This is a genomic window from Streptomyces sp. NPDC021096, from assembly GCF_040641275.1.
In the GTDB taxonomy this organism is placed as follows: domain Bacteria; phylum Actinomycetota; class Actinomycetes; order Streptomycetales; family Streptomycetaceae; genus Streptomyces.
Genome location: NZ_JBFADG010000001.1, coordinates 562,569 through 611,092 on the forward strand (window position 1 = coordinate 562,569; position 48,524 = coordinate 611,092).

Below are 48,524 nucleotides of genomic sequence, written 5' to 3' on the forward strand. Positions count from 1 at the left end.
CCTGCTCTGCGACCGCCACCCGCGCGACCGCCGGGCGCTGAGCGTCGTCCGCCCGGACGGGGAGCGACTGCGCGTGGAGAGCGTCACCTACGGCGAACTCGCCGACCGTTCCCGGCACCTGGCCGGCGGCCTCGCCGGCCTGGGCGTCGGCCCGGGGGACCAGGTGGCCACCCTGATGGGCAAGTCCGCCGAACTCGTCGTGGTGCTGCTGGCCCTCTGGCGGCTCGGCGCCGTCCACGTCCCCCTCTTCACCGCCTTCGCGGACCGGGCCATCGCCGCCCGTACCGGCACCGCCGAGGCCCTCGTCGTCGACGCCGGCCTGCTGGCCAAGGTGGACCCGCTGCGCGACGACGCCGGCGCGACGCCCTGGACCGTGGTCGTCAACGGCGACGGGGGCACGGCCGCGGGCACCGCACCGACGCTGCGCGCGCTGGAGGCCGAGGGCGCCGCCGCACCCGCGCCGGCCCGCATCCGGCGGGCGAGCGACGCCGCCTTCATCACCCTCTACACCTCCGGCACCACGGGCGCGCCCAAGGCGGTCCCCATCCCGGCCCGGGCCCTCGCGGCCTTCGTCTCCTACCAGCACTACGCGCTGGACCACCGCGCCGACGACGTGTTCTGGAACATGAGCGACCCCGGCTGGGGGTACGGCCTCTACCAGGCCGTCATCGGACCGCTGGCCCTGGGCCGGCACACGCTGCTCCTCGCGTCCGGGTTCGACGCCGCCCTGACCCTGCGCGTCCTCGCCGAGCTGAAGGTCACCAACTTCGCGGCCGCGCCCACCGTCTACCGCGCCCTGCGCAATCACGACCGCCCCTGGACGCGCCCGCAGGCCCTGCGCTGCTGCTCGGCCGCCGGCGAACCCCTGAACCCGGACCTGCCCCGCTGGGCGGAGGAGCACCTGGGCGCGACCGTCCACGACCACTACGGCCAGACCGAACTCGGCATGGTCCTCGGCACCGCCTGGCACCCCGGCCACCGTGCGGCCCCCGCCCCCGGCCGCATGGGCCCGGCCCTCCCCGGCTGGACCTTGGCCGTGATCGACGAGAGCACGCACCGGCCGCTGCCCGCCGGCACGGTCGGCTGCCTCGCCGTCGACGTGCCGCGCAGCCCCCTGATGTGGTTCACCCACTACCTCGGCGGCCGGCCGCGGACCTCCGGCCGGTTCAGCCCGGACGGCCGGTGGTTCCTCACCGGCGACCTGGCGAGCGCCGACGACCGGGGCCGGTTCGCCTTCGCGGGCCGTGACGACGACGTCATCATCATGGCCGGCTACCGCATCGGCCCGGTGGACGTGGAGAACGCCCTCCTGGAACACCCGGCCGTCGCCGAGGCCGCCGTCACCGCCGTCGACGACGCCCTGCGCGGGGAGGTGCTGGAGGCGTTCGTCGTCCTCACCCCCTCCTCGGCCCCCGGCGACGACCTGGCCACGGCCCTGCGCCTGCACGTCAAGCACCGCCTCGCCGCCCACCTCTACCCCCGCGCCGTGCACTTCCGGCAGGCCCTGCCCCGGACGGAGAGCGGGAAGGTGAAGCGGAAGCAGCTCCGCCATGAGCGCGAGCGGGAGCTGGTCGCCACGTAGCGTGGCGGACCGGCTACCTGACGTCGCTTCAATAAATCTTCACATGTGGGTGTGACCGGCGGTACGAGCCCCCGCCGCTCCTCGGTATGCCGGTTATGCCCAGTGCACTTGATCAACGTGTGTCCGTCTATGTTCCGTGAGCGTCGCGGACCCCTCGCATCTGTTACTCGATCCTGTGAAGAAGTTGTGATGGTTGGGTATAGGAATCGGATAGTCGCCCCCTCCTGCTCGCCGTCGGGCGTCAACACGGTTGGCCGTGCCACCTGTTCGCGTGCTTATATCTGCGCACCGCAGCGGTCCTAAGAACGGTGGTCGATTAAGGCCGGGTCGCTGAGGTGCTCATTGAGAAATATTCAGACGAATGAAGGGTGCGCAAAAAATGCGTGACAACCTCGAGACCCGTGAGATCGCCGACGCCGAGCTGGACGCCGTTTCCGGCGGTGTGAGCATTTCCGGTGGCCTCCTCGGCGCCGTGACCGGCGACGTCCACAACGTGCTGGGCACCGTGACCGGCCTGCAGACGGTCCAGGCCGTCCCCGGCGTCGTCGGCCAGGTCGAGGGCATCGTCGGCGTGCGGGCCGGCGTCGCGGGTCTCTGAGCCCGGGCGGGATATCCGTACCCCGTGAACCCCGGAACCCCGGAACTCCCCATCCCGGTTCCGGGGTTCACGGCTGCCCGGAATTCTCCGCCGCACATTTCAGCACCCGTGTCACGAATGCAGTCGAAGGAATAGTTCGTGCAGTTCCGCCAAAAGGCGCTTTCCAAGCTGCAATCGCCCGAAGAACTCGATTTGCCCGTGCGCTTCGCGCGCCCGCAGGGCCGCCTCGTTCTGGCCGTCACGGTCGTCGTCATGGCCGCCGCGAGCTTCTGGGCATTCACCGGATCCGTCTCCTCGAAGCTGAGCGCACCCGGCATCCTCACCCACGCCGAGGGCAGTTACATGCTGCAGAGCCCGTACGCGGGGCAGATCACCGGCGTCCTCGCGAAGGAGGGCCAACTGCTGCCGCCGGGTGCACCCCTGCTCGAGGTCGGTACGGACCGGGGGGCCCGGACCGTGCGCGTGGTGGCCGGGGGCCGGGTGACGACCCTCGTCGCCAAGATCGGGTCGGTCGTCACGACCGGCGCGGACGTGGCGACCGTGGAACGGGTGACGGGCCCGGACGACCCGATGGTCGCCGTGCTGTACGTGCCGGGCGGAAGCGGCGGGACGATCCCCGTGGGCGCCCCGGTCGACCTGAGCGTGCAGTCCGTCCCCCAGCAGCGGTTCGGCGTGCTGCGCGGCCGCGTCAAGGCGGTCGGCCGCGCGCCCCAGACACCGGCGCAGATCAGCGGTTTCCTCGGCGACAGCCGGCTCGCCGCACAGTTCTCCCGGCAGGGGAACCCCGTCGCCGTGCTCGTCCAGCTCGAGCATTCGGCCACCGCCTCCGGCTACCGGTGGTCCTCCGCGGGCGGGCCCCCGTACGCCGTCGACTCCACGACGCCCGTCACCGGCGCCGTCCACCTCTCCGCCCAGCGGCCCGTCGACTGGCTGCTGCCGTGACCGCGCGCCGTCGCCGCCCGGAGCCCAAGGCCGGCGCGCGTCGCCGCACCGCGGCCCCGGTGACCGGCAGACAGAAGACCGTCCGCACTCCCACCGTGCTGCAGATGGAGGCGGTGGAGTGCGGCGCCGCCGCACTGGCCATGGTGCTCGGCCACTACGGCCGCTTCGTCCCCCTCGAAGAGCTGCGCATCGCCTGCGGCGTCTCCCGCGACGGATCCCGCGCCAGCAACCTCCTCAAGGCCGCCCGCGGCTACGGCCTGAAGGCCAAGGGCATGCAGATGGACCTGGCCGCGCTCGCCGGCGTGAGCGCGCCGGCCATCCTCTTCTGGGAGTTCAACCACTACGTCGTCTACGACGGCATGGGCCGCCGCTTCGGCCGCCGCGGCGTGTACGTCAACGACCCCGCCAAGGGCCGCCGCTTCGTCCCCATGGACGAGTTCGACACCAGCTTCACCGGCGTCGTCCTCACCTTCGAGCCCGACGACGGCTTCCGCCGCACCGGCCGCAGGCCCGGCGTCATGGGCGCCCTGCCGGCCCGCCTGCGCGGCACCTCCGGCACCCTGCTCGCCGCCGTGGTCTCCAGCCTCCTGCTGGTGGCCGTCGGCGCGACGGTACCCGCGCTGAGCCGTACGTACATCGACATGTTCCTGATCGGCGACCAGACGTCCGCGCTGGGCGTGCTGTTCGCGTCGATGGCGGCCGCCGTGCTGCTCACCGCCACGCTCACCGCCCTGCAGCAGGCCAATCTGCTGCGCGGGCGCATCATCTCCTCCACCCTGGGCAGCGCCCGCTTCCTGCGCCACCTGCTCAGGCTGCCGGTCACCTTCTTCTCCCAGCGCAACCCGGCCGACCTGGTCCAGCGCCTGCAGTCCAACGACGCCGTCGCCGAGACACTGGCACGCGACCTCGCCGCCGCCGGCGTCGACGCGGTCGTCGTGGTCCTCTACGCGGTGCTGCTGTGGACGTACGACCCGCAGCTCACCGTCGTCGGCATCGGCATCGCCCTGCTCAACGTGGTGGCCATGCGCATCGTGATCCGCCTGCGCGCCACCGGCACCCAGAAGCTGCGTGCCGAGAGCGCCCGGCTCACCAACACCTCCTACAGCGGCCTGCAGCTCATCGAGACCATGAAGGCCACCGGCGGCGAGAACGGCTTCTTCCGCCGCTGGGCCGGCCAGCACGCCGTCACCCTCGACGTACAGCAGCGGCTCGGCGTGCCCAGCGCCTGGCTGGCGGTCGTCGCCCCCACGCTGGCGGCCCTCAACAGCGCGCTGATCCTGATGATCGGCGGCCTGCGGGCGGTGGAGGGGCACCTCTCGGTCGGACTGCTCGTCGCCTTCCAGGCCCTGGTCACCAGCTTCACCGCGCCCATCACCCGCCTCAACGGCGTGGCCGGGCGGATCCAGGACTTCGCCGCCGACGTCGCCCGCCTCAAGGACGTCGAGAACTTCCCCGTCGACCCGCTGTACTCACGGCCCGAACCCCCCGGCGGCACCCGCCGCCTCAAGGGCCACGTGGAGCTGGACGCCATCACCTTCGGCTACAGCCCCCTGGACGCGCCGCTGCTGAAGGACTTCTCCCTCTCCGTCGGCCCCGGACAGCAGATCGCGCTCGTCGGCGGCTCCGGCAGCGGCAAGTCCACCGTCTCGCGGCTGATATCCGGCCTCTACGCCCCCTGGGAGGGCACCATCCGCATCGACGGGATGCGGCTGGAGGACATCCCGCGCGGCGCGCTCGCCGCCTCCGTCTCCTTCGTCGACCAGGACGTCTTCCTCTTCGAGGGCACCGTCCGCGACAACGTCGCGCTGTGGGACCCCTCCCTCCCCGACGAGGCCGTCGTCGCCGCCCTGGAGGACGCCGCCGTGTACGACGTGGTGGCCCGCCGCCCCGGCGGCATCCACAGCCGCGTCGAGCAGGACGGCCGCAACTTCTCCGGCGGCCAGCGCCAGCGCCTGGAGATCGCCCGGGCACTGGTGCGCCGCCCCAGCGTCATGGTGCTCGACGAGGTGACCAGCGCCCTGGACGCGGTGACCGAGCAGGTCGTCATCGACAACCTCCGCCGCCGCGGCTGCGCCTGCGTCGTCATCGCCCACCGGCTGAGCACGGTGCGCGACAGCGACGAGATCGTCGTGCTCGACCGGGGCACGGTCGTCGAACGCGGCCGGCACGAACACCTGCTCGCCGCGCGCGGCGCGTACGCCGAACTGGTCAAGGAGCACTGAGAATGACGACTCCTCACTACACCCCGGTCGCCGATCCGGTGGTGGCGGCCCTCGGCGGGCTCGGTTCGCCGGTCGACTGCACGGGCCTGCGCAGCCTGTCCCTCGAAGGACCGCTCGTGCTGTGGCTTGTCGAGGAGGGCGAGCTGGACCTGTTCGCCGTCGACGCCGCCCAGGCCGGCCACTGGCACTTCCTGGGCCGGCTGGAGGCGGGCACGCTGCTGCTGGGCCCGGCCGAGGGACCCGAGCACACGCTCGTCGGCCGCCCCCGCCAGGGCTGCCGGCTGCGCCGCGTCGACCTGCGCGAGCTGTCCCGCCCGGAGTACGGCGGGTACGGCGGGTACGGCGGGTATGGCGGGTACGGCGGCGAGCAGTGGTACGACACCGCCGACGGGACGCTCAGCCCCCTGGAGAACGCCTTCGCGCTCGGCATCGGCCGCGGCCTGCGCGTGCTCTACCAGGCACCGCTGGACGGCCGCGCCACCACGGGCGGGGGCGGCGCCGACGACGACATCCTGTGGATGCAGATCACCCCGGGCAGCGTGCAGTACGGCGCCGCCTACGAGGGGTACACCGCGGGCACCCTCCTCGTCGACGCGGCCATGTGGCAGGGCATGGTCGACCAGCAGTACCGGCTGCTGTACGCCCTGGACCGCTGGATCGAGCAGCTCGAACGCGCCCACGAGGACCGCACGGCGGCCGGCATCGAGGCCGGCGAGGCCGCCCGCAGCCAGGCGGACCAGGCGCTGCTGGCCTCCATCGACCGCTCCGGCGGACGCCCCGGCCGCGGCGCGAGCGACGACGCGACCTTCGCCGTGTGCCGCCTGGTCGCCGACGAGGCCCGCATCGCCCTGTCCGACCCGGGCGACGCCGGCGCCGGCCCGGAGCGGACGGACCCCGTCGAACGCATCGCGCTCGCCTCCCGGATCCGTACCCGCGTCGTCAGGCTCGGCGACCGCTGGTGGCGGGAGAACAGCGGACCGCTCGTGGGCCGGCGCGCGCAGGACGAGACCCCGGTCGCACTGCTGTGGCGGCGCGGCGCCTACGAAGCCGTCGACCCCGCCACCGGCGAACGGGAACGCGTCGGCAAGGCCAACGAGGCCGCCTTCGCACCGCAGGCCGTCATGTTCTACCGCCCGCTGCCCGACGGGCCGACGAGCCTGCTGCGGCTGCTGCGCTTCAGCGTGCACGGCACCCGCGCGGAGCTGCGCAGCCTGGTCCTGGGCGGGCTGGTCGCGGTCGGCCTGGGCGCGCTCGTCCCCCTCGCCACCGGCAGGGTGCTCGGCGCGTACGTACCCGCCGCCGAGAACGGCCTCATCGTGCAGACCTGCCTCGCGCTGATCGCCACCAGCGTCGTCTCGGCCGCCTTCATGCTGCTGCAGAACATCGCCATCCTGCGCATGGAGGGCCGCATCGAGGCCACCCTGCAGCCGGCCGTCTGGGACCGGCTGCTGCGGCTGCCGACGACGTTCTTCACCGGCCGCTCCACCGGCGAACTGGCCGGCGCGGCCATGGGCATCAGCTCCATCCGCCGCGTGCTGTCGGGCATCGGCCCGGTGTCCGTGCAGGCGAGCACCGTCGGCGCGATGAACCTCGTCCTGCTGCTCGTCTATAGCGTGCCGCTGGCACTGGTGGCCCTCGCCATGCTGCTGGTCGTCGCCGCGGTCTTCCTGGGCCTGGGGCTGTGGCAGCTGCGCTACCAGCGGCAGCTGATCCGGCTCGGCAACAAGCTCAACAACCAGGCGTTCCAGACCCTGCGCGGGCTGCCCAAGCTGCGCGTGGCGGCGGCCGAGTCCTTCGCCTACGCCGCCTGGGCGCGGGAGTTCGCCCGTACCCGAGAGCTGCAGCAGCGCATCGGCCGGATCAAGAACGTCATCACCGTGCTCAACGCGGTCTATCTGCCGCTGTGCACGCTCGTGATGTTCATGCTGCTGGCCGGCCCGGCCCGGGGCAGCATGTCCGCCGGCGAGTTCCTCACCTTCTCCACCGCCGTGACGATGCTGCTGTCCTCCATCACCCAGCTGACCGGCGCGCTCCTCTCGGCCGCCGCCGTGCAGCCGATGTTCGAACAGGTCAAGCCGATCCTCCGGGAGACCCCCGAGGTCCGCGGCTCCAGCACCCGCCCGGGCGAACTGAGCGGAGCCGTCGAGGCCCGCCGGCTGTCCTACCGCTACGCCGACGACGGCCCGCTGGTGCTCGACGACGTGTCCCTCCAGGTACGACCGGGCGAGTTCGTAGCGATCGTAGGGTCCAGCGGCAGCGGCAAATCCACTTTGCTGCGGCTGCTCATAGGCTTCGACAAACCGGCTTCCGGCAGCGTGATGTACGACGCCCAGGACCTGGCGGCCCTCGACCGCGCGGCCGTGCGCCGCCAGTGCGGCGTCGTCCTGCAGAACGCCCAGCCCTTCTCCGGCTCCATCCTCGACTGCATCTGCGGCGCCGAGACCTACCCGCTCGAAGAGGCCTGGCAGGCCGCCGCGATGGCAGGCCTGGCCGACGACATCAAGGCCATGCCCATGGGCATGCACACCGTCCTCTCCGACGGCGGCACCACCGTCTCGGGCGGCCAACGCCAGCGCCTGATGATCGCCCAGGCCCTCATCCGCAAACCCCGCATCCTCTTCCTGGACGAAGCCACCAGCGCCCTGGACAACGAGGCCCAACGCGTCGTCATCGAATCCACCCGCGCCCTGCACGCCACCCGCATCGTGATCGCCCACCGACTGTCGACGGTCATGGACGCGGACAGAGTCGTCGTCATGTCGGAGGGCCGGGTCGTCCAGCAGGGGCCCCCGGCGGAGCTGCTCGCGGACGGGGACGGGCTGTTTCACGAGCTGGTGCGTCGGCAGGTTGGCTGACGGGGGGGGGCTTGCAGCACGCAAGTTCGCCCGGTGGGTGACGGTCACGCTGATCGGACTGGTCTTGGCCCTTGCTGGGCATGGAGCAGATCATGGGTGAATCGATAGTCGCTTGGGCGAGGCGGGTGGCTGAGACGGAGCTCAGCGATGTGCTCCCACGGCGGTGGGCGCACTCGCAGGGGGTGGCGGATCGTGCGGCCGGACTCTCTCATGCCTTGGGACGGGATGCCGAGCTGTTGGTTGCTGCGGCGGTGCTGCATGACGTCGGATACGCGCCCCGCCTCGCGGGGACGGGGTTCCACCCGCTCGACGGGGCCCGGTTCCTGCGTGATGAGCACGGTGCGGACGAGCGGCTGGTGCGGCTGGTGGCGAACCACTCGTTCGCGCTGCTGGAGGCCGAGGAGCGCGGGCTGAGGGAGGTGCTGGAGCGTGAGTTCCCGTTGCTGGACGAGCCACTGCTCGTGGACGCCCTCGTGTACTGCGACATGACGACGACGCCCGACGGCCAACCGACCACCGCCAAGGAGCGGGTGGCGGAGATCGAGGGCCGCTACGGGGCCGACAGCCTCGTGGGGCGGTTCATCCGTCGGGCGTCGCCGGAGATCTTCGCGGCGGTAGCGCGGGTGGAGGCGGCGTTGGTGGCTCAGCCCAAGTAGGGGTAGGTGCCGGTGAGGTAGTCGCCGATCTGCTGGCGCATGCTCGGGTGGATGTCGTACTGGTCGAGGTCGGCGGGCTGGACGAAGCGGACGCCGTCAGCCTCATCGTTGATCGTGGGCGCGCCGCCGGTGGGGCGGCCGATGTAGGTGTTCTCGTACTGCTGACGGATCTCGCCGTCGGTGTAGGCGACGATGTGGTTCGGGTTGGTGTAGACGCCGAGGAAGCCGGTGATCTCGGCGATGATGCCTGTCTCCTCCAGGCACTCGCGTACCGCGCACTGGGCCGCGGTTTCGCCGATGTCCTGGGCTCCGCCGGGCAGGGCCCACTGGCCGGTGTCGCGGCGGCGCTGGAGGAGGATGGCGCCGCTGTGGTCGACGACGAGCAGGTTGCTCGCCGGGATGAGGGTGTTCGCCTTCGGTGCGGCGGGGTCGTTGTAGTACTCAGTCCTGCCCATGTGCGGCGGCCCCCTCCGGGTCGGGATTCCACGGCCGTGCTGCGGCCCAGACGGCTTCGAAGCTTTGAGCGTAGCTATCGAACCACCCTGCGGCCTCAGTCCTTTTGAGGTGCAGAAGGGGGTTGGCGCTGGCCGGCCTGCCCCACACGTGCGGGTTGACCAGCAGGTGGTCGTCGTAGCGGAACAGGGAGGTGTAGAGCGTGGTGTCGTGCAGTCGCACCTCGCAGCCGGCCTCTGGCAACAGCGGGCGGTAGTAGGTCAGGGAGGCGCGGATCTTTGCGGCGAGGGTGTCACCGATGCCCTCCTCGCGCCCTCGGATGGCGACCGCCTGACCGCGCGGGTCTCCAAAGCACAGACGTACGCGAACGCCTTCGGCGGCACGCTTGGCGAGCATGTGGGCGACCTGGGGGTTGGACTGGGCGAAGAACGTGCCGGAGAACACCAGCACTCCGATCTGCTCCCGTGCCTCCTGAAGAAGGGTGAGCCACATGTCCCGGGGGACACTGGCGCGGTTCTCGTAGGTGCCGATCAGCTCGCTGCCCAACGCGGTGGCGGGCATGTTCGCCCGTGGCTGCCGGGCAGGCCAGAGGAAGGACTCCTGCACCCGTAGGTGCCGGGCGGCACGGAACCGGTGACGCGGATGAGGCACTCGTCCGCCCAGCCAGCGGCCGACCGTCTTGGGGTCGACCTCGCAGACTTCGGCGAGCGACTCGGGGGAGACGCCGCGCTGGGCGAGTGCGGAGTGCAGTCGCTCGTTCACAGGCGTCATGCAAGCGGGGCCGAGAGCAATCGGGCAAGGACGTTTTGGGACGTTTCCGCGTCATGGGGCGAGGTGAGGGTCCTTACGCTGACGCCATGCAGCTCATCGCCCTATGGGACATCGACCACACCCTCATCGAGAACGTAGGCGTCAGCAAGGAGATTTATGCCGCCGCCTTCTCAACCCTCGTCGGTCATCCCCCTGCGGGGGCGGCTCGGACGGAAGGCAGGACGGACCGCCTGATTATGCGCGGGATGTTCCAGCAGCACGGGTTGGAGGAGCCTGCGTGGTCTGTGGTCGAGGAAGCTCTGGCCGAGGCCGGCGAGGGACGCCTGGAGGATCTGCGCCGGCGGGGGACAGCACTGCCGGGGGTGCGCGAGGTGCTGCTGGAGGCGTCGGAACATCCCGGATGGGTGTCGTCGGTGCTGACCGGCAACATCGCGGCCAATGCCCGAGTGAAGCTGTCAGCCTTCGATCTCGATCCGTTGCTGGATCTGCCTGTAGGGGCCTACGGAGCCGATGCCGAGCAGCGGCCTGATCTCGTCGCGGTCGCGCGGGAGCGCGCCCAGCGCCTGAGGGGCGTAGGCGAGGCAGTCCCCGTTGTGCTGGTCGGGGACACCCCCCGGGACGTCGAGGCCGCCCTCGCCACCGGCTCGGGGATCATCGCTGTCGCCTCCGGCATCCACAGAGCCGACGAGCTGGCTGCCGCCGGCGCTTCCGTGGTGTTGCCGGACCTGTCGGACACAGAACGGGTCATCGCGCTTCTGGAGGGCTTCGCGAGGCGTTGAAAACGTCCCGGGACGTCCTCGGGACCGTCCGTATACGCGGTGATGCGGTCCCGGCCCCCTCGGCCACGATCAGGGCTCCAACGAGGCAACTGGCCGAAGGGAGCACCAAGTGAAAGACACCAAGGCCTCCGTCGAGGAGGGTCTCCTGGTCGCCGTGGAAGCCCTCGCGAGCGTCCACGACCGGCACGACAGCAACGCCTCCGACCCCGGAACGGGCGGTACGGGCGACGGCCCCTGGCCCACCGGTGATGGGCTGAACCACGCGGCGTGACCGCCGCCGGCGCCCTGGCGGAGGGGTCGCGGTGCGCGTCCCCTCCGCCTTTCACGTCCAACCTGACGCAAGGAGAGGGGAACGGCTTCATGGAACACCGTCTGGTCCGCGCGGTCGAAGAGGCGCTGGGGTGGGACGGCCCGGAACCGCTCGGCAGGAAGTTCGCCCGCGGAAGCGTCAGCGACCCCGAGGTCGTGTCCAGGCTGCTCACGCCGCAGCGGCTGCTCGACATGGTCATGCGGCGGAGCGTGTCCAACCCGCAGTTCCGGTTCTTCAAGGGCGGCGAGGAGCTGCACCCCGACGCATACCTGAACCGGCAGGTCACCCCGCGGGGGCAGGCCATACCGATGGCCGACATGCACCGCGTCGGCAACCACCTGCGGGGCGGAGCGACGCTGGTCCTCGACCAGTCGAACGTCTTCGATCCCACCATGGAAGTGGCATGCCGGGCGTTGCAGTGGTGGTCGCGCGAGCACGTCCAGGCGAACGTCTACCTGACCACGAACGACGCCTCCGGCTTCGACCTGCACTGGGACGACCACGACGTCGTCATCGTCCAGCTCGCCGGCGAGAAGCAGTGGGAGGTACGCGCTGCCTCACGGCCCGTGCCGATGTACCGGGACGCCGAGCGGAACAACACGCCCAGTGAGGACATCGTGTGGACCGGCACCATGAAGGCTGGCGACGTCACGCACATCCCGCGCGGCTACTGGCACGCCGCCACCCGCGTCGGCCACGGCGACGGGCACAGCACCCACGTGACCTTCGGCTTCGCCAAGCGCACCGCCGTCAGCTGGCTGACCTGGCTGGCCGACTGGTCCCGCCAGGAGGAGATCTTCCGCCACGACCTCAACCGCTGGGACAGCCCCGACCAGCAGGAGGACCAGCAGCGCCGGCTGGCCACCGAGGCCTACCGTCTCATCGACGCCCGTGACCCGGCGGAGTTTCTCCGGCTCCGCGAGCAGGAAGCCCCTCCCGGCCGCCACGTCCCCTTCCTGGACATCTTCGGTCCCCTGGAGGCTGCGGTGTGCGTCACCGACTTCCCGCCGGCGATCACGGAGGACGGGGAGACGGTGGCCGTGGGGGCGGCGGGCAAGAAGCTGACTTTCGCGGCCAAGGCGCTTCCCGGCCTCCGCGTGTTGCTGAGCGGGCACCCCGTACGGCTGGACGAGGCCGTGCGCTCGGTGGGCGCCGAGGTGGAGGCACTGGCCAAAATCCTGGTGGAGGAGGAGCTGTGCGCGAGTCTGACTCCCGAATTGTCCTCGGGCTACATCGGTCTCGTTACGAACGACGGATCCTGACCGGCGCACTGGACCTGGGGATCACAGCGATCGACACGAGCTTCAACTATCGGGGCTTCACCGCCCACACCACGCTCGCGGACGTCGCCGGCGATCTCCTGCCCCGCTTCACACTCTCCACGAAGGTCGGCTTCTTTCCCACCGCCGGCCGAGCCGAGCATTCCCTCGACCCGGCCCGTCTCCGGGCGGCCCTGGACCGGACCAACCGCGACCTGCGCTGCGTACCGGACCTGGTGCTTCTGCACAACCCGGAACGCTCCCTACCTGCCTACACAACCGCGAACCGGGACGCCCTCGGCAGAGCATGCGCTGCCCTGGCCACAGCTGCGCAGGCCGGTCTGTGCGGCGCCTGGGGCATCTCCTCCTGGGATCCCCGCCCCCTGCCCTGCCTCGTCGACGCCACCCTGCCCCGGCCCGCTGTACTCATGGTCCGCGCGGGCCTCCTCGCCGGAATCGACGTCCTCGCAGCCTCCGAAGCACTCGCAGACCAGTGGGGTCTCACCCCGGACCAGGTCTGGGGGATGAGTCCCTTCGGAGGTGACCCGACCGATCCCGTGTGGGGGCGGTTGGACCCCCGCGTCTTCATCTCAGACGCGGACAACGCCCTCGCCGCCCTCCAGGCCGCGTTCCGCACGGCCTTCCGGCTCCCGGAGGTGGGAAGGATCGCCGTCGGCACGGACAAGCCCTCCCACCTTCGGGAACTGATCGACGCTCTCCGGTACGAGCCCGACGTCGGCCGGCTGCGGTCGTACCGGCAGCTCCTTCGGGAACGGGCGGGGCGTCAGGCGGATTGAAAGTCCGCCGCGACCTGCTCCGCCATCAGGCGGGCGGGTTCAAGGCGAGGGTCCTCGGGATGCGCGTCCGGGGCAAGGATCTTCCCGCAGACGAACAGGGTCATCAGCTTGCCGTCCCGGCTCTCCAGGTCCTGCCGTCGTTCGTGGCGGACACGCTCGGCGAGATCAGGGACGGCAAGCGAATTGCCCCACAGCGACGCGGCATCCAGGCCTCGTGGAGCCAAGCCCCAGTCCTCCCAGTCGAAGAGACAGAACTCCGGCCCGGTCATGTTCGCCCAGTTCAGATCAGCATGCGCCGACTGCCATTGGCGCACCTCGATGGCGACGCCATCGCGGAGAAAGCGGCGAACCGCGTCCGCCACTCCGGCCTGTGTGATCACCACAGTGTCGGGGGTCGCGACCCGGCTCGTGCTCTGGGCGGCGAGGGCGTCCAGTGAGCGGTTCAGTGCCTCCCACCACGTCTCCGGCAAGCGGGGGTCAGCCAACAGCACGCTGCTGCCCACCGGAGCGTCGGGCAGCAGATCGGTCTCGTCAGCACGCCACATCACCGGTTCGTCCCGCTGCCGCCACGCTGCGCCCCGCCGCCACTGCGGCTGCGCAACACCCTCCAGCAGCGCGGCGCACTCCGTGCCGTTCCAGCCCTGGTTCCCGATCTTCTCGAACCGACGCCGCTCAACACGCACCCAGGTGTCGCGATCAGTCCTGGCGCCGAGAGACCGGCGCTTACGCACCAGCGTGGCGCGGTCCAGATGAGTTCGCAGCATCTGCTCGGCCTCGCCGAGGACGATATCGGTCGGCTCAATTCGCAAGTCGAAAGCGGCGGTAGCTGATGCGGGAGATGGCACTGGACCTCCTTGGCGACTGACCGACGTTAGCAAGTGGTCCGGCCCTGCGGGGGCCTGACTGTGAGGGCGGTGAAGCTGCTCGGCGAGCGGATTCCCCCTGCCACTGGCCGGATGATGTCTTATACCGCCTGCGAGGCGGTCGGCAGCTACGCGCATGTCGCGGACATCGACGAGCTGGCCGAGCTGCGGTTGACGCACTGCTCGGTGTGGTCCCTGAATATGTCCCGGAGAGCCTGGTCCTTGCCTGAGAACGGCTGGCACAGCACATGCTGTGCCAGCCGTTCCTGTTGGCGCGTGGCGGCGCGCGTGTCATGCCGCTCGACGCCACGGCAAGCGGGAGCCTCTTGTGGGCAGCGCGAGTAGTTCGTGCAGGGGCCTGCCCTTGTGGGCCCAACGGTCCAGCCGGTCGCGGTCCACCCACCGCACGCCATGGCGGTCGCCCCAAGCCATGGCGTCGCGGGTGAACGAGCCGTTGGTGACGACTACCGCGTGGTCCGCCCTGTGCACGGGACCCGCCGTGCCCTTCACCTGGTACATCACCGACGAGCCGACCTTGCCGCCGACGCGTGTGTGTTTGGCCTGTATCACGATCCGTCCGAGGGGTATCCGGACGCCGATCACGTCCGCGGCCTGGTCCCCGCCACGGCCTACCTTCCTGGCCGCCCAGCCGTCGCGGACGAGGAGGTCGCGCAGCGCGTACTCGAACTGCTCGTCGTCCATCGCGTCCAACTCCGACAGGGTGATGCGCAGACGAGCCAGCCTCTCGCTGTCCGCGCGATGCCGGCGGTAGCCCCGTATCCGGAGGGCGGCTACGGCGATGGCCAAGGCGAGGATGACCAGGACCAGCAGCGGCCAGGCCGCAGCGGCCCTCGTCGTCAGGTTCGATGCGGCCTGCGCCAGGGCGACCATGACCGCGAGGGCCACGGCTGCCGCACCCAGGGCGTCCATGGTGTTGCGCGGTCGCCACTGGAGCTTGCGCCGCGGTCGGGCTGTCACTGCCCGCCCGCTGGTGCGGAGACGGCCGGCTTCGGGGCGGGCTGCTGCTCGGTGTCGTTGTCGCCGAACCCGAAGATCTGGCCCCAGAGCCATACCGCCGCACACAAGCCGGCCACGGCCCAGACGCTCAGCCCCTTGGCGGACTTGGGCCCCGGCTTGCGGCGGAGGTGGCTTCGTACGCGCACGTATCCGTCCGGAACCTTCGGCATGCTGCATCCCCTCCCTATCGGTCCGCGCTGCGCGGACCTCCAGTTCGGTTGTAGCGGTTGCTATTGACAGAACCTGATGCCCCGTCATGATCGTTCGGGAGATGAGGGTGCAAGTCAGCCACGCCTTCGCGAGCATCTACCGACCCTCGCGGTCCTCTGGTCTGCGCCGAGGCTTTCCGGCTGGGTGTTGTGCTGCGGATACGCAAGGCGTTCCGAATGTCCTGTTCCTGTGGAGTGCGGCGAGCAGCGACTGCGCCGGGCGCCGCCCCTCGAGATCGCCTCGAAGTTCACCCCGTAGATCGTTCCCACCAACGTGGGAGCAAACGGAATCGCCGCCCACGACGAGATCATTAGCACTCGCCGACCCCCAGCCCCTGGGGGCCATTGCCGTGGCGGCGGCGGATCACCCGCGTCTCAGCCGACCACCCGCGGCAGCCGCAGATTCAGCAGCTCCGTCACCTCCACCACCCCCGAGCTGCACCAGCAGCGTCACCACCAGCGCGTCCCCGTACCCCGCTGAGCGGGACCGGCCGCGCCCGGTACGGCAGCGGGGCCCCGATACGGCGGCAGGCCCGGACCGTGCGTCGCGGTCCGGGCCCTGCCCCGTGGGGTGCCGCCCTGCGGCGGCCTTGCGTCAGCTCTGTGCGGTTTCGTCGCTCGCCTGCCGGGCGGCCTCAGCTGCGCGTGCCTTTTCGCGCATCTTGCGAACCAGCTCCGCCTTCTGGGCGGCGGCGCCCTGGCGGTCGAGGTTGCGGTGCGGACCGTTGTTCTGCCGTTCGGCGCGGGACAGCTTCTTGCGCTGGCCGCCGCCCTGGCCCACGGGGTTGTTGATGTTCTTGCTGTCGGTCACGGGTTCTCCCGGTGGTGATGTGAAGTGATCTACGGATTCATTCGGTGGGGGACGGGCGCGGCGACGTCGAAGGGCGTCAGCGGGGGCCCGTCACGCTCTCACTCGTAAATCGGTGTCTGGAAGAACATGACAAAGACGTTACCCGGTTCCGTCGGCCCCGCGCGCCAAGATTTTCGCCGCCCCGGCGCCGGTCGGGCCTTCGGCGAGCGCCCGGGATCAGCTTCCTCCCGGGAATCTCGGCACCGCCCTCACCCGCCGGTGGTCGCCGCCCGCCCGGGGGGGAGGAGGAGGCAGAGCGCAAGTGGCGCTCGGTGATCACTCGGGGGTGCTGTTGCTCTCCCCGCCGGGGCCCCAGACGTCTCCCTTGCGGACGTTGCAGATCCAATGTGCGCTTTGCAGGTTGTCTGCCGTGTGCTCGCCGCCCAGCGTGACCGGTTTGATGTGGTCGAGCGTGGCCGAGCGAGGGTCGGGCCATGGCACATCCGGATTGATCTCCTGACGGCACAGCTGGCAGATCCATGCGTCGCGGCCGTAGATGTCATGCGGATCTACACTGTCCGCTTCCACGCCCAGAACGCCATGCCCCCGCGTACGTGCTTCGTAGCTGTTTCTGGCCCGTGTCGTGCGGCGCTGTTTTGGCCGAGCGGGCCGCGTAGGCCGGGGTCCACAGGGTCGGGGTTGCCTCCGTCACACAGACCCAGGCTTCCCATGAGTAAGGCCGCCCCTCGACGTCCACATCTCGGATGGCCGTTCAGGACTTGCCATCGGCGCCGCGGAACCTCTGGTGCGAGGTGAGTCGGCCTTCCCCAGCCGACGTCTCGGCCCACCAGAGTATGCCGGGTGTGTAGACGAGGAAGGACCCGCTCTCTGCGTGGAGCGCAATCACAGGGGCCGGATCGGCGTCCTCGGTGTTGGCCCGGACCGTGTCGATGAAGTGGGTGGCGCCAAGGCTGCTCGCGGTGGCATACGTGGTGACCGACCCGTGCCGTTCCACCGCGTCGCCGGGGACAGGCGCCAAGCCGTAGAACTCATAGGGGAATTCCGCGTCGGCAGGACGGGTACGGAAGGTTTGAGGTGGGCGGGCCTCGTTGAAGACGGCGCGCTGCTCGGGGCTTGGCCCTCGGGTTCCTCTGCCGAGGATGGTGTCCGGATTGATCTCTCCTCGGCGGATCATGGCGCTCGCGCGCCGTTTCAGGGTGTCGCTGCATCGTCCGGAGCACACGTGGCGGTCCCGGTAAGTCCACGGCGCCTTCGTGGGTATGGGCTCCGCGCAGATTCGGCAGGGCTCTCCGCCGACAGCTCGCTCGGCTGCGGCGAGGATGGGTGCCCAGTACGAGTCACCAGGGGCGGACCGGGTCCGGGCCGGGTCTGGAACGGGTGGTGTCCCCGGAGTGAATGCCGGCTTGGGCCGAGGCTTGCGTGGTGCATCGGCCGGTTGCGATCGAATTTCCCGGTATGTACTGACGCAGGGAGTGGAGCCGGCCTTCGCCGACTCATATCCGGAGGGGGAGTGCCCACAGGCGGGCCCTGGCGCGGTCGCGGCGTGCGAGCCGGTCGTCGACGGCCAGGTGTTCGTAGGTGCGGGCGGCGGCCGCCAGGCGGCCGGACATCTCGGTGACGACCGCTAGGCAGAGGTCGAGCTGGGCGATGCGGCGGGGGATGTCGAGCTGGGTGAAGATCGAGCGGGCTCCGGCATAGGCATGCTGGGCCGACAGTGGCCCCACCGCGGCTCCTTGGTCGCGCTTGAGATCGCCCATGAGGGCGGTCGAGCGGGCGAGGAGATACAGGCCCTTGTCGTCGAGCTCTGGCGGTCGGAAGCGGTTCAGCCAGCGACCCAGCAGGTTGTCGGCGAAGGCGAAGTTCTGGCGACTTAAGGCGACCACGACCCGGTCCAAGTCGTCGGTCCACGATTCGCCGGGCGCCGCCCCTCGATGAGGTGCTTTGCTGGCGCTAAGTCGATCAAGGGTGTGGGGTGAGTGGCTACAGCCAGTCGCGCTTCTTGAAGATGACGTACAGGCTCGTGCACACCACCGCCATCAGCACAATCGCGAACGGATACCCGCCCGCCCAGTGCAGCTCCGGCATGTTGTCGAAGTTCATCCCGTAGATCGTTCCCACCAACGTCGGCGCGAAGAGGATGGCGGCCCACGACGAGATCTTCTTGAAGTCGTCGCCCGCGCGGCGCTGACCCGTGGAGATCGCTTGCCGAACCACTCTGACCTGCGGCGATGGGCGTTTCCGGCTCTTTCACCGAGCTTCCGGTTTGCGCGGTCGATCCTCCCCAGCCGCTCCCCAACGGGGCTTCAATCTCCCCAGATTCTCCCCAGCTATGGCCCGTTCGTAGCGGCGTCTCCACTTGTGAGGCGACGTCCTCGCGCGTGAGCGGGGCCGCGCCCCCCGTAATCGAAGATCGAATCCGAGGGGGCGCCAGTGCTCCTGCGCCACCGGACGACTCCGCACCGCACACCAGCAGCCGTCGAGGCACAGGTCTGCCGCCTTCGGACCGGTCGCAAACTCGGCCCGGCACGCACAGCCTCGCCCTGGGGCTTGCCGCTTCGACCGTGCACCGGATCCAGGTCCGGCACGGCCTGAACCGCCTGGCCTGGCTCGACCGGCCCACCGGCGAACCGATCCGCCGCTTCGAACGCGCCAGGCCGGGCGAAGTGTCCACGTCGACATCAAGAAGCTCGGCAACATCCCCGACGGCGGGTGGCAGACCGTCGGCAAGACGGCCGGCGACCGCAACCGCCAGGCCACCGCCCGGGAACGCAAGAGCTGTAAGCCGGTGATCGGCTACAGCTACATCCACTCCGCCGTCGCCGAACACTCTTCGCTCCCCTACAGGGAGCTCTCACCGACGAACGCCAGGCCACCGCCATCGCCTCTGGAAACGTGTGAAACCTTCTTCACCGTGTACACCTACGTCCGCCCGCTCCTGCTGGCCGTTAATGGTGCCGCCGCCCGAACCGGTGTCCTCCCCGAAGCAATGCTCAGAGTTTCGGCATCCCTGGCGTATCCGGACTGCGCTCACGTAAGCACGCTGCACAGTGAGCCACGGGTGAGTGATCCGCCCCCTGTTCGCCTTCGCACGGATCGCTCGAGGTACGACCACGGACAACCCAGACCGCCGGAACCAGTGGCAACGGCATGAACATCCTTGCTATACCTGCGGAAAGGCTGGCCAGGGGGAAGGCGGGACAGCGTGACACGGCCGTGGAAGAGCGTGCTGATCGTGGTCGGGATGGCCTGCATCGCGGCGACGCCGATCGTCTGGTTGCTGAACGGCCCGGGCACCGGGGAGTTGGTCGGGGCGTCGTTGCAGGTCGGCACCGGGGTCGCAGCACTGGTGTGGGCGTGGTTGCAGCCCGGGCAGGGGAACTCGGCCACGGATACCGGCCAGGCGAGGGCGTCCCGTGGTGGGTCGGCGCACACCGGGATCCGCAGGCCCGGTGGGGCGGGCACGGGATCGGCGCGGGTGGAGCGGACTGGAGATGCGACGGCTGACGGATCCGGCAGCAGTGCCGGTACCGGGATCGACTACAGCTAGTCTCGGGGGAGCAGGTTGATGGAGGACGAGGACGGGTCCGGCGACGCACGGCTGGGCGCGGAGGTGCGGGACAGCGGCGACGCCCGCGCGACGGACGGCGGCACCGCGATCACCGGAGTCAGCGCGGCGACGGCGGTCGGCGTGCCTGGCTCCGTCTCGGTCAGGGCGACGGGGGCGGCGCACGCCTCGCACGGTGGGGTGGCAATCACTGGGAACGTGGCGGGCGACGTCTGTGTGACGCTGCCGTCCCTGCAGTCCCGCTCGGTGCAGGGATCCGTCCTGCCAGGCGAACGGCGCCCGCGCCTGTTCGGGCGCGAGGTGGAGATCTCCGACGGCCTCGACGTGCTGCGGCGCGCAGACGGCGGCCGGGCGGCGGTTGTGGTGACCGGGGCTCCTGGCATCGGGAAGAGTGACGTCGCCCTGCGCATGTCCCGGCTGGCCGCAGAGCGGTACCCGGACGGCCAGTTTCACATCAATCTCGCGCTGTCGACCGGCCCCACGGACCTCGTGTCGTCGATACTTCACGCGCTTTTTCCGCCCGAGCCTCCTCTGCCGGACCGCCGTGACCAGCAGCTGGCGCTGCTACGGACGACGCTCGCCGACAAGCGCGTCCTGCTGCTCATCGACGACATCGTCTCGGAGGAGGCGCTCCTTGAGGTCCTCTCCGTCGACGGTCCGTTCGCGCTGGTGGGGACCAGCCGCGTCAAGCTCAGCGGGCTCAGCGGGCTGGTTCACCTCATTGACCTCGGTCCACTGCCGGCCATGCCCAGCGAGGAGCTTGTACGGTCGGTCGCCGGCCCTGGCCGGCTGACCGACGAGCAGACGGCCGCGCTGTCCGCGGCATGTGCCGGTCACCCGCTCGCCCTGCACATTGCCGCGGCGCACCTGGCCCGCCGGCCCCGCGTGAACGTCGACCGCTACCTGTCCGAGATCACCAACCCCGACCGCAGCGTCAAGGCCCTTGTCGCCGGCCAGACCGCGCTGCAGCCTGTGCTCCAGCAGAGCTTCGACGCGCTCGAACGCGAACAGGCACAGGTCTTCTCCGCGCTTGGCGTCCTGCCGCACATGTCGTTCACCATCGATGTCGTCGCAGCGGGCATCGCACAGCCTCCGCTGGACGAGATCAACGATGACGACCTCACGGACACGGCCGCGCTCCTTGACTCGCTGGTCGAACTCAGCCTCATTGAGCAGATCGACGACGACCGATTTGTGATGCACGAAATTCAACACCGCTTCGCCCGGCTGACGTCCGCGCCGTGGTCGGGGACGCAACGGGCGGATGTCGTTCGTCACGCCTGTCTCGTCACAGCCGTCCGCGTGCGGTCGTCTACCGATGCGATCGGTTTCCTGGACGAGGAGGCGACCGTCCCCGCCGAGAGCAGTATCGAAGCGCTGCGGTCGCTGGACGCGGACCGTCCCGGCGCGGTCGCTCTCGTCGAGACGGCTCGGCAGTACGAGGCCTGGGATCACCTACTGCTTCTCGCCTTCGCGCTCACCGAGCACCTGCGGGTTGCCAGCCACTGGAAGGAGCTGGACCGCGTCTACCAGTGCGTACAGGAGGCCGGGGAGCTGGCTGAACACGCCAACTGGACGGCCACCGCGCTGTACAACCGGGCTGTGGTTGCCGGGCACCTCGGCGAGAGCCAGGATGCGATGGACCTGTACTACCGTTGCGCCGAAACGGCGCGCGCGGCCAACGATGCCGAGCATCTGTTCATGGCACAGCTTGGCCTGGGGACGCTACTGATCAACCTGGGCCGGCCCCGCGACGCCATAGAGTACCTGCGAAGCGGACTGCACTACTGGCGTACCGTCGGACGTCATCAGGCACTCGCGCTCGCCCTAGGGAACCTGGGCCAGGCGTACCTAGCGGTCGGACAGACACGCCGGGCCGAGAATTACCTGCGCAACAGCCGGGACCTGAGCCGGAGCAGCGGCATCAGCGAGACGCTCGCCACTCGGTCGATCGCCAGACTGTTGAGCAGTACGGGCCGAGTGGCGGAGGCTGCGGAGGAGTCCATCCGAGACATCGAACGGGCACGGGCCATCGGCAGCCGGGAGTGGGAGGCGTCGGCGCTGATGGATCTCGCGGCGGTCCCGGCCAGCGCCCGGCCGGAGTCGGCTCCCGCCGAGCCGCTCGAGACTGCCCTGTCCATCCATCAGGAGACGGGGGATGTGCAGGGCCAGGTCCGGGCGTTGTTCCGGCTCGGTGAGGATGCCGCACACCGTGCTGACCTCGACCGGGCCGCGACGTACCTCGCGCAGTGCGCCGAGCTCGCGATCGGAATCGGCGACCATCAGCATGCGGCGCGCTCCCTGACCTATCTCGCTTCGTACAGCGGTGGCATCGGGCACCACGACATGGCGGAGTCGCAGTTCGAGATCGCGTCGGACATGGCCCAAGAGTCCGGCAACCCAGTTCTTCAGGCTGATGTCCTTCGGAAGCGAGCGCAGTTGCTGTGGCACCGGGGGAGGATCGGAGACGCCGTCCGCCTGCTGACCGAAGCGGAGCAGTCTCTCGCCGCCACTGACGAGAGTCGGCCACTCGCCCAGGTGCGGGCGGCCTTGGGAGAAGCCCTGGTCGTCGCGGGGCAGTGGCAGGAAGGCGCCCGCATGCTGCAGTCCGTAGTCTCCGATTTCAGCGACGCCGCCTCCCCCAGCACTCGGGCCCGGGCGACGCGCGCCCTGGCCGTCCTCCACTCACGACGCGGCCTGCACACCGAAGCCCTGTCTGCGATCACCAGGGCACTCGACGACTGCGAGCGGCACAACGACGTCGACGGAGTCCTGCACTGCCGGATGGCATTGGGCAACATCCACGCACGGGCCGGACGGTGGGCTGAAGCCGCCGACCAGTACGAACAGGCCGCACGAGCCGCTGCCGAGCACAAAGATCTCCATATCCTCCTCTCCGCCCGCGCGCAGGCCGCGACCTGCATGCTGCACACCGGCAATCAGGACGAAGCCGTCGCCCTCATGACCAAGAACATCCCGCTCGCCGAAAAGCTCGGCATGAACACCGTGCTGACATCCCTGCACACCAACCTCGGCGCCTGCCACGCCAAGGCCAGCGACCATTCCGCCGCGGCCGCATCCTTCCGCACGGCCCTGCAGATCAGCGAACGTCTCGACGACGGCCCCTTGCGCGCCACCTGCCTGCTCAATCTGGCCCGCGCCGAGAAGGCCCTCCATGCACCGGAGGCCGCGCGTTCCCGCGCCCGACAGGCCTTCGCACTCCACCAAGCGCTCGGCAACTGGCCGGAGGCGGGCGAGACCCTGGTCTTCCTGGGTGCACTCCACCACGAGACGGACCCGGACGGCACCATGCCCAGCCTCGTGGAACTCGTGGGCGGCGGCCCGGTCGACCTGCGCGTCCTCGAATCACTCCGCGCCCGCGCCCTCCGGGACGGTCGCGACGACGCCGTGGTGCCGTCCTCTGCCACGCCCCGACTGCGCAGCGTGCGGATCGCCGACAATGTGCAGCAGGCGCTGGCCGCATTCGACCTGGAGTCGCTCACGCTTCGGTTCGCCACCTCCAGGCAGTACTGCACTATATGCAATCTGATCATCGACGAGTCCGGCGAGGCCGAACTCCTCTACCTCCGCCACCCGGACGTCCACCACCTGATGCTCCGGCTCGCGCACTCCCACTGCCATCTCTCCGACGTGATCGAACTTACCGGCCCGGCCCCCGATCGCTCCCAGGATCGCTTCGATGCCGAATGCATCCTCTTCGGCGGCGACCGCGCCGGGATCGTCCTCGACTGCCATGGCGGCTGGGGATCAATCAACGGCAGCCGCCGTATCGAGGACGTCACCCTCCGGCTTTTCCTGGAGTCGGGCTTCACCAACCTGCGCACCCTGTACACCAATAACGGCGGCAAGCCCCTCGACCTCCGTGACCTGCCGCCCGTCCCCGGCAGGGAACTTCAGGCCCGCCTGGTCGACAACAAAATCACCCTCAGCAGCCCCCGCAGCGACCTCCTGTCGGGGATGCCGCTCAACTTCTTACCTCACTGGTACGAGCAGGCCCACCACGGCTCGCTGCTCGTCATCGTCGGCCGGAACCTCCCGGGCATGGTGGCGGACGACCCCACGTACCTCGAGCGCGCCATCCTCCTCGGGCAGGCTGTTGGAGCAGCCGTGCCGTTCGCGGTGGTGCGGCCACGCAGGAATGCGCCGTGTCCATGCATGATGCGGCGGGGGAGGAAGTTCAAGCACTGCTGCAGTGGGCGGGCGGACAGGGCGGTATCGGCGAGCAGGAGGTGAGGCGACCACTCGGCCATGATTAACCTTGCTGTGCGTTGGGATCGGCGACTGCGGCGAGTTTCATGCGGACTTTTGCTGCGACCGGATGGTCATTTTCCGGCAATAGCCAGCTGTTCCGCAGCGCCCGCTCCACCAGCGGCACCGCCCGATCACGCACCGACAGGTACGAGTGGGTAAGGGTGTTGCGCGTGGACAACCTATAGCGATGGTTCTCGCCCATGACTTTCTCGAACACTCCCAAGGCTCGACGGATATAGGCCGTAGCTGAGAAGGACAGTCCTTGGTGCGCAAAGGAGAGGGCGGAAGCAAAAATAATTCCGGCGAGACCGGCTTCGGTGCCACCCTCGGTGTGGTCGGCCAACGTGTCTATGTGGGCCAGAAGATCTCGCTACACGGGCCACGCTTCAGGGGTACACGGTCGCGAGGCAGCGTGTCCCTCAAATTGCTGATTGCCAGTTCACGGAGCTCGGTGGTGAGTTCCGGAGTGCGATGTCGCTCGTCGGCGCCTGTGGTGCGTGCGAGCTCTGCACGAGGTGCCTGGCTGTCCCGGGACCGTCCTATTCGTTGACGATCCCGGTGACGGCGCTGGAGCCGGGTCCGGAGGCCTCCGCGTCTCCGGTATGCGCGACTTTCGACGAGCCAGGACGGCTACCGCTGGCGTTCCGGATTCCGGTGATCGCGCTGCTGCCGTCGCGGGCCGTCGCGTTGCCGGTGTCGATGGCCGTGTCGCCGGAGGAGGCGGCGAGGAACTCAAAAAGCGCGCGCAACTCTGCTGCCACACCGTACTGTTCGGTCCCTTCGAGGCGGTCCAGCAGGGCCTCGAACCGTCCGGCCCACAGCCCTTCCTGCCGCGCCAGCTCCGCGCCGGCATCGCCTGACGGCGGGGGCGTCAGGGCTTGCGCGGTGCGATCGAGCCGCACGATCTCCGCCCTCACGCGCTCGGCGTCACCGCGGCCGACCAACTCCGCGGCACGACGCTGCACCACAGGCCAGAACGCGGTACCCACGGCCCGGACCACTGCCCGTCCGCCTTCTGTTGCTAGTGCCGTAAGCTCTTCAATCCGCATGCTCGCCCCCATTCGCGGCCGTACGCCGCAGGATAACCTCTCACAATTCACCCGTATGCACGTTCGGGATCGACGAGAAGTTTCCGCGGCGACAGCGGCGAGGAGCGGGTTCGCATCTCCGAATGGTCCCGCGGGTCCACAGCCTGACACGCCCGTGATCGTCCACAGCACCGGATCCAGCGCCCTCGGAGGGGTCAGGGGAAACGTGGCGAGCTGCCGAGTGCATGAGGATGGGTTGTAGTTCGGTGTCTCGGGAGTGCGGCAGGCGCGCCCAAGTTGAAGTAGCGTGGCACGAGAAGTAGGCCCCGGCCGCCGATGTGCACGTTGCGTGCGACGGGATCGTCGACTTTGAGGATTGAAGGACACCAGCGTTCGACGTCGGGCAGGCCACTCAGGGAGTCCGCCGATGCCGTCGTCGAGCATCGTCGAGCGCGGAGGAGGCGTTTGGCTCTCCGTGAGTGGGGCTTCGTTCTCCCCAGATCCTCCCCAGCGGGCCGACCCGTCTTTGGGGAGAAGGCCGGGCTGAGGGCTTCCCTTGAGGCATTACTGGGTCGTCGCTCACTGGTTCGATGAGCCGGTCGAGCCGTAGGGGGAGAAGCATGCCAAGTGCTCGGCGCATTCGTATCGGGTATCCAGCGACCCTGTGCGTTGAATGACCAAGGTCGGGTGTGAAGCTCCCCTCTGAGGTGATCACGCAGAGCCTCCCGGATAGCGGGCGGATCCGGCGGGGTGATGAGCGGAGCGCTGAGGGGGGCGGGTGTCATCGCGTACCCTTCGGCTCACTTTAGGGGTGGCGCCCATGGGACGTGGTCTGCGCCCCCAGCTGTGCCGACGGCCGCGAAGCGTGGTCGCGCGCCACGGTAACCGTCTCCGGACTGGTCGCCGGGCGCTACACGGCCATGACGGTCAGTGCACGACGATCGCTCGTCAGCTCCTACGGCCACTACAAGCTCGACGCGTTTGGCCCGACCCTCAGGAACTGAGCGGGCTGGGCCGCTGGCGGTTGTCGCTCGCTCACACCCCCCACGCGGTGAACGCTGCCCAGTGGACGGGCGAGGCAAAGGGAAGCTCATCCGGGTCCTGCCCGGGCCGGGCGTACCGCTCGTTCAGGTCCGCCAGGTGCGGGTGGGTGACGGTGTACCGCACGAGGCCGTCCCATGTGAGACGCCGCAACCAGGCTTTGGAGCGGCGCAATGCGTGTGTTGGGTGTTCGTCGAGGCCGGCACCGGCAGGTGCAAGCAGTTCGTATAGACGCGTCATCAAAAGGGCGGTTGCCATGTCGTTCACGGGCCACAAACTGGTGATCACGCAGGCCGCCCCCGCTTGAAGGAAGCCGGCTGGGAGTCCGAGGAACTCGTCCGGTGTCTTAATGATCTCGTAGCGACCCGACTGGCAGGCGCTGGCCACCGCGAGGCGACAGTGCGGGAGCTGGCGCCGCACCAGGATATCCATGTCCAGGTGGCCGTCAGCAAGGGTCAATGAGCCGCCCTGGCCAACGATGTCCGCACTGCCATGACAGCTCAGGTGGAGGTGTGTTGCCTCGGCGAGGTGGTCGAGCAACCAGCTCACGGTGGCGTCGGGCCCCACCGCACAGACGGTTTCTCCTAGCGATTCGTACAGAGCTCGGATCTCGGCGAGTTCGCTCCGGGTGCCAGGTAGCGAACCATCAGGGTCGGCGACGGCCACCAGACGGGGCGTCGGCACAGACGGCCGCGAAGCTGCGGCGCGGGAGGCAGCGTAAACGCCTGCCGAGGGTGCGAGTATCAGAGTCCCAATGTCGTCGAGCACCTCGCCTGTCTCTGCACCAAGCGGCAAAGATGTCAATGGTACGTGCCCCAGTAGACCAGTCGGTACGACGACGACCTCGTTCAGCGGGTCCTCTGCGAGGAGTTGGGCGATGGGCTCCAGGAGCGGACCAAGGGGCCTGAGGCGGTTTAGGGCTGCTGGGAGCAGACCGCGACGCCTGAATTCCCGGGCTTCTTGTTGGGCCAGTAGCAGTCCCACGGCAGCGTCGTCCGGGTGCACGATGAGGAGGTGCGCAATCAATGTGCTGCTCACCTCAGGGATGTGGATGGCCCGTAGGGTCGGCGCCCTAGGCACCCAACCGGGTGTGCCGCTGCCCGCTTTGGACACTTCCGGCACCCGGGGGATCACGAGTACATAGCTGCCCCACGGCGCGTTCACCAGGTAGGCAAGTGACGTGCCGCCAGCGGCACGCACGATATCTGCCAGTTCGGTGGTGCGCAGGAAGTCCTCGAAACCCGGGTTCGCGCGGATCTCTGCGATTACGGTGCGCATGGCACGTTCCGCCACCGCCTGCGCGCTGGCGACTGAAGGGAACCCGGCGGATGGGCCCCCAGGCGGGGCTGCGGGCACTTCCGTGACAAGGAGCCGGTACCGCTCGCGTGCCTGCCGGTAGCGGCGAGCCACTGTGGGGTCAACGTGTTCCAGATTTTCCAAATCCACCGCGTTGCGCCCGGCGACCACCGACAGCTCACAGGCCAGACCGCGTTCTATTGCCTCGACCGCGTGCTCTGTGCGCCCTGCACGGGCAAGTAGGAAGGCGGCCCAGCGGGCGGTGCAGTCCGCTCGCGCGAGCACATCCCGGCGCCCCTCAGTGGTGACCTGGGCGTCGTAGAGCGCTTGAACGGCAGTCTGCATGTCCGAGGCGACGTCAGCGGCGCTGGCCCATTCCTCGGCTGCGGCGAGGGCGGGGAGCACTTCCCTGGCGATAGCGAGGTGAAGGGAGGGAGAGACGAGCGGTGGTGTGGCGTCCAGGGCCGTGCGGCGCAATCGCAGACTCTCGGCGCTGCCTGGTCCGTCGAGGAGGTCGGTGACTCGGGCCAGGACCCACGTTACGCGGCTGGTGTTGACGAGTCCCGGGCGTTGGGTGGCCAGTTGGAGTACAGCGGTGGCTGCTTTCTGAGCGCCGCGTGGGTCCGCCGGGTCGCGGGATATCAGTAGGTCAGCCAGGTTGCACTGCAGCTGTGACCACAGCACGGGATCGTCATCAGGGTTAAGGTGCCGCAAAGCGTGCCGGTAGCACTCCTCTGCTTCCCGTACATCGTTTGGCTCGGCGCGCCGGTACAGCAGTAGTCCGAGGTTGAGCATTGAGTAGGACCAGTCGGTTTGGTCCCGTTCGGGGGACCGTTCCTCCAGCCCGGCCCTGACGTGGCCAATGCCTAAGGTGAGATCGGCGGAGCCGCCGCGTGGCCGTTCGGCGAGCAGCAGCCCGTAGTTGGTCTGGATCCGTGCCCACAACTCAGGATGGGCGCGTCGGTCTAGCGTAGCGGCACGGGCCAGCAGATCCCGGGCTGTCTGCCAGCACTCCAACTGGTCGCCATCGTCACGAAGATGCTGGGCAGCAGCGAGGTTGTTCGCCACCTCAACCCACTGCAGACTGCCCTCGGGCAGCCGAGCCAGCGCGTGTTCCAGCGCACGCAGCGCCTCGGATAGATCGGCGTCGGTCCCAGTGCGTACGGCAACCACCAGGCGTTCGCCGAGCCTCGCGGCAAGTTCTGTCCCCACTTCTTCCTCGCCGAGCTGCTCGGCGAGCTCAAGCGCCTCGCGGGCGAGCGGGATCGCGTCCAAGCCATCGGTGGCGCGCACCTCAACGTACATCGCATGCAAATGCGACAGCAGGTCGTTGCCCAAGGCGGCCAGAGATGCGAAATAGCGGCCCATCGCCACGTCTGGCGATAGCTGACCGCCGCACAGGTCGTCTAGGAGCTGCTGGCGTATGCGCAGTGTGGTTTCCAATGGGGTGCCGGCTACTGCGTGCAGCTCCTCCCGCCCGGCATCGCGCACCCGGGTGTCGTCGGTAAGCTCAGGGTGCGCACGCACCAGTCCGGCGAGCTGGTCCGGCATGCATACCGTAACGGCACGCAGTAGTTCCCTGACCCGCGTTTCGTCCCAGCCCTCCGCCACATATTCAAGGAACGTCCGATAATTGGCAACGGTCGATGGCCCATACCGAACTAGCTCTCGGCACGCTCTCTCGATATCCATCAGGTCTTGACCGATATCGCGGGCCAGGGCGAAAGGCAGTAGTCTACGGGGCATCGGAATAACCTGCCCAGCGAACCAGCCGCTGCGAAATGCTCCAGCGCGTTCGGCCTGCTCTATGAGAGTCGTCGCCGGAATGGGCAGGTCCTGCTGGAGTTCTGCTATCGAGGTCGCGTACAGGGCCGGAGCTGTCACTCCTGGGCGCAGGACCAACAGTGGTGCCTCAATGTACGTCAGGGCTCCGCAGCCCACGCAATTTACCCACCATAGGCCCGGGCTCGATGCACTAGGAGTGCCGCAAGCTTCGAGAACGTCGGCGCGTTCACGGGCGTCGATGATGCGCCACACCGGGACCTGACATTGCCGCGCGCACTCCTCGCAGCGCCACGAGTACGACTCTCGCATTGACACGGTCACTGGGCCCTCACGCTACTTGCCGTTGGTGAGATGGGACAGCAGTGCCGTCAGTAGACGGCCCAGTGTGGAGTCGCGCAGCGCCCGTTTATGTACGGTCAGACTCCATTTGCCGCTTGGGTGCCGCTTGGCGAGGACCTCCGTTTGAAGGAGCGTCACGATCAGTACGCCGACCGGGACGGCTGTGGGGTCGAAACGGTCAACTGGGGATCGCGCGTACTCGAGAATCTCAACCAACAAGCCATCCCGATCTCCTTGAGTTGCAGCGTACTCCAGGGCGAGACGAGCCAAGCCCCCTTCGGTGATGGCAGAATGACCCACCGGCGGAATGTACTCCACCGCGTCCGTGGCACCGTCTAGTCCTGTTTCCATTGCAGGCGTATCCATGGTTAAGGTGGCTAGCCCGCTTTCTTCTACCAGCACCGTCAATGCCCGCAGAGCCTCCGATTCGGAGAGCGTGCGTACATCATTTACCAGATCGTCCCGTGCCGGCGTGGTCAAAATTGCGATCCCTTCACTTATCTAGAGTTGCTTCATCTGGCCAAGTTTTTGGTCTGGGGTCGGATCCAATTGGGATTTCCGGTGATGTCCTTCTCGCGCTGTGGCGCCAGCAGCACTGCGCGGCCACCTGTTCGCGCAGCCGACGCACCACTCGCTTGGTCACATCGAGTTCCGTCTGCCCCACGTGAACCGCTCCAGCGCATCCACGCTCCGCCCCCTCCCGGAAGATCTGGGCAGAGCGTACAAATCCACCGCACGTCTCGGCAGGGGAACCGGAAAAATAGACCGCCCAAGTGTCAGACGATCATCACGATTGACAACTGCGCACGAACAGCACGAACACCCGCCGCCTCAGCGGTCAAGGGCGGGCGTCCTCCGAAACGGGTAGGCTCGTCCGCGCATTCCGGTGGAGGGCGATCGCCTCTCGGCACCACGGGGGTACGCGGAGTCGTGGGAGCACGGAGACGGGGAACCAGTGGAGCATGATGCCCTCGGTGAGGGGGAGGGCGTGGGCGTCGCCGTCCCAGTGGCCGGTGTAGATGGCGATCGGACCCTTGCCGAGGCGTTCGGCGTTCCTCTGCTGGACGGTGGTGAACGCCTCGAGCGGGATGGTGAGTCCGGTCTCCTCCGCTACCTCGCGTGCGACGGTGTCGGCCAGTGATTCGTCCGGTTCGGGACGTCCGCCGACAGGTGTCCAGTAGCCGGGCCAGCAGATGCCTTCGATGTCGTCGCGGAGGTGGAGCAGGTATTCGCCCTGGCTGTTTGTGATCAGCGCGGATACCCCTGTGCCGGCCTCAGTCGTTTCCGCTTGGAGCTGGGTGTCGGTCATCCCGCCATGGTCCACCCCGCGGGTGGGGGAGGAGCGTCTACGACACGGACCGGCGGTCGCGTCCCGAGGGGACGCGACCGCCGGCGTGGGGATCGGGGAGTGGTCAGGCGACGGCAGCGGCTTCGCGGCCCCTGCGGGTACGGCGGTGGAAGATCTCTTCGAAGGTCGCGCGGGCGCCTTCGGGGTCGATGTAGTGCATGGCCAGCAGGGCGGCGATGACGGCGCCGACGAGGTCGTTCTGGACCTCGGACCAGCTGTGTGCGTCACCGCAGGTGGTCAGGCCCTTCAGCCCGTGGAGGGCGTGCATGGCCTCACCGGCCTCCTCGGCGACCTTGCCCACCTGGAGGGCCTTGAGTTCCTCGTTCGGGAGGTGTTCACCGGCCTCGCGGCAGACGGCGGAGAGCTTGGCGATGTCGTCCCACAGGTCGTCCATGACGGATCTCCCATCCGTGTGTCCCGGCCCCGGGGTGGGGCCTGGGGTCCTACGGCTGTGCGGGTCGGCCGAGCTGGCGCACGGTCCATCCGGCTGTGCGCCAGGTGTCGGCGTTCAGGAGGTTGCGGAGGTCCACGAGGACCGGTTGTTCGACCAGGGCGGACAGTGCCTTGGGGTCGGCGTCGCGGAACTGGGGCCACTCGGTGGCCAGGACGATCAGTTCCGCGCCCTTGACCGACTCCTCCAGGTCTTCCGCGTAGTCGAGTTCGGGGTGGCGTACGAGTGCGGTGGGAACGGCGTGGGGGTCGTGGACCGTGACGGTCGCGCCGCGCTGGTGCATGAGGGCGGCGACGGCGAGGGCTGGCGACTCGCGCACGTCGTCGGTGCCGGCCTTGAAGGAGGCGCCCCACACGGTGACGCGTGCGCCTGCTGCTGGTCGGCCGAGGGTCTGTTCGATGAGGGCGAGGGCGGCGGCGGGGCGGGATTCGTTGACCTGCTCGGCGGCTCGCAGCAGGGTTGCCGCGTCGAGGGCGCCGAGGCTCTGGGCGGAGGCGGTGAACGCGCGTACATCCTTTGGCAGGCAGCCTCCGCCGTAGCCGGGTCCGGCTTTCAGGCCGCCGCGGCCGATACGTGGGTCCAGGCCGATGGCCTCCGTGAGCTGCTGGACATCGGCGCCGGCGGCAGCACACATGTCGGCGACGCCGTTGATGAAGGAGATCTTCATGCCGAGGTAGGCATTGGCTGCGCCCTTGATCAGTTCGGCGGTGGCGGGGTCGGTGACGAACAGGGGGATCTGGTTGTGCAGCAGCGGGGCGTAGACCTGGCGGACCACGTCCTCGGCATGTGGGGAGGGGACGCCTGCGACGATCCGGTCGGGGCGGAGAGTGTCCTCGATGGCGTGGCCTTCGCGCAGGAACTCGGGGTTCCAGACGACCTCGACGTCGGTGCCCGCGGGGGCGAGGCGGGCGAGGAGGGTGGCCAGGTTGCGGGTGGTGCCGACGGTGACGGTGGACTTGCCGATGATCACGCAGGGGCGGGTCAGGTGCGGGGCGAGTGCGCGGGCCGCGCCGAAGACCTGGCCGGTGTCGTAGCTGCGGCCGTCGGCGTCGATCGGTGTGCCGACGGCGAGGAAGTGGACGTCGGCGAAGGCCGCGGCCTCGGCCAGGTCGGTGGTGAAGCGCAGTCGGCCGGTGGCGGTGTGGGTGGCCAGCAGGTCCGGCAGGCCCTCTTCGTAGATGGGGCATTCGCCGGCGTTGAGCCGGTCGATCTTCGCCTGGTCGAGGTCCACGCCGATGACCTCGTGGCCGATCTCGGCCATGGCCGCGGCGTGCGGGATGCCCAGGTGGCCGCAGCCGATGACGGATACGCGCATGGTGCCGGCGCTCCTTTCCCTGTCTCGCCTGCCCGGTGGTCCGGGCCGGTCAGGGGCGACACGCTAGCGCCGCTGTCCGGCCCGGACCTGATCGTGCAGGTAGGTCAGTTGGGCGCCTTGGCGAGGAGGTTGACGAGTTCCGGCAGCCCCTCCGCGGCCGGTTTCCGGCAGACCAGGTCGTCGTCGTGGGGGCCTTCCAGCGGGTAGGGCTTGAACTGGCCGTCGTGCCAGAAGCCCTCGGGGTCGAGGTAGACGACCTTCAGACCGCGCTCGCGGGCGCGGGCCTGGACCTTGCGCCGGTCGGCGTGCAGACCGACGACGAGCAGGGCCTTCGCGCCGTCCACCCACTCGACGTCCGGTACGGCCTGGTCGTAGCGGCGCATGAAGCACTCCTCCAGGCCGGCGCGGGCTGCCAGCACGTCGAAGTTGTTGGTGATCACGGGCCCGATCAGGTGTCCGGCGTCGTGAAGATCCTTCAGTGCGTGCATGGCGGGTGTCGGCTCGGCCAAGAAGCACGCCTTGAACATCTCGGTGAACTCGGCCGTCTTCTCCTCCGGCTCGGTGAGCACTTCGTTCAGAAGCGGGTCGGAGGTCGGGGAGAGGGTGAAGCGGTGTTCCCGCGGGTCGTCGCCCTGGCGGTCGGTGACGCGGTAGATCTCGTGGAGGCGGTGCAGGGGCGGGATGCCGGCCTCTACGGAGGTGCCGCAGCCGATCTCGACCTGGAAGGGCAGATGATCAGCGAGGACGGACAGGTCCGGGACGAGGGTGGGTGTGCCGCGCTGGTCCTTGATCCGGATGCCGGAGGCCAGCACGTCCCAGGGCCGTTGCCGCACGGCTGGCGGCGGGGCGTACTGGGCGGAGGTGATCTGGACATCGAGGCTGCGGTAGTTCTGCGGGAGCTTGCGGCGGGCCACGGCGTCCTGGGGGTGCAGTGTGAACTGCGTGATCTTGCACTTGAGGTCCTGGCGCATCCACGAGGCACCGCCGGGGGTGCGCTTCCATCCCCCGACCGCGAGCGAGGCCCTCACCGCGTCCTCGTGCGCGGTGATCTCGCCGGCGGGCGCGGTCACGGAGTGGTACAGGTATAGGTCGGTCAGGCCGATCGCCGGGGCGGCCGTGGTCGGCACCAGACCGTACCGGTAGCGGTAGTGAATGAGTCGGCGACGGGCGTCGTCACCCCCGCTCCAGCCCGACTGGCCGGCGGTGGCTTCCTCCTGGGTGCGACGCCAAATGCCCTCCTCGATGTAGCGGGGGCGGTCGGCGTCGCCGAAGTATGTGCTCCACACCTGCTGCTGCGACGGGGTGAGCTGGTCGACGACGATGTACGGGGTCTCCACGGGCTTCCCTCCCTGGTGATGGTCCGCCCGCCCACAGCGATGGGCGGCCGATCTGATGCCGTACGACATGTGCCGGGTCGAGCGCCGTTCCGCCCGGCGGAGCCGAGCCGCTGGCTTGCACCGGGCGGTACGGGTTGTGCTGCGGGGCAGCCCGCCGTAGCGAGGGCGGCTCCTCACCGCACCTCCTCCAGGGCGGTGTCCGGTGCTCCGGCACCCGGGGGCAGGCCCCAGGCCGGGGCCGGAGCGGTCTAGGGGTCCGGCTCGGTGATGTCCGGCATGGAGACGGCCGTGGGCCGCTCGGCGGGGAGAAGATCGGCAGCCTGGCCGCGCAGAACCCACGCGGGCCCGGCTAGGCCGAGCAGAGCCAGGACAGTCAAGGCGATGCCGCCGGATTCGCGGTGAGTCGGGCTGCTCGGACCGTGGTCCGGCGCGCGGTGCCGTCCCTGGGGCATCACGGCGCCCCGCCGCGAGAGTGCTCGTGGTCGGCGAGTATGCGTCCGGTCTGGGCGTGCAGGCGCTCAAGGTCGGTCGGCGTGAGGATCAGCGCGGCCTCGCTGCGGCCGCCATCTTCGTGGTGCACGAGGATGGCCACCGAGCCTTGCTTGGCACGAGGGTCGTAGACCGCGTCGGTGATGAGCAGGGTCGCGTATGTCGGCCTGGCGGGCACCGGCTCCAACGTGCTGGCGTTGGCCGGCGCGGACCATGCCGGACCACCGCCCGGTGGGCGCAGGTGGTACGTCGCGGCGCCTTCGCCGGGGAGGGCGACGACGACGCCGACTCGGCCGTTCCGGGCGGTGTCGGCGGCGAGGTCGCCGAGCTGGGGAGAGAACGGGGCCGTTGTGCCTAACTCGGCTCCCTGCGAAGGAAGATGGAGAGTTTGTCGTCCGCTCATGCCCCTGACGCTAGGAACGGTTCAGGGGCCTAATATGAGCCCGAGGAATACGACCCTCATCCGTCCAGGTGGAAGCGGTCGGACATGTGCCGCAACTTCTCGCGTGTGACCGCTCGCTCGGCGTAGACGATGCTGCGAAGGGTGGAGCGGGCGATGGGGTGGTTACGGATGAGCTGCGGTGCGATTCGCTCCGCCGTCTCCAGTTCGCCCAGTGCCTTGTCGCGGCGCCCATCCCATAGCCAGGCTCGCGCGAGGTCCATGTGGTGGTGCCCCTGACGCGAGTTGGGCATGGAAGCGACCAGCTCCGGGCTGGTGCGGTGGTTTATCGTCAGGGCCTTCCGCTGCTGTCCCATCTCCAGAGCCACGCTGATGGCGTGGATCTGGACGTTGCCGGGCGAGAACGTCAGCGAGTGCCTGTCGTACACCGGAGGCCCGGTGTACTCGTCCATGCGGTCGGCCGCCGTCCTGGCTAGACCTATGCGGTCTTCCGCCTCCGCTGCCCGGCCGCCTCGTGCTGCGGAGACCGCGGCACGGAGCTGGAGCGTCCCCCATGCCCGCAGGGCCAACGGCTCGCCACGCTCGTAGTCCTGCTGAAGAGTGCTGATGGCCTTGTCGGACAGGACGATGGCGTCTTCCCAGTCCGCGCTCGCCCACATGTCCCAGACCCGCATCCAGTCGGCGACCGCGGGCAGGACCGGGTCGCCGGACAGCCGTGCGGACCAGGCGGCCCGCTCGCAGGCCATGGCGACCAGCTCGGGGTGGCCCAGAGCGTGGGTGGCGGTGTGTGCGAACTTGCAACACACCGCGTAGATCGAGTAAGCCTCCTCCCGCTCGTGGCCGGTGGTCACCTCGGCGAGTGCGCGTGACTCGCGGAGCAGGTCCGGCAGGACGCGCAGGATGGCCACGTTCGCGGCGGCGTCTCGCAGTCGGTGCAGCCGCGTCATCTCCCGCCAAAGCTTCGCCGCTGGACGCGGGGTGCCGTCGAACACGGGGGCGAGGTCGTAGCGACGCAGTTCCCGCAGGATCGAGGACGCGGCAACCTGCCACTGGTTCTCGTCGGGGGAGCTGGTGTACGGGCGGCCGATCAGATCATTGGGGTGGACGTGCAACTCGGCTGCCAGCAGGTTCAGAACGCCGACCCTGTCCAGCTCGATCAGGCCGCGCTCCATCTTCGAGACCCAGCCCTGCGACTTGCCCAGAGCGGTGGCAAGGTCGGCCTGCGGCATGCCCAGGCGGAGGCGGGCACGACGGGCTCGGCGACCAATTTCCTCGGCTTCTTGCAGCATCAGTGCACCCCCGAACTGCTGATGGGTCGGCTTGGATCAGTCGTTCGGCAGGGCATGGTGCCTCCGTCCGTTCAGGCGTCTCCATCAGAACGGTACCTATGCCAGGGCGGAGGCGAACTCGTCAGGGTCAAGCCCAGAGTCACCGAGGTCGGCGCGGTGTTGCTTCCGCGAGGCCATCAGCGCTGGGATCACCGGTGCCGGGCAGGTGCCACATGGGCATGGCCGGGTTGTGCCGGTCGCGCTGTCGCGGTCGTGCGGGCTTGGGCAGCTCGTGCTCGGTCGCCGGGGGCCCGTCTGGTGGCGAGGCGTTGGATGCGCCAGGTGAGGGTCCCGGCGATGGAGCGGGCGTCGTCCAGGATGCGCAGGCGTGCGGCGTGCTGGAGGAGTTGCTCGGGGTCCTGGCCGGCGTTCTCGGCTTCGGTCAGGGCGGCGGCCAGTGCCGGCCAGGCGGGGGCGTCGAGGACCTGTTGGGCGTAGTCGGGCACGGCTATGAGGATTCGCTGGGCGTGCCGTTCCACGGTGCGGGCTGGAGGGTTGCTCTGGGCCAGGGTGGCCAGCGGCTGAGCAGCGGCTTGTTGGTAGGCGGCCTGGAGATGGGCCAGGCTCTGGTGCGCGGCGGCGACCTGCTGGTCGTGCCGGCGGGCCTGGTGCCAGCGGGCTATCGCGATGACGACTAGGACGGCGATGTCGAGGAACATCGCCAGCCCGGACGTGTCGCCGGTGACCGGTGCGCCGCGCAGGGCCCGGACGGCGCCCCGGAGGGCGCGGGCTTGGTCTTGCTGGGCGTGGATGCGGGAGCGGGTGGCGCGTTCGAAGGCGATGGCAGCCTGCTGCAGCTGCGGCCGCAGGTGGTTGGGGGCGAGTAGCGGCAGGACGTCGATGGCCTCGCCGAAGGCCGCGATGTGAGCCTGGGCGGCTTCGTCGTCGCCGTAGTTGAGGTGGTGGGGGGTGCGCTCGGCCGCGGCAGTGGCTTGGTGCCAGGGGTTGGGCTTGCGCCGGCTGCCCGGCTCGGTAGTGGGCGGGATCTCGATGACGGTGAGGCGTTCGCGGATCTTGGGGAAGGACAGATCGGGGGCGAGTCTGGCGCCGGAGAACCAGATGGGCTCGCCGGCGGCGTTGGTATCGCCTTCGATGGCGACCTTGTACCCGCGTACGTCGCCGGAGGGGAAGTGCTGTACGTCGACGAGCACGCCCTCGATGCCGTCGAGCAGGCGGAGGAAGTCCTCTGGACTGGTGGCGGTGGAGACCAGCTGTCGGACGGTGGTGCGCAGGCGTTCGCGGGAGGTTTTGTCCTTGCCGGCGCGGCGGGCCTTCTCGGTCTCGGCGCGGGTGGGGCGCTTGGCTGCGGTGTGGTCACCTCGTACGACCTGCTGGAGGCCGTATTCCTTCTCGACGGCGGCGAGTTCCTTGTCGGCCTTCAGGTAGTCGTTCCAGTGGCGGGCGGTGCGCAGGTCGCCGCGGACCTTGGTAGCAGCGATGTGGATGTGGTCGTCGGCGTGGCGTACGGCGACCCACCGGCACCCGTCGGGGTCACCTTGTGGCGCGACCCCGGTGGCCGCCACAATGCGGCGCGCGATGTCCGCCCACTCGGCGTCAGTGAGGTGCCGGTCGCCGGGAGCGGCACGTACCGAGCAGTGCCACACATGGCGCTCTGGCGCACGGCCCAGCCGCCTGGCCTGCTTGACGCGCAGGTCGAGGTCCGCCACGAGGAGCTTCTTCGTGGCCTCGAAGTCGTCGGCGCGGCCGGGGTCGGGCGCGAAGCTGTCCCAGGACGCGACCAGGTGCGGGTCGGTGTGGTCCTTGGCCGTCTTCGTATCGAACAAGTACCGGATCAAGCCAGCAGTGCTCTTGCCGCTGCCGATCTTGGCGATCATCAGGCGGCCTTCGCGGAGACGGCATGGTTCATAACCTGCGCGATGTCGCCGATGGCGGCGCGGACGGCGTCCAGGGTGCGCTCGGTATGGGCGAGGGCGATGGTGTCCAAAGGGTGTGGAGCGCCTCCGGCGTTGAGACGGTGGGCGATCTGGTTGACGTTGGTGCCGATGCGGGCCACCTCGGTCCGTAGGGCGTCGAGCTTGTCGAGGCAGTCATCGAGCTGGGTGCGCTGCCCGGTCAGGCCCACGGCTAGTTCGCCGTCGAGGTAGGCCATGATGACGGCGCCGACGAGGTGGGCGCTGGCGATGTCCATTGCATTGGCGCGGGTGACGATTCGGGTCTTCTCGTCGACGCTGTAACGGACGTCGACACGCTCTTTGCGCTGGACGTTTTCGCGGGTACGACGGCGAGCGATGCGACGCAGCGTGGCTTCGACGGCAGGGATGGCGGGCGACTGCTCGTCGGCGTCGACGGGCGTTTCCTCCTCGGGCACCCCCTGGTGCCCGAGGTCCTCCGCCGCCCCCGGGGCGGAGGCGTTCGCGTTGGACCGGCCTGTGGACGGTCCAACGCCATACCTTGCTCCGCCCGGGGCTGGGTGAGCGGGCGTCTCCGGTCGGGTGGTGGGGGAGAGGGCAAGGCTGTGCTGTTTGCGCATCGTCGGGCCTTCTGGCGGTGGGCTGGGGGGAGGGAAGCGGGGTTCGCCCCAGGAGTCCCTGGGGCGAACGGTGGAGCTTGCGGACCGGGCCGGGCTATGCGGCGTCGGCCTGGGCTCGGTCGAGTTCGTCCTGGAGGAAATCCTTGGTCTCGTCCAGGCGTTCACGGCCGATGCGGAGGCCCTTGTCGCGGATGGCCTTCTCGATGTGGCGGCGGGATGCGCGGCCGCCGCGTCCCAGCGGTGCGGTGCGGCCGATCTCGATGGCCTGTTCCAGCGTGGTGCTCGGCCGCGGGCCGGGCCGTCCGGCGGGCCGCTTTTTGGGTTGGGTCACCTGATCGGTGGCATCCGCAGTCACATCGCTGACATCTTCAACGATGAGGTGTGGAAGCCCGCCCTCGCGAAGGCCGACGTCATCCCCATGCGGGAGAAGGGGAAGCGCTGGAAGGCTTCCCGCAAGGACGGCTTCCACGTCCTCCGGCACACCTACGCCTCGGTCATCCTCGAAGCCGGTGAGTCCGTCGTCACCCTCGCCCGATGGCTCGGCCACTCCAGCCCGACCATCACCCTCGACCACTACGCCCACTTCATGCCGGAAGCTGGCGGTAAGGGACGCGCAGCCGTCGATGCGTTGCTCGGTGCCGTTCCTGAATGCGCACCAGAGAATTTTGTCGCTGCGTGAGAGAACGGGTGGCACAGCACGTGCTGTGCCACCCGTTCTACTGTGTCGACTCGAGGCAGTCAGCCAGCGAAGCCCTTGCGCCGAACGTGCCAGGAGTACGCCGCATCTGGCCGGCAAGCACGCCAGGTCGTGCATCAAGCAGCCGCAGCCCAGTAAAACCCTAATGCTGACCATCGCCGGCTCTGAGGACGGGTCGGGCACGCTCTGTCCCGACTGAAGAGCTGGAAGATCCTAAGTGGCTGCCGCCTCAAGGGCCACGGCGTTCACCAAGCCATGTTGGGCATTGCCCGGTTAGGCAACATGGCCCTCACCGGATAACTCACGCCCCATACGGGAAACCTTTAGCCGACCGCTACCTGGCGGAAGCCCCCGCTGCAGAACCAGTCGTGGGCAGCGAGCGCTTCATACAGGGCAACCATCCAAGAATTCTTGTGCAGGCGTGCACGTGAGCGTGCGATTCCCTCCATGTGCTCACGGACGTCTGGTGGCCCGCCAGCCTGGAAGGCTTCCTCGATCGACAGCCCGATGCCCGGCAGATCGTCGGCGGCCTGGTCCTCAAACAGCGGGGCAAGCTTGAAGGTCTCGAAGTGGTATCTGACGCGCTCCGCGAGCTTCGCATCCCATGAGATGGGCGGATCCACGTAGAACTCGATCACCCAGCTTGCCGGGCTGTCCAGGGGCTTTGCTTGATAGGCCCGGCCATCAGCCGAGCGGGTTATGAGCCGCGCCCTCAGCCATCGGTCCTCGTCGATGTCATCGAAATAGGGGTGGAGGGTCTGTTCCGCATAGCAGGTCGGTGCACGGTCCTTCTTCTCGAAGTTGCAGTCCGAGCAGATGGGCAGCAAGTTGATCGGTACGGCGGCAAGGTAGGGGTAGATCGACTTGGGCATGTGGTGATCGACCTGGCGCACTGCACCGACACCACACATGGGGCACTTGGTCTTGCGGTTGCGGGCCTCTTCGTACACAGGACGGCCAGGATGATGCGGCCCCATCCGCCGTTCGTACATGGCTATCAGGGCGTCCCTGTCATGCTTCTTGAACGGAAGGGGAGCGAACGCGGCAGGACGCATGTGGTGAAGCGTGGAAGTGCGGCACGCCTGCTCATACGCCTCGGCGGCGGTCACAACTCTTTCCTCATATTCGCTGAGCAGAGTCCGCATCCGCGGGCTGATGTTCGCGCTGATGCACATGCGGAACGCATCTCGCGTTCCGATCTGGGGAGGGTCGAGTCGGCGCATCAGCGCTCGCCTTCGCGGCGGCGGGTCGCGGAGCGAGCCAGTGCTCGCCCCTCGGCACCCAGTTGGTCATCGAATTCGTCGAGAATGTCTTCGAATGACATGCCGCCATCGGCGAGCGACTGGATCAGTCGGTTGAACCCTGTGCGGCGCACCTCCAATCCGAAGATTTCCCGGGTGATCACTCCGACGTTCTCGCCGAACGTCTCGATTTCGGGGTGATCGACGCGCAGATCATCGCCCGCCCTGCGCAGGGCCCAGACTGCCTCACGGGGCGTCTCCTGGAGTACCACGGGCGAGTGCGTGGCGATGAGCGCGATGCCGTTGCGGTCTCTCAGCAGTTCGGACAGGGTTCGCACGAACGTCGACAGCAACGGGGGGTGGAGGTGAGCCTCCGGTTCGTCGATCAGGACGAGGGTGCGTTCGGTGGTGTGCTGTACCAGCCGGGCCAGGGTCAGCAGGACAATCTTGTGTCCTGAGCTGAGCCCGTCGAAGACCTGCTCAGGGTCCGGTTGGCTCCGGGCGCGTGCGAGCCGCGTGATCTCCAGGTCATGGAAGAGGGGATCCGTCTCTTCGAGCTTGGCCAGGACGCCGCTCCAGCGGCGAGCCTTCGCGGGGTGATCCTCCACGCACCTCTGTACGCACTCGGCGAACTCGGAGCCCAGGGCCACGTAGCTCTTCACTCCCGCACCATCGGCCGTTTTCAGGCCGACGTACTGGTAGTCGACGCGGTCACTGACCTGGTTGACCGCTTTGCTGACCTGGTGCGGGCCCTGCGAGTCGAAAGCACTGAACGATACGTACACGACGTTGACGAAGGGATACTGGCGGTGGTCGAGCCTGTCCTCTAGCGAGCTTTGGCGTCGCCTGCCGCGTGAGGCGAGTGTGGTCTGGGCGATGTTGTGCAGCAGGCGTGTCTTACCTACCCCGTTGCTTCCGATGACAGCATGGATGTTGCTGGGAGGGTTCTTGCCGGGGTCTACCGTCAGTTCGATGACGACTGCCGGGGCGCTTCCGGACAGCGCCTCCTGCCGGTAGCGGACGTGGAAGCGTGAGAGTGTGGGCCCGCCCTGGCTGATCCTGCGGTACTGCGTACAGACCGTATCGGCATCGGTGCCGCGCAGCAGTGATTCCCGCATGACGGGTTCGTTGCGGGCTTGTTCGAAGAGCTCGGCGTCGTAGGCGACATCGCGCAGACCGGAGAAGATGGCCAGGCGCGTTTCGTCGTCGAACTCGTCACGGAGCATGGCGTAGTAGCTCTCATCGACCCCCAGGGAGAAAAACCCTGGCTCAAGAGCTTCGAAGCGCTCGGGCAGGGAAGTCCGGCCGGTCTCCATGCCGAAGGAGCCGATCTTCACTGCACCGACGTTGACGCTGCGGGTACCGTTGTAGCAACGCAAATCGAAGACCGTCTTGAACCCGTAGTCATCCCAGTTGTCGCTTCCAAGCCACGCTATGCCTGGACGAGTACGCGCTGATTCCCGCGCGTTGGGCGCCGTAGTGAAGTACACCGCGTCACATTACCGAACACGCTCCTGATGTAGGGGTGGGTTCCTCCGACCGGACAGAAGCATGGATCAGCAGACTGGGCAGGCCGAGCTGCACGGTGACACCGCCCCTCGGCCCAGTGCTGCGGGTCGTGCCGGCGAGAGCTCGCTCGTAGGCGGCGCGGTCGTTCCGTGCGCCACCACGCAGTCCTCATGAGCTTCGCTGTAGCACGTTGTACCTGCGGCGTACCTGGCGGTGCGTGTGGTGCCCCGTGGAGAAGTCAACAGTATTCGGGGCAGTTGCCCGCCCGGGGTTGGCTGACACTCTCAGTTACGGGCTGCGGCGGCGGGGTGGTCGGAGTCGAGTAGTGCGAGAGGTGTGGAACAGCAGATGAGGGGCATGGCGGCTCGCTCCCCAGCGCCGCGCATTCTCCCCAGATTCTCCCCAGAGCCTCGAAACAGCCCTCTGGAGATATTCGCGGTTGCGAAGTTGATTAATGGATCAGGTCTGCTGTCTACAGCCAGTCCCGCCGCTTGAAGACGAAGTACAGGCTCGTACACACCACCGCCATCAGCACAATCGCGAACGGATACCCGCCCGCCCAGTGCAGCTCCGGCATGTTGTCGAAGTTCATGCCGTAGATCGTTCCCACCAGCGTGGGGGCGAACAGGATGGCCGCCCACGACGAGATCTTCTTGATCTCCTCGTTCTGTTCGAAGCCGGCCTCCGCCAGGGCGCGCATTTCCGCGTTCTGTTGTTGGGTGACGAGCGTGGCGTTGACGGCGAGGATGTCGGCTAGGGCGGAGCGGAAGCCGTCGACGCGTTCGCTGGTGTGGGTGACGTGGTCGGCGACGTCGCGGAGGTAGCGCTGGAGTTCGTCGTCGGTGCCGTATTTGGTGAAGCCGGCCATCAGGCCGTGGAGCATGCCCACCAGGGGGCGGGTGGCGCGCTGGAACTCGACCATTTCGCGGGCTAGTTCGTAGATGCGGCGGGAGACGGCGGGGTCGCCGCCGAAGACCTCGGTCTCGATTTCGTCGATGTCGTTCTGGACGCCCGCGACGACGGGGGCGTAGCCGTCGACGACCGCGTCGAGGATGGCGTAGAGCACGGCCTCCGGGCCGAGGGCGAGGAGCTCCGGGGTGGCCTCCATGCGGCGGCGGACGGCCGAGAGGTCCGGGGCGGCGCCGTGGCGGACGGTGATGACGAAGTCGGGGCCGACGAAGACGTGGAGTTCGCCGAAGTCGACTTCTTCGGGCGCGTCCAGGTAGCGGGCGGCGCGCAGGACGACGAAGAGGGTGTCGCCGTAGCGCTCGAGCTTGGGGCGCTGGTGGGCTTCCAGGGCGTCCTCGACGGCCAGTTGGTGGAGGTCGAACTCATCGGCGAGGGAGACCAGTTCTTCTTCGGTGGGCCGGTAGAGGCCGATCCAGGCCATGCTCTCGGGCTGCTCGCGCAGCTGCCGGTACGTTTCGGCAAGGGAGTCCGGGGTGGCTACGCGGTGGCCGTCGCGGTAGACGGCGGCGTGGACGATGCTGCCCTGGCCGCCATTCGGTTCGAGGGTGCCGTCGTCGGCGCCGGCGGCGGGGGCCGGGGGAGTGTCCGGGGGTGTCGTACGGCCGTTCGGGGGGCGCAGCCAGGAGTGTTTCCTGGGCGTGGACCGGTGGCGCGGAGGGCGCTCGGGCATTTTTCTCTTCCCTCTCGCTGGTCACTGGGCCGAAAAACAGGATATACGGCCTCAAATCCAACCTCCGGGGGAGGTCGGGGGCGCTGTCAGTGGTCCGCCTTACCGTAGGCACATGACCGGAAACCGGGCGGCCGCGCCCGTCCTGACCCGGCGCGCGCTCAACCGCGCCCTGCTGGAACGCCAGCTGCTCCTGCGCCGTGCCGCGCTGCCGGCCCTCGACGCGGTCGAGCATCTGGTGGGGCTCCAGGCCCAGGCCCCGATGGACCCCTATTACGCCCTCGCCGCCCGCCTTGAGGGCTTCGACCCCGAGGAGCTCTCCGGTCTGCTCGCCTCGCGCGCGGCGGTGCGCATCGCGGTGATGCGCTCCACCATTCACCTGGTCAGCGCCCGCGACTGCCGCGTTCTGCGCCCGTTGTCCCAGCCCGTGCACGAGCGGGCGTTCCGCGGCAACCACGGCAAGCGCCTGACGGAGGTGGACCTGGGCCGGGTGGCCGGCCGGGCCCGGGAGCTGGTCGCCGAGCGCCCGTACACCTTCCACGCGCTGGGGCAGGCGCTGGCCGAGGAGTGGCCCGGCAGTGCTCCGCAGGACCTGGCCATGGCCGCCCGGACCCTGTTGCCGCTGGTCCAGGTGCCTCCGCGGGCGCTGTGGGGGCGCAGCGGTCCGGCCGCCCATACGACCGTGGAGGCGTGGCTCGGCGCGGAGGTGGATCCGGCGCCCGACCTGGATGCCGTGCTGCTGCGCTATCTGGGGGCGTTCGGCCCAGCCTCCGTCAAGGACATGCAGACCTGGTGCGGGCTGACCCGCCTCCGCGAGCGGGTCGAGGGCCTGCGGCCCCGCCTGCGCACGTTCCGGGACGAACAGGGGGTGGAGCTCTTCGACGTCGTGGACGGCCCGCTGCCCGATCCCGGCACCCCGGCCCCGGCCCGCCTCCTTCCGGAGTTCGACAACCTCACCCTCTCGCACGCCGACCGGAGCCGTGTCGTCTCGCCCGAGGACCTGCGGCGCCTCTGGCGCGTCAACCGGGCCAACCGCGCCCTCCTGCTGGACGGCTTCGTCGCGGGCATATGGCGCATGGAGACGGCGCGGGACGCGGTGGCCACGGTGACGGTGGAGCCCTTCCGGCGGATCTCCGGTGCCGAGCGGGAGGCAGTGCGGGAGGAGGCCGCGGGGGTGCTGGCGATGGCCGCGCCGGGGGCGGAGTGCGAGGTGCGGTTCGGGGCCGTCACGTAGGGGGCGGTTCTCCGGCCGCCGGGTTCACCGGGTTCACCGGTTTCCCGGCGTCCGGGGTCACCGGTCTCCCGGCCTCCGGGCCACCATCACCGTTCTCCCGGGCGCAGGGAGTCCAGGTGCCGGCGCAGCACCTGCCGCATGGCGCGCGGCGGCACCTCGGCCGGCCCCTGCAGGACGGCCTGCAGGGCGAGGCCGTCGAGCAGGGCCGACAGCCGCAGCGTCTCCGCCGCGATGTCGAGGTCCTCGGCCAGGCCGCCCGCCTGTCGTGCCTCGCTCAGTACGCGGGTGAGCAGCTCCCGCATGCCCCGGTGCACCTGCGCCGCGCGGGGCCGCAGTTCGGGACGCGTACGGGCGGCGGTGGTGAAGGCCAGCCAGAGCGCGGACTCTTCGTGACGGGCGCCGTCGAGCGGCAGGAACTCGGCCAGCAGCTCCTCGGTGCCCGTGCGGCGGTCCGCGTCGTCGGTCGCCGGGTCCAGGAGGACGGTGGCGTGCGCGCGGACGCGCCGCTCGATGCGGTCGGCCAGCTCGTCCATGGCGAAGAGCAGCATCTCGCCGTGGTCGGTGAAGTAGTGGCGGACCGAGCCGATGGCCAGGCCCGCCTCCTCCGCGACGTTGCGCAGCGACGCGTTCTCCAGGCCGTTCCGGCCGGCCACCCGCAACACCGCGTCGGCCACCGCCTGGCGGCGGGCCTCGCGGTCGACGATCTTCGGCATGTTGCCGTTATAGCACGGTCGGGCTAAATTCGATTTAGCACGACCGAGCTATTTAAGGGGTGGGAGTGAACGTCTGGCTGCTGGCCGGCCTCATCGCGGTGGGCGTCGTCGCCGTCGTGATCAAGCGGCTGATTGGTGAACCGCTCAAGGCGCGCGACCTGTTCGTGACGCCGCTCGTCCTGACCGGCCTGGGCGTCCTGGCGCTGTCCCACGCGCAGCGCCTCAACGGCGCCGACATCGCGTGGACCGTGACGGGCGCCGTCCTGGGCCTCGCGCTCGGAGCCGTGAGAGGGCGGACCGTCCAGGTCTTCGAGAAGCAGGGGGTGTTGTGGCAGCGCTATACCGGCCGCACGTTTCTCGTCCTGGTCGTCTCGGTGGTCGTCATGGGGGGCTTCGGTCTCCTCGCGGCCAAGATGGGCATGCACGAGGAGGCGCGGCCGATGCAGCTGTCCATCGGGGTGGGGTTCCTCGGTGAGGCGCTGGTGATCGGGCGGCGGGGGATGGTGAGTGGGGTGCCGTTTGCACCGGAGCGGTCGGGGTGACGGCGTTTCCTGGCGTGTGCCGGTGGTGTGGGTGGGGGGAGTTTGCCCCTGCCCCGCCCTTTCACCATTTCTTGTCCTCAATCGCCGGACGGGCTGGGTTTGGGCGCGCCGGGACGGGTTGGGTTTGGGCGGACCGGGCGGGTTGGGTTTGGGCGGACCGGGCGGGCTGGGATTGAGCGCGCCGGACGGGTTGGGTGGGTAACGTCACGTCCTCAATCGCCGGACGGGCTCAGTGGCGCGCCGGACGGGCTCGGTGGTGCGCCGGGCGGGCTGCGGTGGTGGCGGACGGGGCGGCCCGTTACCGCTCTCACTCGCCCACGTCCCGGCTCCGCAAGTCCGCCAAGGTCTCCCGGCGGATGAGGAGGCGGGCTCGGCCGGACGTTACGGCGGTTACCGGGGGGCGGCCCACGAGGTTGTAGGCCGAGGCCATCGACAGGTGGTACGCCCCCGACGCCGGGACCGCCAGGACGTCACCCGGGCGGATGTCACCCGGCAGGGGCACGTCCTCCGCCAGTACGTCGCCCGCCTCGCAGTGGCGGCCCACCACGGTCACCCGCCGCTCGGGCACCGCGGAGGCGCGGCCCACCAGCCGGACCGTGTAGCGCACGCCGTACAGCGCCGGGCGGGGGTTGTCGCTCATGCCGCCGTCGACGGCCACGAAGACCCGGCTCCCCGTGGACTTCACCGCCAGCACGCGGTACAGCGCCACCCCCGACGGGCCCGCGATCCAGCGGCCCGGCTCGACCGCGAGCCGGGGGACCGGCAGATCGGCGTGGGCGCACCGCAGGGACAGCTCGCTGCTGACCCGGTCGGCGTAGGCGTACGGGTCCAGGGCGGCGTCGCCGTCGCGGTAGGCGATGGCGAAGCCGCCGCCCAGGCCGAGTTCGGGGAACGTCACGCCGTGTACGTCGCGGAGGCGGCCCAGCAGGGACACCAGGCGCCGCACGGCGGTCACGTACGGCTCCACGGAAGCGATCTGGGAGCCGAGGTGGCAGTGCAGGCCCATGAGTTCGAGGCGGGGCTGGCCCAGGACGCGGGCCACCGCGTCCTCCGCCTCGCCGCCCGCGATCGGCAGTCCGAACTTCTGCCCCTCGACCCCGGTCCGCACCGCCGCGTGCGCGCCGGCCTCGACTCCCGGCACCACGCGCACCAGCACCCGCTGGCGGGCGCCCGGCGGCACCAGGGCCGCGAGGCGGGCTATCTCGCCGGTGCTGTCGAGCACGATCCTGCCCACCCCGAGCCGCAGCGCGGTGCGCAGGTCCTCGGGGCTCTTGGCGTTGCCGTGCAGGACGATGCGCTCGGCGGGGAAGCCCGCGTGCGCGGCGAGTTCCAGCTCGCCCGCCGAGCAGACGTCGAGCGAGAGCCCCTCCTCCTCGATCCAGCGGATCATCGCGCGGGAGAGGAACGCCTTGCCGGCGTAGGCGACGTCGGCGTCCGGCAGGGCGGTGCGCCAGGCCCTGGCCCTGGCCCGGACCTCGTCCTCGTCCAGGACGTAGGAGGGCGTGCCGAAGCGGTCGGCGAGCTCTCCGAGGGCGACGCCGCCGACGGCCAGGTCGCCCGAGGGCAGGGTGCGGGTGGAGGCGGGCCAGACCGGGGCGGACGAGGGCTCCCCGGGCAGCGGCGGGAGGGCGACGGGGGCCAGGGGCAGGGACACGGATGATCTCCTTCGAGGGAATGAACGGGTGCGAGGAGTCAGCCGGGGAACGTCGGCAGGAGGGGCACGGTGTCCTCGGGAGCGGGCCGCACGGGCGGCGCCGTCAGCTGCGGGTCGACGGACACCAGCGTGACGCCGAGCGGTGCGGCCAGGGACCGCACGGCGGGCAGGGCGAGGCGCACCGAGGGGACGGCCTGGCCCAGGCAGTCGGCGAGCCGTCGCCGGCTGGTGAAGGCGACGACCGTACGGGTGTCGAGCGGGGTGCGGTAGACGCGCAGGGAGAAGCCGCCGGGGCAGGGCCGCACGGGCACGTACAGCGGTTCCTCCCGGTCAGGATGGGACGGCTCTCCGTCGTCGGCCGGATGACTCTCGGTGCTCGCGGGAGCGGCGGGGCGGGCGACTGCGGCCACGGCGGCCGCCTCGGCGGGGGTACGGCTCACATGCATGACGGTCCTTGGTGAGGTGTCGGGAGGAGGTGCGTCGGTGCGGTGTCGCGAGGTGCGTCGGTCACGCTATGCCCGGTGCACGCCCGCACAAGCGCCTCATTGACAGCACGTTGACCCCTCCCGGCGGTCCCTTGACGGCTCGTTGACGCCGCTGCCCGCTGCCCGCTGCCCGCTGCCCGCTGCCCGCTGCCCGCTGCCCGCTGCCCGCTGCCCGCTGCCCGCTGCCCGCTGCCCGCTGCCCGC

40 protein-coding genes and 6 pseudogenes (1 of these 46 only partly in view) are annotated in these 48,524 nt (G+C 69.3%); 18 read left to right on the top strand and 28 right to left on the bottom strand.

Annotation, left to right across the window (positions count from 1 at the left end; all coding sequences use genetic code 11):
• From AB0G59_RS02615 to AB0G59_RS02640, 6 genes are all read left to right on the top strand, one after another.
• Nucleotides 1–1,582: the 3' portion of an AMP-binding protein gene (locus tag AB0G59_RS02615; RefSeq protein ID WP_360907182.1), read on the top strand. It extends 68 nt beyond the left edge of the window; 1,582 of the gene's 1,650 nt are visible here — the last part of the coding sequence; its start codon lies off the left edge, out of view; it ends in the stop codon at nt 1,580–1,582.
• 379 nt (nt 1,583–1,961) lie between these two features.
• Nucleotides 1,962–2,180 (top strand): hypothetical protein, encoded by a 219-nt coding sequence (locus AB0G59_RS02620; RefSeq protein WP_360907184.1) that lies wholly within the window; start codon nt 1,962–1,964, stop codon nt 2,178–2,180.
• Nucleotides 2,181–2,318: 138 nt separating this feature from the next.
• Nucleotides 2,319–3,122, top strand: coding sequence for an HlyD family efflux transporter periplasmic adaptor subunit (locus AB0G59_RS02625; protein ID WP_360907186.1), 804 nt, complete (start codon nt 2,319–2,321; stop codon nt 3,120–3,122).
• 59 nt (nt 3,123–3,181) lie between these two features.
• Nucleotides 3,182–5,344 (top strand): NHLP family bacteriocin export ABC transporter peptidase/permease/ATPase subunit, encoded by a 2,163-nt coding sequence (locus AB0G59_RS02630; RefSeq protein WP_360907570.1) that lies wholly within the window; start codon nt 3,182–3,184, stop codon nt 5,342–5,344.
• A 2-nt stretch (nt 5,345–5,346) separates the two neighbouring features.
• Entirely contained in the window at nt 5,347–8,199 is a 2,853-nt protein-coding gene (locus AB0G59_RS02635; RefSeq protein WP_360907188.1) for an NHLP bacteriocin export ABC transporter permease/ATPase subunit, read from the top strand.
• A gap of 92 nt (nt 8,200–8,291) precedes the next feature.
• A complete protein-coding gene (locus AB0G59_RS02640; protein WP_360907572.1) occupies nt 8,292–8,855 on the top strand; it encodes an HD domain-containing protein in 564 nt (187 codons plus the stop codon).
• Here AB0G59_RS02640 and AB0G59_RS02645 read toward each other — a convergent pair.
• Both AB0G59_RS02645 and AB0G59_RS02650 read right to left on the bottom strand, forming a co-directional pair.
• Nucleotides 8,843–9,310 (bottom strand): NUDIX domain-containing protein, encoded by a 468-nt coding sequence (locus tag AB0G59_RS02645; protein WP_360907190.1) that lies wholly within the window; start codon nt 9,308–9,310, stop codon nt 8,843–8,845. The two genes, AB0G59_RS02640 and AB0G59_RS02645, sit on opposite strands and share 13 nt — an antisense overlap.
• On the bottom strand, nt 9,297–10,070 hold the full coding sequence (locus AB0G59_RS02650) for an XRE family transcriptional regulator (RefSeq protein ID WP_360907192.1): 774 nt from the start codon (nt 10,068–10,070) through the stop codon (nt 9,297–9,299). Before AB0G59_RS02650 ends, AB0G59_RS02645 begins: the two co-directional genes overlap by 14 nt.
• 95 nt (nt 10,071–10,165) lie before the next feature.
• Between AB0G59_RS02650 and AB0G59_RS02655 the strand changes: the two genes are divergently transcribed.
• From AB0G59_RS02655 to AB0G59_RS02670, 4 genes are all read left to right on the top strand, one after another.
• Nucleotides 10,166–10,858 carry a haloacid dehalogenase-like hydrolase gene (locus AB0G59_RS02655; RefSeq protein WP_360907194.1) on the top strand — a complete coding sequence of 231 codons (693 nt, stop codon included), beginning with the start codon at nt 10,166–10,168 and terminating at the stop codon, nt 10,856–10,858.
• A gap of 109 nt (nt 10,859–10,967) precedes the next feature.
• Complete coding sequence (locus AB0G59_RS02660; protein ID WP_360907196.1) at nt 10,968–11,129, top strand: hypothetical protein; 162 nt, start codon at nt 10,968–10,970, stop codon at nt 11,127–11,129.
• 89 nt (nt 11,130–11,218) lie between these two features.
• A complete protein-coding gene (locus AB0G59_RS02665) occupies nt 11,219–12,430 on the top strand; it encodes a cupin domain-containing protein (RefSeq protein WP_360907198.1) in 1,212 nt (403 codons plus the stop codon).
• On the top strand, nt 12,364–13,224 hold the full coding sequence (locus AB0G59_RS02670; RefSeq protein WP_360907200.1) for an aldo/keto reductase: 861 nt from the start codon (nt 12,364–12,366) through the stop codon (nt 13,222–13,224). The genes AB0G59_RS02665 and AB0G59_RS02670 overlap by 67 nt, the downstream gene beginning before the upstream one ends.
• Here the strand turns inward: AB0G59_RS02670 and AB0G59_RS02675 are convergent.
• Nucleotides 13,212–14,069, bottom strand: coding sequence for a hypothetical protein (locus tag AB0G59_RS02675; RefSeq protein ID WP_360907202.1), 858 nt, complete (start codon nt 14,067–14,069; stop codon nt 13,212–13,214). The two genes, AB0G59_RS02670 and AB0G59_RS02675, sit on opposite strands and share 13 nt — an antisense overlap.
• Nucleotides 14,070–14,120: 51 nt before the next feature.
• Between AB0G59_RS02675 and AB0G59_RS02680 the strand changes: the two are divergent.
• A pseudogene (locus AB0G59_RS02680) lies at nt 14,121–14,317 on the top strand (NUDIX hydrolase); the annotation flags it as partial.
• A 61-nt stretch (nt 14,318–14,378) separates the two neighbouring features.
• Here the strand turns inward: AB0G59_RS02680 and AB0G59_RS02685 are convergent.
• The 7 genes and pseudogenes from AB0G59_RS02685 to AB0G59_RS02715 all read right to left on the bottom strand — a co-directional run.
• Nucleotides 14,379–15,017 (bottom strand): restriction endonuclease, encoded by a 639-nt coding sequence (locus AB0G59_RS02685; RefSeq protein WP_360907574.1) that lies wholly within the window; start codon nt 15,015–15,017, stop codon nt 14,379–14,381.
• A 44-nt stretch (nt 15,018–15,061) separates the two neighbouring features.
• Nucleotides 15,062–15,274, bottom strand: coding sequence for a hypothetical protein (locus AB0G59_RS02690; protein ID WP_360907204.1), 213 nt, complete (start codon nt 15,272–15,274; stop codon nt 15,062–15,064).
• Between the two features lie 634 nt (nt 15,275–15,908).
• Nucleotides 15,909–16,124, bottom strand: a complete 216-nt coding sequence (locus AB0G59_RS02695; protein ID WP_360907206.1) for a DUF6243 family protein — start codon at nt 16,122–16,124, stop codon at nt 15,909–15,911.
• Between the two features lie 315 nt (nt 16,125–16,439).
• Nucleotides 16,440–16,691, bottom strand: coding sequence for an HNH endonuclease signature motif containing protein (locus AB0G59_RS02700; protein ID WP_360907208.1), 252 nt, complete (start codon nt 16,689–16,691; stop codon nt 16,440–16,442).
• Between the two features lie 184 nt (nt 16,692–16,875).
• A complete protein-coding gene (locus AB0G59_RS02705) occupies nt 16,876–17,298 on the bottom strand; it encodes a hypothetical protein (RefSeq protein ID WP_360907210.1) in 423 nt (140 codons plus the stop codon).
• A 340-nt stretch (nt 17,299–17,638) separates the two neighbouring features.
• Nucleotides 17,639–18,037: pseudogene (locus tag AB0G59_RS02710) on the bottom strand (hypothetical protein); the annotation flags it as partial.
• A 67-nt stretch (nt 18,038–18,104) separates the two neighbouring features.
• A pseudogene (locus AB0G59_RS02715) lies at nt 18,105–18,296 on the bottom strand (CorA family divalent cation transporter); the annotation flags it as partial.
• A 276-nt stretch (nt 18,297–18,572) separates the two neighbouring features.
• On the opposite strand from AB0G59_RS02715, the pseudogene AB0G59_RS02720 reads away from it, so the two are divergent.
• The 3 genes and pseudogenes from AB0G59_RS02720 to AB0G59_RS02730 all read left to right on the top strand — a co-directional run.
• A pseudogene (locus AB0G59_RS02720) lies at nt 18,573–18,972 on the top strand (IS481 family transposase); the annotation flags it as partial.
• Nucleotides 18,973–19,347: 375 nt separating this feature from the next.
• Nucleotides 19,348–19,671: a hypothetical protein gene (locus tag AB0G59_RS02725; protein WP_360907212.1), complete on the top strand. Its 324-nt coding sequence runs from the start codon at nt 19,348–19,350 to the stop codon at nt 19,669–19,671.
• Nucleotides 19,672–19,689: 18 nt separating this feature from the next.
• Entirely contained in the window at nt 19,690–23,943 is a 4,254-nt protein-coding gene (locus AB0G59_RS02730) for a tetratricopeptide repeat protein (protein WP_360907214.1), read from the top strand.
• 19 nt (nt 23,944–23,962) lie between these two features.
• Here the strand turns inward: AB0G59_RS02730 and AB0G59_RS02735 are convergent, their stop codons facing one another.
• The 12 genes from AB0G59_RS02735 to mobC all read right to left on the bottom strand — a co-directional run bounded on the left by AB0G59_RS02735 (nt 23,963) and on the right by mobC (nt 38,609).
• The gene (locus AB0G59_RS02735) at nt 23,963–24,304 is read right to left on the bottom strand and encodes a hypothetical protein (RefSeq protein ID WP_360907216.1); all 342 of its coding nucleotides are present in this window, start codon (nt 24,302–24,304) and stop codon (nt 23,963–23,965) included.
• 196 nt (nt 24,305–24,500) lie between these two features.
• The gene (locus AB0G59_RS02740; RefSeq protein ID WP_360907218.1) at nt 24,501–25,010 is read right to left on the bottom strand and encodes a hypothetical protein; all 510 of its coding nucleotides are present in this window, start codon (nt 25,008–25,010) and stop codon (nt 24,501–24,503) included.
• Between the two features lie 1,014 nt (nt 25,011–26,024).
• On the bottom strand, nt 26,025–29,210 hold the full coding sequence (locus tag AB0G59_RS02745) for a CHAT domain-containing protein (RefSeq protein WP_360907220.1): 3,186 nt from the start codon (nt 29,208–29,210) through the stop codon (nt 26,025–26,027).
• Nucleotides 29,211–29,444: 234 nt separating this feature from the next.
• A complete protein-coding gene (locus AB0G59_RS02750; RefSeq protein ID WP_360907223.1) occupies nt 29,445–29,930 on the bottom strand; it encodes a hypothetical protein in 486 nt (161 codons plus the stop codon).
• 358 nt (nt 29,931–30,288) lie between these two features.
• On the bottom strand, nt 30,289–30,759 hold the full coding sequence (locus AB0G59_RS02755; protein ID WP_360907225.1) for an NUDIX hydrolase: 471 nt from the start codon (nt 30,757–30,759) through the stop codon (nt 30,289–30,291).
• Between the two features lie 103 nt (nt 30,760–30,862).
• Complete coding sequence (locus tag AB0G59_RS02760) at nt 30,863–31,192, bottom strand: MazG-like family protein (RefSeq protein ID WP_360907227.1); 330 nt, start codon at nt 31,190–31,192, stop codon at nt 30,863–30,865.
• Between the two features lie 49 nt (nt 31,193–31,241).
• A complete protein-coding gene (locus tag AB0G59_RS02765; protein ID WP_360907229.1) occupies nt 31,242–32,564 on the bottom strand; it encodes a UDP-glucose/GDP-mannose dehydrogenase family protein in 1,323 nt (440 codons plus the stop codon).
• Between the two features lie 104 nt (nt 32,565–32,668).
• Entirely contained in the window at nt 32,669–33,901 is a 1,233-nt protein-coding gene (locus tag AB0G59_RS02770; RefSeq protein ID WP_360907231.1) for a hypothetical protein, read from the bottom strand.
• A gap of 451 nt (nt 33,902–34,352) precedes the next feature.
• Nucleotides 34,353–34,793, bottom strand: coding sequence for a hypothetical protein (locus AB0G59_RS02775; protein WP_360907233.1), 441 nt, complete (start codon nt 34,791–34,793; stop codon nt 34,353–34,355).
• A 56-nt stretch (nt 34,794–34,849) separates the two neighbouring features.
• Nucleotides 34,850–36,079: a helix-turn-helix transcriptional regulator gene (locus AB0G59_RS02780; protein WP_360907235.1), complete on the bottom strand. Its 1,230-nt coding sequence runs from the start codon at nt 36,077–36,079 to the stop codon at nt 34,850–34,852.
• 188 nt (nt 36,080–36,267) lie between these two features.
• Nucleotides 36,268–37,953, bottom strand: a complete 1,686-nt coding sequence (locus AB0G59_RS02785) for a relaxase/mobilization nuclease domain-containing protein (protein ID WP_360907237.1) — start codon at nt 37,951–37,953, stop codon at nt 36,268–36,270.
• Nucleotides 37,953–38,609: a plasmid mobilization relaxosome protein MobC gene (mobC, locus tag AB0G59_RS02790; protein WP_360907239.1), complete on the bottom strand. Its 657-nt coding sequence runs from the start codon at nt 38,607–38,609 to the stop codon at nt 37,953–37,955. Before mobC ends, AB0G59_RS02785 begins: the two co-directional genes overlap by 1 nt.
• Nucleotides 38,610–38,967: 358 nt before the next feature.
• Here mobC and AB0G59_RS02795 point away from each other — a divergent pair.
• A pseudogene (locus AB0G59_RS02795) lies at nt 38,968–39,288 on the top strand (tyrosine-type recombinase/integrase); the annotation flags it as partial.
• 171 nt (nt 39,289–39,459) lie between these two features.
• A pseudogene (locus AB0G59_RS02800) lies at nt 39,460–39,606 on the top strand (IS5/IS1182 family transposase); the annotation flags it as partial.
• A gap of 23 nt (nt 39,607–39,629) precedes the next feature.
• Here AB0G59_RS02800 and AB0G59_RS02805 read toward each other — a convergent pair.
• From AB0G59_RS02805 to AB0G59_RS02815, 3 genes are all read right to left on the bottom strand, one after another.
• On the bottom strand, nt 39,630–40,529 hold the full coding sequence (locus AB0G59_RS02805; RefSeq protein WP_360907241.1) for a hypothetical protein: 900 nt from the start codon (nt 40,527–40,529) through the stop codon (nt 39,630–39,632).
• Nucleotides 40,529–42,037, bottom strand: coding sequence for an AAA family ATPase (locus AB0G59_RS02810; RefSeq protein ID WP_360907243.1), 1,509 nt, complete (start codon nt 42,035–42,037; stop codon nt 40,529–40,531). The genes AB0G59_RS02805 and AB0G59_RS02810 overlap by 1 nt, the downstream gene beginning before the upstream one ends.
• A gap of 491 nt (nt 42,038–42,528) precedes the next feature.
• The gene (locus AB0G59_RS02815) at nt 42,529–43,695 is read right to left on the bottom strand and encodes a magnesium and cobalt transport protein CorA (protein ID WP_360907245.1); all 1,167 of its coding nucleotides are present in this window, start codon (nt 43,693–43,695) and stop codon (nt 42,529–42,531) included.
• A 112-nt stretch (nt 43,696–43,807) separates the two neighbouring features.
• Between AB0G59_RS02815 and AB0G59_RS02820 the strand changes: the two genes are divergently transcribed.
• A complete protein-coding gene (locus AB0G59_RS02820; RefSeq protein WP_360907247.1) occupies nt 43,808–44,926 on the top strand; it encodes a winged helix DNA-binding domain-containing protein in 1,119 nt (372 codons plus the stop codon).
• 86 nt (nt 44,927–45,012) lie between these two features.
• Here the strand turns inward: AB0G59_RS02820 and AB0G59_RS02825 are convergent, their stop codons facing one another.
• Entirely contained in the window at nt 45,013–45,639 is a 627-nt protein-coding gene (locus AB0G59_RS02825) for a TetR family transcriptional regulator C-terminal domain-containing protein (RefSeq protein ID WP_360907249.1), read from the bottom strand.
• 65 nt (nt 45,640–45,704) lie between these two features.
• On the opposite strand from AB0G59_RS02825, the gene AB0G59_RS02830 reads away from it, so the two are divergent.
• On the top strand, nt 45,705–46,181 hold the full coding sequence (locus AB0G59_RS02830; RefSeq protein ID WP_360907251.1) for a DUF1453 domain-containing protein: 477 nt from the start codon (nt 45,705–45,707) through the stop codon (nt 46,179–46,181).
• A gap of 307 nt (nt 46,182–46,488) precedes the next feature.
• Here AB0G59_RS02830 and lysA read toward each other — a convergent pair whose 3' ends face one another.
• Both lysA and AB0G59_RS02840 read right to left on the bottom strand, forming a co-directional pair.
• Nucleotides 46,489–47,829: a diaminopimelate decarboxylase gene (gene lysA, locus AB0G59_RS02835; protein ID WP_360907576.1), complete on the bottom strand. Its 1,341-nt coding sequence runs from the start codon at nt 47,827–47,829 to the stop codon at nt 46,489–46,491.
• Between the two features lie 44 nt (nt 47,830–47,873).
• Nucleotides 47,874–48,275: an SAV_915 family protein gene (locus AB0G59_RS02840; protein ID WP_360907253.1), complete on the bottom strand. Its 402-nt coding sequence runs from the start codon at nt 48,273–48,275 to the stop codon at nt 47,874–47,876.
• Between the last annotated feature and the right edge of the window lie 249 nt (nt 48,276–48,524).

What these genes read in the sequence shown, in the direction of transcription:
- AB0G59_RS02665 (WP_360907198.1), top strand. Translation starts at nt 11,219, where the DNA reads ATGGAACACCGTCTGGTCCGCGCGGTCGAAGAGGCGCTGGGGTGGGAC.
- AB0G59_RS02640 (WP_360907572.1), top strand. Translation starts at nt 8,292, where the DNA reads ATGGGTGAATCGATAGTCGCTTGGGCGAGGCGGGTGGCTGAGACGGAG.
- AB0G59_RS02740 (WP_360907218.1), bottom strand. Translation starts at nt 25,010, where the DNA reads ATGCGGATTGAAGAGCTTACGGCACTAGCAACAGAAGGCGGACGGGCA.
- AB0G59_RS02655 (WP_360907194.1), top strand. Translation starts at nt 10,166, where the DNA reads ATGCAGCTCATCGCCCTATGGGACATCGACCACACCCTCATCGAGAAC.
- AB0G59_RS02815 (WP_360907245.1), bottom strand. Translation starts at nt 43,695, where the DNA reads ATGCCCGAGCGCCCTCCGCGCCACCGGTCCACGCCCAGGAAACACTCC.
- AB0G59_RS02805 (WP_360907241.1), bottom strand. Translation starts at nt 40,529, where the DNA reads ATGCGCCGACTCGACCCTCCCCAGATCGGAACGCGAGATGCGTTCCGC.
- AB0G59_RS02730 (WP_360907214.1), top strand. Translation starts at nt 19,690, where the DNA reads ATGGAGGACGAGGACGGGTCCGGCGACGCACGGCTGGGCGCGGAGGTG.
- AB0G59_RS02785 (WP_360907237.1), bottom strand. Translation starts at nt 37,953, where the DNA reads ATGATCGCCAAGATCGGCAGCGGCAAGAGCACTGCTGGCTTGATCCGG.
- AB0G59_RS02635 (WP_360907188.1), top strand. Translation starts at nt 5,347, where the DNA reads ATGACGACTCCTCACTACACCCCGGTCGCCGATCCGGTGGTGGCGGCC.
- AB0G59_RS02765 (WP_360907229.1), bottom strand. Translation starts at nt 32,564, where the DNA reads ATGCGCGTATCCGTCATCGGCTGCGGCCACCTGGGCATCCCGCACGCC.
- AB0G59_RS02620 (WP_360907184.1), top strand. Translation starts at nt 1,962, where the DNA reads ATGCGTGACAACCTCGAGACCCGTGAGATCGCCGACGCCGAGCTGGAC.
- AB0G59_RS02690 (WP_360907204.1), bottom strand. Translation starts at nt 15,274, where the DNA reads ATGCCGAAGGTTCCGGACGGATACGTGCGCGTACGAAGCCACCTCCGC.
- mobC (WP_360907239.1), bottom strand. Translation starts at nt 38,609, where the DNA reads ATGCGCAAACAGCACAGCCTTGCCCTCTCCCCCACCACCCGACCGGAG.
- AB0G59_RS02645 (WP_360907190.1), bottom strand. Translation starts at nt 9,310, where the DNA reads ATGGGCAGGACTGAGTACTACAACGACCCCGCCGCACCGAAGGCGAAC.
- AB0G59_RS02685 (WP_360907574.1), bottom strand. Translation starts at nt 15,017, where the DNA reads ATGGACGCCCTGGGTGCGGCAGCCGTGGCCCTCGCGGTCATGGTCGCC.
- AB0G59_RS02825 (WP_360907249.1), bottom strand. Translation starts at nt 45,639, where the DNA reads ATGCCGAAGATCGTCGACCGCGAGGCCCGCCGCCAGGCGGTGGCCGAC.
- AB0G59_RS02760 (WP_360907227.1), bottom strand. Translation starts at nt 31,192, where the DNA reads ATGGACGACCTGTGGGACGACATCGCCAAGCTCTCCGCCGTCTGCCGC.
- AB0G59_RS02755 (WP_360907225.1), bottom strand. Translation starts at nt 30,759, where the DNA reads ATGACCGACACCCAGCTCCAAGCGGAAACGACTGAGGCCGGCACAGGG.
- AB0G59_RS02705 (WP_360907210.1), bottom strand. Translation starts at nt 17,298, where the DNA reads ATGATCCGCCGAGGAGAGATCAATCCGGACACCATCCTCGGCAGAGGA.
- AB0G59_RS02820 (WP_360907247.1), top strand. Translation starts at nt 43,808, where the DNA reads ATGACCGGAAACCGGGCGGCCGCGCCCGTCCTGACCCGGCGCGCGCTC.
- AB0G59_RS02780 (WP_360907235.1), bottom strand. Translation starts at nt 36,079, where the DNA reads ATGCTGCAAGAAGCCGAGGAAATTGGTCGCCGAGCCCGTCGTGCCCGC.
- AB0G59_RS02775 (WP_360907233.1), bottom strand. Translation starts at nt 34,793, where the DNA reads ATGAGCGGACGACAAACTCTCCATCTTCCTTCGCAGGGAGCCGAGTTA.